Source organism: Streptomyces sp. NPDC015032, assembly GCF_043080425.1.
GTDB lineage: Bacteria > Actinomycetota > Actinomycetes > Streptomycetales > Streptomycetaceae > Streptomyces.
The window spans coordinates 73886-131556 of record NZ_JBIBVN010000018.1; the positions used below are offsets into that span (position 1 = coordinate 73886).

At 70.6% G+C, this 57671-nt stretch carries 50 protein-coding genes (1 of these 50 cut by a window edge); 29 read left to right on the plus strand and 21 right to left on the minus strand.

Features of this window, described 5'->3' with window-relative positions:
- Nucleotides 1–434, minus strand: a 434-nt coding sequence (locus ACF08M_RS24155) for a chaplin (RefSeq protein ID WP_392187350.1), incomplete at its 3' end; no start/stop codon positions are given.
- Between the two features lie 529 nt (nucleotides 435–963).
- Here ACF08M_RS24155 and ACF08M_RS24160 point away from each other — a divergent pair.
- The 6 genes from ACF08M_RS24160 to ACF08M_RS24185 all read left to right on the plus strand — a co-directional run bounded on the left by ACF08M_RS24160 (nucleotide 964) and on the right by ACF08M_RS24185 (nucleotide 4017).
- Nucleotides 964–1365, plus strand: a complete 402-nt coding sequence (locus ACF08M_RS24160) for a rodlin (protein WP_392187351.1) — start codon at nucleotides 964–966, stop codon at nucleotides 1363–1365.
- Nucleotides 1366–1658: 293 nt separating this feature from the next.
- The gene (locus tag ACF08M_RS24165; protein ID WP_392187352.1) at nucleotides 1659–1892 is read left to right on the plus strand and encodes a chaplin; all 234 of its coding nucleotides are present in this window, start codon (nucleotides 1659–1661) and stop codon (nucleotides 1890–1892) included.
- Nucleotides 1893–2138: 246 nt separating this feature from the next.
- Nucleotides 2139–2429: a hypothetical protein gene (locus ACF08M_RS24170; RefSeq protein WP_392187353.1), complete on the plus strand. Its 291-nt coding sequence runs from the start codon at nucleotides 2139–2141 to the stop codon at nucleotides 2427–2429.
- A 185-nt stretch (nucleotides 2430–2614) separates the two neighbouring features.
- On the plus strand, nucleotides 2615–3025 hold the full coding sequence (locus tag ACF08M_RS24175) for a rodlin (protein WP_392187354.1): 411 nt from the start codon (nucleotides 2615–2617) through the stop codon (nucleotides 3023–3025).
- Nucleotides 3026–3286: 261 nt separating this feature from the next.
- The gene (locus tag ACF08M_RS24180) at nucleotides 3287–3487 is read left to right on the plus strand and encodes a hypothetical protein (protein ID WP_392187355.1); all 201 of its coding nucleotides are present in this window, start codon (nucleotides 3287–3289) and stop codon (nucleotides 3485–3487) included.
- Nucleotides 3488–3606: 119 nt separating this feature from the next.
- A complete protein-coding gene (locus ACF08M_RS24185; RefSeq protein WP_392187356.1) occupies nucleotides 3607–4017 on the plus strand; it encodes a rodlin in 411 nt (136 codons plus the stop codon).
- A gap of 143 nt (nucleotides 4018–4160) precedes the next feature.
- Here the strand turns inward: ACF08M_RS24185 and ACF08M_RS24190 are convergent, their stop codons facing one another.
- The gene (locus tag ACF08M_RS24190) at nucleotides 4161–4661 is read right to left on the minus strand and encodes a DUF5949 family protein (RefSeq protein WP_392187357.1); all 501 of its coding nucleotides are present in this window, start codon (nucleotides 4659–4661) and stop codon (nucleotides 4161–4163) included.
- A gap of 376 nt (nucleotides 4662–5037) precedes the next feature.
- Here ACF08M_RS24190 and rsgA point away from each other — a divergent pair, with 376 nt between their 5' ends.
- Together rsgA and ACF08M_RS24200 are read left to right on the plus strand one after the other, a co-directional pair.
- Nucleotides 5038–6213 (plus strand): ribosome small subunit-dependent GTPase A, encoded by a 1176-nt coding sequence (gene rsgA, locus ACF08M_RS24195; RefSeq protein WP_392187358.1) that lies wholly within the window; start codon nucleotides 5038–5040, stop codon nucleotides 6211–6213.
- Nucleotides 6214–6299: 86 nt separating this feature from the next.
- Entirely contained in the window at nucleotides 6300–7649 is a 1350-nt protein-coding gene (locus ACF08M_RS24200; protein ID WP_392187418.1) for a DNA-3-methyladenine glycosylase 2 family protein, read from the plus strand.
- 35 nt (nucleotides 7650–7684) lie between these two features.
- On the opposite strand, the gene ACF08M_RS24205 is transcribed toward ACF08M_RS24200, so the two are convergent.
- Nucleotides 7685–8167, minus strand: a complete 483-nt coding sequence (locus ACF08M_RS24205; protein ID WP_392187359.1) for a DUF456 domain-containing protein — start codon at nucleotides 8165–8167, stop codon at nucleotides 7685–7687.
- A 231-nt stretch (nucleotides 8168–8398) separates the two neighbouring features.
- On the minus strand, nucleotides 8399–9388 hold the full coding sequence (locus ACF08M_RS24210) for a helix-turn-helix domain-containing protein (protein WP_392187360.1): 990 nt from the start codon (nucleotides 9386–9388) through the stop codon (nucleotides 8399–8401).
- A gap of 210 nt (nucleotides 9389–9598) precedes the next feature.
- On the opposite strand from ACF08M_RS24210, the gene ACF08M_RS24215 reads away from it, so the two are divergent.
- The 3 genes from ACF08M_RS24215 (at nucleotide 9599) to ACF08M_RS24225 (ending at nucleotide 17000) form a co-directional block, all read left to right on the plus strand.
- Entirely contained in the window at nucleotides 9599–13369 is a 3771-nt protein-coding gene (locus tag ACF08M_RS24215) for a S8 family serine peptidase (protein ID WP_392187361.1), read from the plus strand.
- 143 nt (nucleotides 13370–13512) lie between these two features.
- A complete protein-coding gene (locus ACF08M_RS24220) occupies nucleotides 13513–15192 on the plus strand; it encodes a protein phosphatase 2C domain-containing protein (protein ID WP_392187362.1) in 1680 nt (559 codons plus the stop codon).
- Nucleotides 15193–15257: 65 nt separating this feature from the next.
- The gene (locus ACF08M_RS24225; RefSeq protein ID WP_392187363.1) at nucleotides 15258–17000 is read left to right on the plus strand and encodes a pyruvate dehydrogenase; all 1743 of its coding nucleotides are present in this window, start codon (nucleotides 15258–15260) and stop codon (nucleotides 16998–17000) included.
- Nucleotides 17001–17071: 71 nt separating this feature from the next.
- On the opposite strand, the gene ACF08M_RS24230 is transcribed toward ACF08M_RS24225, so the two are convergent.
- Nucleotides 17072–20281 carry an alpha-mannosidase gene (locus tag ACF08M_RS24230; RefSeq protein ID WP_392187364.1) on the minus strand — a complete coding sequence of 1070 codons (3210 nt, stop codon included), beginning with the start codon at nucleotides 20279–20281 and terminating at the stop codon, nucleotides 17072–17074.
- 157 nt (nucleotides 20282–20438) lie between these two features.
- Between ACF08M_RS24230 and ACF08M_RS24235 the strand changes: the two genes are divergently transcribed.
- From ACF08M_RS24235 to ACF08M_RS24265, 7 genes are all read left to right on the plus strand, one after another.
- On the plus strand, nucleotides 20439–21617 hold the full coding sequence (locus ACF08M_RS24235) for an NAD(P)/FAD-dependent oxidoreductase (protein ID WP_392187365.1): 1179 nt from the start codon (nucleotides 20439–20441) through the stop codon (nucleotides 21615–21617).
- Nucleotides 21614–21940, plus strand: a complete 327-nt coding sequence (locus ACF08M_RS24240) for a (2Fe-2S)-binding protein (protein ID WP_392187366.1) — start codon at nucleotides 21614–21616, stop codon at nucleotides 21938–21940. The genes ACF08M_RS24235 and ACF08M_RS24240 overlap by 4 nt, the downstream gene beginning before the upstream one ends.
- The gene (locus ACF08M_RS24245) at nucleotides 21921–23399 is read left to right on the plus strand and encodes an NAD(P)/FAD-dependent oxidoreductase (RefSeq protein ID WP_392187367.1); all 1479 of its coding nucleotides are present in this window, start codon (nucleotides 21921–21923) and stop codon (nucleotides 23397–23399) included. The genes ACF08M_RS24240 and ACF08M_RS24245 overlap by 20 nt, the downstream gene beginning before the upstream one ends.
- A 216-nt stretch (nucleotides 23400–23615) precedes the next feature.
- Nucleotides 23616–24524 (plus strand): dihydrodipicolinate synthase family protein, encoded by a 909-nt coding sequence (locus tag ACF08M_RS24250; RefSeq protein WP_392187368.1) that lies wholly within the window; start codon nucleotides 23616–23618, stop codon nucleotides 24522–24524.
- Nucleotides 24525–24615: 91 nt separating this feature from the next.
- Entirely contained in the window at nucleotides 24616–25617 is a 1002-nt protein-coding gene (locus ACF08M_RS24255; RefSeq protein ID WP_392187369.1) for a proline racemase family protein, read from the plus strand.
- Nucleotides 25614–26576 (plus strand): ornithine cyclodeaminase family protein, encoded by a 963-nt coding sequence (locus tag ACF08M_RS24260; protein ID WP_392187370.1) that lies wholly within the window; start codon nucleotides 25614–25616, stop codon nucleotides 26574–26576. Before ACF08M_RS24255 ends, ACF08M_RS24260 begins: the two co-directional genes overlap by 4 nt.
- Before the next feature lie 89 nt (nucleotides 26577–26665).
- Nucleotides 26666–27394 carry a GntR family transcriptional regulator gene (locus ACF08M_RS24265; protein WP_392187371.1) on the plus strand — a complete coding sequence of 243 codons (729 nt, stop codon included), beginning with the start codon at nucleotides 26666–26668 and terminating at the stop codon, nucleotides 27392–27394.
- A gap of 238 nt (nucleotides 27395–27632) precedes the next feature.
- Here the strand turns inward: ACF08M_RS24265 and ACF08M_RS24270 are convergent, their stop codons facing one another.
- Nucleotides 27633–29099: an aminopeptidase P family protein gene (locus tag ACF08M_RS24270; RefSeq protein ID WP_392187372.1), complete on the minus strand. Its 1467-nt coding sequence runs from the start codon at nucleotides 29097–29099 to the stop codon at nucleotides 27633–27635.
- Nucleotides 29100–29349: 250 nt separating this feature from the next.
- Here ACF08M_RS24270 and ACF08M_RS24275 point away from each other — a divergent pair, with 250 nt between their 5' ends.
- Nucleotides 29350–31737: a M9 family metallopeptidase gene (locus ACF08M_RS24275; protein WP_392187373.1), complete on the plus strand. Its 2388-nt coding sequence runs from the start codon at nucleotides 29350–29352 to the stop codon at nucleotides 31735–31737.
- 79 nt (nucleotides 31738–31816) lie between these two features.
- Here the strand turns inward: ACF08M_RS24275 and ACF08M_RS24280 are convergent, their stop codons facing one another.
- Nucleotides 31817–32206: a barstar family protein gene (locus tag ACF08M_RS24280; RefSeq protein ID WP_392187374.1), complete on the minus strand. Its 390-nt coding sequence runs from the start codon at nucleotides 32204–32206 to the stop codon at nucleotides 31817–31819.
- 91 nt (nucleotides 32207–32297) lie between these two features.
- Nucleotides 32298–32720 carry a ribonuclease domain-containing protein gene (locus tag ACF08M_RS24285; protein WP_392187375.1) on the minus strand — a complete coding sequence of 141 codons (423 nt, stop codon included), beginning with the start codon at nucleotides 32718–32720 and terminating at the stop codon, nucleotides 32298–32300.
- 354 nt (nucleotides 32721–33074) lie between these two features.
- Between ACF08M_RS24285 and ACF08M_RS24290 the strand changes: the two genes are divergently transcribed.
- Nucleotides 33075–33437: an ATP-binding protein gene (locus ACF08M_RS24290; RefSeq protein ID WP_392187419.1), complete on the plus strand. Its 363-nt coding sequence runs from the start codon at nucleotides 33075–33077 to the stop codon at nucleotides 33435–33437.
- A gap of 80 nt (nucleotides 33438–33517) precedes the next feature.
- Here ACF08M_RS24290 and ACF08M_RS24295 read toward each other — a convergent pair whose 3' ends face one another.
- The gene (locus ACF08M_RS24295; RefSeq protein ID WP_392187376.1) at nucleotides 33518–34594 is read right to left on the minus strand and encodes a DUF2637 domain-containing protein; all 1077 of its coding nucleotides are present in this window, start codon (nucleotides 34592–34594) and stop codon (nucleotides 33518–33520) included.
- A gap of 192 nt (nucleotides 34595–34786) precedes the next feature.
- Entirely contained in the window at nucleotides 34787–35635 is an 849-nt protein-coding gene (locus ACF08M_RS24300) for a (2Fe-2S)-binding protein (protein ID WP_392187377.1), read from the minus strand.
- Nucleotides 35636–35781: 146 nt separating this feature from the next.
- On the opposite strand from ACF08M_RS24300, the gene ACF08M_RS24305 reads away from it, so the two are divergent.
- Nucleotides 35782–36588 (plus strand): GntR family transcriptional regulator, encoded by an 807-nt coding sequence (locus ACF08M_RS24305; protein ID WP_392187378.1) that lies wholly within the window; start codon nucleotides 35782–35784, stop codon nucleotides 36586–36588.
- 302 nt (nucleotides 36589–36890) lie between these two features.
- On the opposite strand, the gene ACF08M_RS24310 is transcribed toward ACF08M_RS24305, so the two are convergent.
- Together ACF08M_RS24310 and ACF08M_RS24315 are read right to left on the minus strand one after the other, a co-directional pair.
- Nucleotides 36891–37676: a hypothetical protein gene (locus ACF08M_RS24310; protein ID WP_392187379.1), complete on the minus strand. Its 786-nt coding sequence runs from the start codon at nucleotides 37674–37676 to the stop codon at nucleotides 36891–36893.
- 163 nt (nucleotides 37677–37839) lie between these two features.
- Nucleotides 37840–39609 carry a PucR family transcriptional regulator gene (locus ACF08M_RS24315; RefSeq protein WP_392187380.1) on the minus strand — a complete coding sequence of 590 codons (1770 nt, stop codon included), beginning with the start codon at nucleotides 39607–39609 and terminating at the stop codon, nucleotides 37840–37842.
- Between the two features lie 259 nt (nucleotides 39610–39868).
- Between ACF08M_RS24315 and ACF08M_RS24320 the strand changes: the two genes are divergently transcribed.
- The 5 genes from ACF08M_RS24320 to ACF08M_RS24340 all read left to right on the plus strand — a co-directional run bounded on the left by ACF08M_RS24320 (nucleotide 39869) and on the right by ACF08M_RS24340 (nucleotide 45548).
- Nucleotides 39869–40759: an FAD binding domain-containing protein gene (locus tag ACF08M_RS24320; protein ID WP_392187381.1), complete on the plus strand. Its 891-nt coding sequence runs from the start codon at nucleotides 39869–39871 to the stop codon at nucleotides 40757–40759.
- Nucleotides 40760–40761: 2 nt separating this feature from the next.
- Nucleotides 40762–41355 carry a (2Fe-2S)-binding protein gene (locus ACF08M_RS24325; protein WP_392187382.1) on the plus strand — a complete coding sequence of 198 codons (594 nt, stop codon included), beginning with the start codon at nucleotides 40762–40764 and terminating at the stop codon, nucleotides 41353–41355.
- A 2-nt stretch (nucleotides 41356–41357) separates the two neighbouring features.
- Nucleotides 41358–43742, plus strand: a complete 2385-nt coding sequence (gene pucD / locus ACF08M_RS24330) for a xanthine dehydrogenase subunit D (protein WP_392187383.1) — start codon at nucleotides 41358–41360, stop codon at nucleotides 43740–43742.
- 223 nt (nucleotides 43743–43965) lie between these two features.
- Entirely contained in the window at nucleotides 43966–45117 is a 1152-nt protein-coding gene (locus ACF08M_RS24335; RefSeq protein ID WP_392187384.1) for an XdhC family protein, read from the plus strand.
- A gap of 293 nt (nucleotides 45118–45410) precedes the next feature.
- The gene (locus ACF08M_RS24340) at nucleotides 45411–45548 is read left to right on the plus strand and encodes a hypothetical protein (RefSeq protein WP_392187385.1); all 138 of its coding nucleotides are present in this window, start codon (nucleotides 45411–45413) and stop codon (nucleotides 45546–45548) included.
- Here the strand turns inward: ACF08M_RS24340 and ACF08M_RS24345 are convergent.
- A complete protein-coding gene (locus ACF08M_RS24345) occupies nucleotides 45535–46782 on the minus strand; it encodes an MFS transporter (protein ID WP_392187386.1) in 1248 nt (415 codons plus the stop codon). The genes ACF08M_RS24340 and ACF08M_RS24345 overlap by 14 nt on opposite strands.
- A 323-nt stretch (nucleotides 46783–47105) precedes the next feature.
- Nucleotides 47106–48143 carry a hypothetical protein gene (locus ACF08M_RS24350; RefSeq protein WP_392187387.1) on the minus strand — a complete coding sequence of 346 codons (1038 nt, stop codon included), beginning with the start codon at nucleotides 48141–48143 and terminating at the stop codon, nucleotides 47106–47108.
- Nucleotides 48144–48209: 66 nt separating this feature from the next.
- Here ACF08M_RS24350 and ACF08M_RS24355 point away from each other — a divergent pair, with 66 nt between their 5' ends.
- The 3 genes from ACF08M_RS24355 to ACF08M_RS24365 all read left to right on the plus strand — a co-directional run bounded on the left by ACF08M_RS24355 (nucleotide 48210) and on the right by ACF08M_RS24365 (nucleotide 49850).
- Complete coding sequence (locus ACF08M_RS24355) at nucleotides 48210–48878, plus strand: class I SAM-dependent methyltransferase (protein ID WP_392187388.1); 669 nt, start codon at nucleotides 48210–48212, stop codon at nucleotides 48876–48878.
- A 25-nt stretch (nucleotides 48879–48903) separates the two neighbouring features.
- On the plus strand, nucleotides 48904–49236 hold the full coding sequence (locus ACF08M_RS24360; protein WP_392187389.1) for a dihydrofolate reductase family protein: 333 nt from the start codon (nucleotides 48904–48906) through the stop codon (nucleotides 49234–49236).
- A 197-nt stretch (nucleotides 49237–49433) separates the two neighbouring features.
- The gene (locus ACF08M_RS24365; RefSeq protein WP_392187390.1) at nucleotides 49434–49850 is read left to right on the plus strand and encodes a nuclear transport factor 2 family protein; all 417 of its coding nucleotides are present in this window, start codon (nucleotides 49434–49436) and stop codon (nucleotides 49848–49850) included.
- Nucleotides 49851–49967: 117 nt separating this feature from the next.
- Here ACF08M_RS24365 and ACF08M_RS24370 read toward each other — a convergent pair whose 3' ends face one another.
- The 7 genes from ACF08M_RS24370 to ACF08M_RS24400 form a co-directional block, all read right to left on the minus strand.
- Complete coding sequence (locus ACF08M_RS24370) at nucleotides 49968–51107, minus strand: zinc-binding dehydrogenase (RefSeq protein ID WP_392187391.1); 1140 nt, start codon at nucleotides 51105–51107, stop codon at nucleotides 49968–49970.
- Nucleotides 51104–51406, minus strand: a complete 303-nt coding sequence (locus ACF08M_RS24375) for a putative quinol monooxygenase (protein WP_392187392.1) — start codon at nucleotides 51404–51406, stop codon at nucleotides 51104–51106. Before ACF08M_RS24375 ends, ACF08M_RS24370 begins: the two co-directional genes overlap by 4 nt.
- A 6-nt stretch (nucleotides 51407–51412) precedes the next feature.
- Nucleotides 51413–52072: a glycerol-3-phosphate responsive antiterminator gene (locus ACF08M_RS24380; protein WP_392187393.1), complete on the minus strand. Its 660-nt coding sequence runs from the start codon at nucleotides 52070–52072 to the stop codon at nucleotides 51413–51415.
- A gap of 51 nt (nucleotides 52073–52123) precedes the next feature.
- The gene (locus ACF08M_RS24385; RefSeq protein WP_392187394.1) at nucleotides 52124–53677 is read right to left on the minus strand and encodes an FAD-binding oxidoreductase; all 1554 of its coding nucleotides are present in this window, start codon (nucleotides 53675–53677) and stop codon (nucleotides 52124–52126) included.
- Complete coding sequence (locus tag ACF08M_RS24390; protein WP_392187395.1) at nucleotides 53674–55347, minus strand: FAD-dependent oxidoreductase; 1674 nt, start codon at nucleotides 55345–55347, stop codon at nucleotides 53674–53676. Before ACF08M_RS24390 ends, ACF08M_RS24385 begins: the two co-directional genes overlap by 4 nt.
- Before the next feature lie 72 nt (nucleotides 55348–55419).
- Nucleotides 55420–56991 (minus strand): FGGY family carbohydrate kinase, encoded by a 1572-nt coding sequence (locus ACF08M_RS24395; protein WP_392187396.1) that lies wholly within the window; start codon nucleotides 56989–56991, stop codon nucleotides 55420–55422.
- Nucleotides 56992–57091: 100 nt separating this feature from the next.
- A protein-coding gene (locus ACF08M_RS24400) for an MFS transporter (RefSeq protein ID WP_392187397.1) crosses the window boundary here: on the minus strand, nucleotides 57092–57671 show its final stretch. The gene runs 869 nt beyond the window's last position; the window shows 580 of its 1449 coding nt (coding positions 870–1449); its start codon lies off the right edge, out of view — the gene reads right to left on this strand; it ends in the stop codon at nucleotides 57092–57094.

A 57671-nucleotide genomic window follows, 5' to 3' on the forward strand; every position in this document is an offset into this window, starting at 1 on the left:
CCCTCGTTCCCGCACTCGTTGCCGACCGCGGGGTTCAGCAGGCCGGCGGCGTCGACGGTGTTGCCGCACACATTGACCGGAACATCCACGGGAACCTCGACGAGGTTTCCGGACAGGACACCGGGCGAATTGGTCGCGGCGCCCTCGGCGCCCGCCCCCTGGCTGCTGCTGCTGCCGCCGTTGCTGCCGCCGCCCTTGTTCCCGCACTTGTTGCCGGCCGCGGGGTTCAGCAGGCCGATCGCATTGACCGTGTTGCCGCACACGTTGACGGGAACGTGCACCGGCACCTGGACGGCATTGCCCGAGCCGACGCCCGGCGAACCGGCGGCGGTGCCCTCGGCGGAGGCGTCCGCGAACGCGTACCCGCCGGAGGCGGTCAGGATGCCTGACGCCGCCGCCATCACCAGCACGCTCTTACTCAAGGCTTTTCGCATTGATTGCTCTTTCCTAGGACACGTCGCGCGAGCGCGGGGCTCGCGGTTCATTCATCAGGCGGTGCGGCTCGGGCCGGGGACGAAGCCCTTGAAACCTTCACCCGTGATCCGGCATGTGGTGGTCGCGGCGGAGCCGAGGAACCGCTTCGGGGCGTTCTTCATATGGAGGGATACACCTTCTGCCGGGCACAAGTCCAAGCCACACGCTTGGTGATACTCATAACGAGGAGAATTTGTCGAGGAAACTCGTACTCGGTGGAAATTTCGTGACCACTCGAACGGATTACATGTACGGGTCTGATTAGCCGTCATCCGGCGGCCTCGGAAGGTCAACCGGACGAGGGAGAAAGGTGATTGCCACCTCAACGGACAGTCGGGGTGGGTAAACGCTTCTGCAGCACCTCTGACGCCCTTTCGTACTGTTGTCCGTGAACTCTCGGCGTTCGGGTGAATGGAAGGAACCAAATGCCTGGTCACGAGTTGTGCAGGAGGCTCCGGTACGGGGCATCCGGTACGAGAAGGGTTAATCGTGATCAAGAAGGTTCTGGCTACGGGCGTCGTAGCCGCCTCCATCCTCGGTCTGGGCGCGACGCAGGCCATGGCGATCGGCGACGACGGCGGCACGACCTCGGTCAACGGCAACGGAGCCTCGCAGTCCTTCGGTAACTCCGAGACCCGTGGTGACGACAGCCCGCAGTTCGGCCTTGTTCGGGGCAGCCTGAACAAGCCCTGCATCGGCCTGCCGGCCAAGGCCAACGCCGGCTCGATCCTCGGCGCCGTTCCGGTCTCGGTGCAGGACGTCAACGTGCTGTCCTCGCCGCAGGACCAGCAGTGCGCCGAGAACTCCACCCAGGCCAAGGGTGACGAGCCGCTGTCGCACATCCTGAGCGGCATCCCGGTGCTCTCCGGCAACGGTGCCGGCAACAGCTGATCCAGCCGCAGTGACAGGCCCGGGCCGTCGGCGTTCCTCCTCCGTGCGGTCCGGGCCGGGCCTTGGCCCTCCGGGAAACGGCACATCGGATGCTCCGATGAACCCGCACAAGACGGCGGGCGCTCAAAATTGCGTCATTCGGGCGATTTTTCGAGAAGTTTCCGCCTGAAGGGTTTCGCCTGCGGTCTTAAATCGTTACGAATTACACCGTCGGAGTTACGAGTGATCAGGACCGCGCTCGTGCGGCACGAAAGACGTGGCCGCTCCGGACTCCGTCAATGAAAGGGAAGAACGTGAAGTACACCAAGGTTGCCGCCATCGCCGCCGGAACCCTTATGGCGATGGGTGCCGCCGCGCCCGCCTTCGCCGACTCCGGCGCCGAGGGCTTCGCTGCCGGCTCCCCGGGAATCGGGTCCGGCAACTTCATCCAGGCCCCGATCCACATGCCGGTCGCCGCCTGTGGCAACACCGTCAGCGCGATCGGCGCGATCAACCCGACCTTCGGCAACACCTGCTTCAACGTCTGAGCTCTGGTCGGCCCGGCCGAACACTCATGACGGGATGGCCCCGGAACGCATTTGATGCGATCCGGGGCCATCCCCTCTTCTCCGGTATTCGGTCGAGTGGCGCCGAGAAAATGCGGCCCCGTCCAGTTGCCCGGGTGCAACCGGGTCGTTACCCAGGATGAAAGCGGCAGAGGTCACAGCTAAAGAAGGCTGGTGCGGCGCGGGTACGCGGCCGAAACGGATGCCGCTGCAGAAGGGAACCCGAAAGTGAAGTACGCGAAGACCGCTGCGTTCGTTGCCGGTTCCGTGGCTGCTCTGGGAACGGCTGCTCCTGCCTTCGCCGTTACCACCGCCACGGCCCCCAACTTCAGTCTCAACGGCGGCGTCAACCAGGTGGTGGAGAGCGCACCGCAGGCTGTCGACCCGATCGTCGGCACGGCCGACGGAGCCGCCGATTCGGTGCAGAAGAACGGCACCGTCACCAAGCTGGCCGACCAGGCCATGGGTGCGGCCACGGGCGCGGCCCCGCTGATGGGCGGCCTGCCGCTCGGCGGCTGATCCTCACCTCACGGCGATTCCTCGTTCATTGGTTTTGCCGCGCCTCGTTCCGGTGTTCTGCATACGTCGAACAAATGGACCGCAGAAAAATCGTTCGAGTGACTCGGCACAACCATCGCTGTCGCCGTGAGTTGATCAGTGCGCTCCGGACAGGCGAGCAACAGAATCCTCAGAAGGGCTATTCAATGATCAAGAAGATTATGGCCTCGGCAGCAGTCGCTGCCTCGATCGTCGGTGTCTCCGCCGCGATCGCCCCCCAGGCCATGGCCATCGGCAACGACGGTGGCACGACGTCGGTCAACGGCAACGACGCCGTCCAGTCGTACGGCAACTCGGCCACCCACGGCGACTGGAGCCCGCAGTTCGCGCTCATCCAGGGCTCGCTCAACAAGCCCTGCATCGCTCTGCCTGCCAAGGCCAACGTCGGTTCGGTCCTCGGCGTCGTTCCGGTCTCGGTGCAGGACGTCAACGTGCTGTCCTCGCCGCAGAACCAGCAGTGCACGGAGAACTCCACTCAGGCAAAGGGTGATGAGGCTCTGTCGCACATCTTGAGCGGCATCCCGATCCTGTCCGGCAACGGCGCCGGAAACAACTAGGACTGCAAGGCTCCGGTCGCGCGTAGTTGAGCCTTCGGCCTCGTCGAGGGCATCCCGTGCGGCTTCGAGCACGCCTGCCCGCAGTATGTGAAACACCGTGGGGCCGACGCATCCACGTGGCAGCCGTTTCTCGGCGGCCCGGATGCGCCGGCCCCACGTCGTGTGCCCGGAGCTCCGTCGACCGCTCGAACGGGCGGGCGGACTGGGCCGGTTGCCGTAGTGGCAGCGAGCGTCACCCGCCGCACCGGGTAGGGGCCAATCATGGACCAGTACGACAGCCAACACCCCTGCGGTCGGCAGCGCCACGCACAGGACGTCACACCCATCTACGACCGGCTGCTCGCCGAATGGCGGGCGGCCCGCGGCGGACCGGAGCCGGTACCGCCCGCGCAGACCGACAGGCCCTGTGCGGGAAGTCGTGTTCCCGCCGCCCGTACGTCCGACGAAGCCTTCGACGGGTGACAGGAGAGCGTCGAACTTACGCCAAATCGAACTCATTTGAGTGGCAGTGCAGAACCGACGCTTCCGTAGCGGGTTGATCAGTACGTTCCACAACGGGACGCTCCGAAAGGTGAAGCGTGATGAAGAAGATGATGGCCGGCGCAGCGGTGGCCGTGTCCCTGGTCGGCCTGTCCGCCGCCATGGCCCCCTCGGCCATGGCGATCGGCAACGACGAGGGCACCACGTCGGTCAACGGCAACGGCACCGTGGACTCGTTCGGCAACAGTGTGACCCGGGGCGACGACAGCCCGCAGGTCGAACTCGTCCAGGGCACGCTGAACAGGGCGTGCGTCGGTCTGCCGCTCGAGGCCAACGCAGGTTCGCTCGCCGGCCTGCTCGTTCCGGTCCCGGTCCAGGACATCAATGTCCTGCACTCGCCGCAGAACCAGCAGTGCGCCGACAACTCCACCCAGGCCAAGGGCGACGAGGCGCTGTCGCACCTCGTGAACGACATCCCGGTGCTCTCGGGCAACGGAGTCGGCAACAACTGACGCCCATTCGAATGCGGGCGATCGCGGGGCGGAACCCCCGTGATCGCCCGCATTCCGGTGCGCTGTCGGCGCCCAGGGCGCCACACATGGTGATGCCCACCGTTCCACGGGGGGACGGTGGGCATCCGGCGTACCGGGGCGGCTCAGCCCAGGCTGCGTACCGGAAGGACGCAGTGCGCGGAGGACATGATGACCTCCGGGTCGGCGGCGAACGACCGCAGCAGCTCCTCGCTGACCGGCCGGCCCGGCGTGCCCTCGGGCCAGGGACGGGTGGCGAGCATCGTGTGCACCTCGCCGCGCTGCTCGGCAGCGGCCAGCCACTCGCGGGGCGCGGGGTACTGCGCTGTGAAATGAGGCAGCGTCAGTACGGCCTGACCGGCCTGGACGAGCAACTTCACCGGGAGGCCCGGGTTCTCGGCGGCGTACACGGGACCGCTGCCGGCCGACAGCCCGCTGCGGTCCAGAGCCGCACGCATCGCGGCCTCACCGGCGGCCGGGCCGTCCGTCCCGTCACCGAGCGAGTAGACGAGGAGGAAGGCGACATCGGGGCCGCCGTCGGGATGTTCGCCGCTCCAACCGATCACTGTGATCGTGCCCAACTGGGCCCGTGTGAACGTGCTGGTGGCGGTCCGGGGTGAGGTCATGCTCGGCACCATAACGGCCTGGAACCGGACGTTGTGCATGAGTATCACCTGATCGAGGGAGATTTGCGGAGATCTCCGATGAATGCGGTCGAGGTGCTCGCCCGAAACCGGGGCAGCCGGACACGTGGAATAAATAAGTTGACGCCACCTGGCAGCCGCGGGCTATCGTGTGCAGCGTTCCGGACGGCGAAGAAGAACCGCCGGTGTCGGCCCCGTGCTTGAACCAGGAGGTGAGGACATTGATGACTGTCGCTGCGGTGGGCGTTGCCCACAACCAGAAGAGCATCGTCCCCACCCCCGTGGTCGCCGGCTGACCTCTCCTCAACTCTCCGCGCTGCTAAGCGCGTTGCCGGGGCCACCCTTTGAAGGGTTTCCCTTGTCTTTCTCGTCCTCTCCGTCTTTCTCCTCTTCTCTTCAGGGCTCCACCGCGTCGCACCCGCTGTCCCCGTACGGCTGGGACGACGACTGGGCCGCCGAGTTCTCACCGTACGCCGAGCAGGGTCTGCTGCCCGGACGCGTGGTGCGGGTGGACCGCGGCCAGTGCGATGTCGTCACCCCGTGCGGCACGCTCAGGGCCGACACCGCCTTCGTCGTCCCGCGCGATCCGATGCGGATCGTCTGCACGGGCGACTGGGTCGCCGTCGACCCCGACGGGGATCCGCAGTTCGTACGGACGCTGCTGCCGCGGCGCACGGCCTTTGTCCGCTCGACGTCGTCGCAGCGCTCCGAAGGGCAGGTGCTCGCGACCAACATCGACCACATCGCCATCTGTGTCTCGCTCGCCGTGGAGCTCGACCTGGGGCGGGTGGAGCGTTTCCTCGCGCTCGCCATGTCCAGCTCCAGCGGCGACGCGCTGCTGCGCGACGGGGCAGCCGCCGCCGATGGTGCCGCCCAGCCGATCGTGGTGCTGACCAAGGCCGATCTGGTGCCGGACACCGCCACTCTGTCCTACCTCGCCCAGGACATCGAGGCCATCGCGCCGGGTGTGCAGGTACTGCCCGTCAGCTCCGCCACGGGGGAGGGCCTCGATGTGTTCGCCGCCATCGTCTCGGGCGGTACGAGTGTGCTGCTCGGGGCGTCCGGCGCGGGCAAGTCGACCCTTGCCAACACCCTGCTCGGCCGCGACGTGATGGAGGTGCAGGCCGCTCGTGACGTCGACGGCAAGGGCCGGCACACCACTACGACCCGCAATCTCCTGGTGCTGCCCTCCGGGGGCGTACTGATCGACACCCCCGGACTGCGAGGGGTCGGCCTCTGGGACGCGGAGGCCGGCGTCGGCCAGGTCTTCTCCGAGATCGAGGAACTGGCCGAGCGGTGCCGGTTCCATGACTGCGCCCACCGGTCCGAGCCGGGCTGTGCGGTCCTCGCCGCGGTCGAGGACGGTTCGCTGCCCGAGCGGCGTCTCGACAGCTTCCGCAAGCTGCTCCGCGAGAACCAGCGCATCGTCGCCAAGACCGATGCCCGGGTGCGGTCCGAAATGCTGCGCGAATGGAAGCGCAAGGGGGCCGAGGGCCGGGCGGCCATGGACGCGAAGCGGGGCCGGGTGCGGTAGCCGCAGCCGCTGGTAGCCGGTCGACCGGTTTGACGTCCGAAAACCGCGAGTGCGGTACCGGGAGGTGCCGCACACTGGACGGTGTGATGGACGAACAGACCAGGTACGAGGCGGTGAGCAGTCGCGACGCCCGGTTCGACGGGGAGTTCTTCTTCGCCGTCGAAACGACCGGCATCTACTGTCGGCCGAGCTGCCCCGCCGTCACCCCCAAGCGGAAGAACGTGCGCTTCTTCCCGACCGCGGCGGCAGCCCAGGGCAACGGCTTCCGGGCATGTCGGCGCTGCCGCCCGGACGCTGTGCCCGGCTCGGCCGACTGGAACGTACGGGCCGACGTCGTCGGCCGTGCCATGCGGATGATCGGTGACGGCGTGGTCGACCGGGAGGGCGTGCCCGGCCTCGCCGGCCGGCTGGGCTACAGCTCACGCCAGGTCCAGCGGCAGCTCAACGCGGAGCTGGGCGCCGGGCCCGTCGCGCTCGCCCGCGCCCGGCGGGCCCATACCGCGCGCGTGCTGCTCCAGACGACCGCGCTCCCGGTGACCGAGATCGCCTTCGCGTCCGGCTTCGCCAGTGTGCGCCAGTTCAACGACACGATCCGGCAGATCTACGCCCGTACGCCCAGCGCTCTGCGGGCCGAGGCCGGGACGGGGCTGGGGGCGGCGGTAGGGGAGGCGCGCACCTCCGGGGTCCCGCTGCGGCTCGCCCACCGCGGGCCGTACGCGGCCAGGGAGACCTTCGATCTCCTGGCCGGCGAGGCGGTCGCCCGGATCGAGGAGGTCGTCGGCGAGCCCGGTGGCCGCACGTACCGGCGCACCCTGCGGCTGCCGTACGGCACGGGCATCGTGGCCGTCGACGAGCGGTCCGCCGGGTCCTGGCTGGACGCCCGGATCCACCTCACCGATCTGCGGGATCTGACGACGGCTGTGCAGCGGCTGCGGCGTCTGTTCGACCTGGACGCCGATCCGTACGCCGTCGACGAGCGGCTCGGCGCCGATCCGCGCCTGGCGCCGGGCGTAGCCGCCCGCCCCGGGCTGCGTTCGCCGGGTGCCGCGGACCCGGAGGAGTTCGCCGTACGGACGCTGGTGGGCAGGGCCGGGGCCGAGCGGCTCGTCGAGACGTACGGGAAGGTTCTCGACGTGCCCTGCGGCGGGCTCACGCACGTGTTCCCCGAGCCGGGGGTGCTGGTTGGTGCGGTGGACGACCCGGCGCTGCGGGCGCTGGCGGCCGCCCTCGCCGACGGGAACGTACGGCTCGACGCCGGGGCCGACCGCGATGAGGCCGAGCACGGACTGCTGCGGCTGCCGGGGATCGGCCCGGCAGCGGCGGCGCTCATCCGGATGCGGGCGCTCGGCGACCCCGATGTGGATCCGGAGGGGCGGCCCGGGGCGGACCGGTGGCGGCCCTGGCGTTCGTACGCCGTACGCCACCTGAACCTCTAGGACGGCGGCCATCCTGCTGATCAGGAGATGCGTGGTCAGCCCCAGATCGCCGCGCCCAGCCAGGCCCCCGTCACCAGCAGACATGCGAAGAGCTCGACGAGTACCGAGTAGCCGGTCGCCCGCATCACCGAGCGGACCGATGCCCAGCCCGCCCCGCGGCTGCCGAGGCGCAGCCGCTCCGCCCCGTAGATCGCACCCACGTATCCGGCGATCCCGCCCACCACCGGCACGACGAAGAAGCCCACGATCCCGCCGACCCCGCCGAGCACCAGCGTCTTGCGCGGGGCCCCCGATTCCTGGGGGCGGCGCCGCGGCAGCAGCGGTTTCAGCGCCTGGTTCAGCAGCAGAAGCGCGGTGGCCCCGATGAGTACGCCCCAGGCAGCCGGAGTCACGTCGGTCAGCGCCCACCACAGCACGGCGGCCCAGACGATCGCCTGCCCCGGAACGCCCGGCACCAGCACGCCGACCAGGCCGAGGAGCATGACCAGACCGACGGCGACGAGTTGCCACACACCCATCTGACCAGCCTGCCGGAGTCCGGCCGGTCCCGCCCGCCAGCGCGGCGCCGGGCAGCGGGCGCCGACGCAGCTCGGCGCCGTGATCGCACGGCCGGAACACCGTGCCGGGGTACCCGACGGACCTCGCACGGCTCGGCATGGTCCGGGACGACCGGTCCCGTTGAGGTCCGTGCCGAGCTCGGGGCGTCCGGGCCCGCTCAGCTCGGTGCCGTCTGGGACACCCAGCCCCGCTCAGCTCGGTGCCGTCCGGGACACCCAGCCCCGCTCGTACGCGTGCCAGCCCAGTTGCAGCCGGGTCGACACCCCGGTCAGTTCCATCAGGCCCTTCACCCGTCGCTGCACGGTCCGCAGCCCCAGCTCCAGTTGCTTCGCCACACTCGCATCCGTCAGCCCGGCCAGCAGCAGGGACAGGATCTCCAAGTCCGTCGGATCGGGCCCGGTGGGCTCCTCCTCCAGCCGGCCGCTCTCGCCGAGCCTGAGCGGCATCGCGTCGCGCCACACCGCCTCGAAGAGGCCCATCAGCGACTCCAGCAGCCCTGAGGCGTGAACCACCAGGGCTGCGGGCTCGGCACCTCGTCCGGTCAGCGGCACCATGGCCAGGGCGCCGTCGGCGACGACCAGCTTCGTGGGCACCCGGTCGACGACCCGGCACTGCTCGTCGCGGCTCAGCGCGGCCGACAGCTCAAGAATTCCGGACGGCAGCGAGAGCACCTCGCGCTCGACCACCACCCGGAACGACACCCCGCGCGTGGCGGCCTGCTCCTCGGACTCGTTCTCCATTCCGCTCACCGCGATCGGATTCCCGGTGACCAGGGCGCACACCTCGCTCGCCGCCCCCAACTGCAACTGATGGAAGCGGTGCGCCACCGCACTCGCGCCCGTCACCACCTCGACCAGATCGTGCACGGCCGGCTCGGCGGCCTCCGCCCGGTACTCCTCGGCGAGCAACGCCGCCGCCAGCTCCGCTTGTTCCAGCTCATGGCGCTGCTGGGTCAGCAGCGCACCCAGTGCCACCCCGGGCGGCGCCGCGACCCAACGGTCCGTGCGGGACGACGACTGTGCGGCCAGTCCGTGCTGTTCCAGCCGGCGCAACGCGCGCTCCGTGTCGGACTCGGGAAGTGCCAGCCGGTGCGCGAGATCGGAGACCTCCGCGGCTCCCACCGCCACGAGCGCGCGGTAGGCCGACTCCTGCATCTCATCGAGACCTATGGCTCCCAACATCCCCGGACCCCTCCCGGATGCACTGATTCCGAATGATGCCGCTGTCTTCGGGCGCCCGGTCGTGGCGGAAAGCGGCCACGGCGCAAACCCGCCGTGTACATCATCCCTTTATTGCCCGTCGCTCTGCCAATGTGGCGCCACCGCAGTACCGACAACCTCCGGAATGCAGCGGTTTATTAAAATATGTTCCGGTTTTACTTGGGGAGAGTGATGCGTCCGATATCGCGTACGGCGCTGGGAGCGGCCACCGCCGCTGTTCTGGCCGTCACCGCGATCGCACCGTCCGCGGCAGCGCCGCAGGACGACACGACCGCGAAGAGACCACTCACCGGAAGCGCGACCGCCGGCGCCAAGGCAGGCAAGACGGTCACCGTCACCCTGGTCACCGGCGACAAGGTACGGGTGAGCACGGACAGTTCGGGGGCCGCGTCGGTCACCGCACTGCCGCGCGAGGACGGAACCGTGCCGCTCGTGCAGACCAGGCAGTCCGGCAAGGACCTCTACGTCTACCCCGACACCGACACCGCCACCGACGCGCTGGCCGCCGGCACGGTCGACGAGGAACTCTTCAATGTCACCGGACTCGTCCGCCAGGGCTACGACGACGCGAGCACCAAGTCGCTGCCGCTGATCGCCGTCTACGGCAAGGACGTGGCCCGCTCAGCGCCCGCCACCCCGCGCGGCGCCGAGCGCGGACTCGTACTCGACACCATCGACGGCGTCGCGCTCAAGGCGGACAAGGGGAAGGCCGCCGACTTCTGGTCGGACGTCACCAACACCCGTTCCCGCTCGGCCTCCGGACTGAAGAAGCTCTGGCTCGACCGCAAGGTCCAGGCCACCCTCGACCGGTCCACCGAGCAGATCGGCGCCGACCTCGCCTGGGCCGCCGGATACGACGGCAAGGGCACCAAGGTCGCCGTTCTCGACACCGGTGTCGACGCCGAACACCCCGACCTCAAGGGCCGGATAGCCGCCTCGGAGAACTTCACCGACTCCGACACCACCGACGACCGGCAGGGCCACGGCACCCACACCATCTCCACCGTGGGCGGCTCCGGCGCGGCCGGCGACGGCAAGAAGAAGGGCGTCGCGCCCGGCGCCGACCTGCTGGCGGGGAAGGTCCTCAACGACAGCGGCTTCGGTGCCGAGTCCTGGATCATCGCCGGTATGCAGTGGGCCGTCGACCAGAAGGCCGATGTCGTCTCGATGAGCCTCGGCAGCCCCACGCCGACCGACTGCACCGACCCGATGAGCGTCGCCGCCGAGGAACTCGCCCAGAACAAGAACACGTTGTTCGTGATCGCGGCCGGAAACTCGGGCCCGGCCCTGAACACCGTCTCCTCGCCGGGCTGCGCGCCCGGCGTGCTGACCGTCGGAGCCGTCGACCGCGACGACACCACGGCCTCCTTCTCCAGCCGCGGACCCGCGATCGTCTCGCACACCCTGAAGCCCGAGATCTCCGCCCCGGGCGTCAACATCTCGGCCGCCGCGGCCGGTGGCCGCGGTGCGTACGCGTACCGGACGATGTCCGGCACGTCGATGGCCACCCCGCATGTCGCGGGCGCCGCAGCCGTCGTGAAACAGCGTCACCCGGACTGGACCGCCCAGCAGGTCAAGGCGGTCCTCGTGTCGTCCGCGAAGAGCGACATCCCCGGTGACGTACGCGAAACCGGCGGCGGCCGCCTCGATGTGAAGGCCGCCATCGACACCACCGTCGTCGGCGCCCCCGCCGTCCAGGCAGGCACCTTCAACTGGCCGCAGGACAAGGCCGACCGCACCACGGTGGACGTCCCGTACACCAACTCCGGTTCCAAGCCGGTGAAGCTGTCCCTGAAGGTCCAGGGCGTCACCGGCAACGACGGTTCGGACGTCCGCTCCGCGGTCGCGAAGCTCGACGCGAGCACCGTCACCGTTCCTGCCGGAGCCACCGTCACGGTCCCGTTGAGGATCGACCCGACCGCGAACCTGAAGGCCGCCCAGTACGGCGACGTCACCGGACGCGTACTGGCCGGCGGACCCGGCGGCGTGAAGGTCTCCACGCCGTTCTCGATGTACGTCGGGCCGGAGACCGTCACCCTGCGCGTCAAGCTCGTCGACCGCGCCGGCAGGCCCGCCGCGGGCTCCTCCTCGCTGGACGTCATCGGCACCGACACCGCGAGCGGTGAGCGGCGCTTCAACGAGGGCGCCACCGACCAGGTGTACCAGGTGCGCCCCGGTGCGTACTTCGTCTCCAGCTTCATCACCTCGCCGGACCCGAAGGACGCCACCGGCAGGAAGGTCGACTCCGTCGGCTACCTCGCCAGGCCGCAGCTGAACGTCACCAACGACACCACCCTGGTACTGGATGCCCGCAAGGCCCACCGGGTGCAGGTGAAGACGGAGGACCGGGCGTCCGAGAACCGCTCCACGACATTGTCCTTCGGGCGCAGCTGGGACAGCGTCTGGCTGCATTCGGGCTCCATCACCGGCACCGGTGCCGTCAAGAACTACCTGGCCGACGTGGAGGGCACGGCGCGTGACGGCGCCTTCGAGTTCGCCAGCTTCTGGCGCGCGTACGCCCCGCAGATCGAGAAGCTCTCGGTCGTCGGCGGCGCCGACCTGCACCCCAGAGTGGCCGGCACCGGATCCGTCAACCTCGACGGCACGGGCACGGCCGCGCTCGTGGACGCCGGCTCCGGCACTCCGGACGAGCTGAAGGCCGCCGGTGTCCAGGGCAAGATCGCCCTGGTCGCGGTGGACGACGGCGGTTCCCTGACGGCCCAGGCACGCAACGCCAAGGCCGCGGGCGCGAAGGCGGTCATCGGCCATCGTCCGTCCGCCGGCCCGTGGCAGCCGTCCGTCGGCTACGGCTCGGTGCCGTTGCCCGTGCTCGGCATCGAGTCGGACGAGGCCGACGCTCTGAAGGCCGCCCTGGCCGACGGCCCGGTGCAGCTGCGCTGGAAGGCCACCGCCGCCAGCCCGTTCGTCTACAACCTCGCCTTCCCCGAGACCGGCCCGGTCACCTCGGACCGCACCTACAAGGTCCGCGACGCCAAGCTCGGCAAGGTCACCGCCAACTACGAGGCGATGGGCGTCGCGGCCGACTACGTCGACTCGATGATCACCAACCGTCCGTACGGCGGGGTCTTCTCCGGCTCCTTCGACACCGTCGCCGTCCCCGGCAAGCGCACCGAGTACTACTCGGCGGGCGACACCGGCTGGGAGCGCTACCTCTCCTCCAGCTTGCCCTGGGGCGAGTACATGGTCGACCAGCCCCGTACGTACGAGGCGGGCTCGAAGCGCACGGAGAACTGGTACCGGGGCATCCTGGGCCCGGCCGCCCCGCGTGACGCCGCGGGCAAGGTCCTGCTCGCCGGTGAGCGGCAGGACAACCTGATCGGCGTCGCCCCCGGCTTCTGGAGCGACACCGAGCACACCGGTCTCCAGGGCTCCTTCGGAGACGTGGGCAACATGCGGCTGACCAGCGGCGGCCAGGTGCTGGGGGAGACCGGCTGGCCGTCCGGGGTGTTCACCGTCCCGGCCGAGGACGCCGCGTACGAACTCACCATGACCACTGCCAAGTTCGGCCAGCCCGCCGCGGTATGGAAGCGGTCCACCCAGACCGAGACCACCTGGAAGTTCCGCTCCGAGCGGGACGAGAACGTGTACTCCCAGGGGATCCCGCTGCTCTTCCCCGGCTACGACCTGGAGACCGACGGGCTCAAGACCCTTCCGGCGAAGGACGGTCAGACGATCGGCCTGAGCGTCTCCGGTCACGCCGGCTACACGCCGGGCAAGCTGACCGCCGCGAAGGTCTCGTACTCGTACGACGGCGGTGAGACCTGGACCCGGGCCACCATCGCACAGCAGGGCGGCCACTGGACCGAGACCGTGAACCACGCGGGCGCGGCCGGCAAGCCGGTCACCCTGAAGACCGAACTGACGGACGCCAACGGCAACTCCGTCGTCCAGACCGTGAACGACGCGTACGCCGTGCGCTGATCACGTCCTGACCGGTCCGCCGGGCGTCCTTCCCGTGGGGGGGTGGGGACGCCCGGCGGATCCTTTTCGCGGTAGCGGTATCCGGATGACCCGTTTTCCGGATGACCCGTTTTCGTACGGCCCGAGCGGTCGACAATAAGGGCATGAGTCAGCAGGGGGAGAGGGCCGCCGCCCACGAGGACGACTGGTGGCGCAGGCTGTACGACGAGACCGCCAGGGACACCGGGGCGACCAACGCGGCCGACAGCCTCGACGACCGCTTCGACTCGGCGTCGGACGCGGTGAGTCCGGGCGGGCGCGGGGGGAGCGGCCGGGCGGGGGAGGGGGCTGGGGAAGGGGAGGGGGCTGGGGAATCGGCCGCGGTTCCGTCTCCGGGTTCATGCCCGGTTCCGTCTCCGGTTCTGCCTCCGGAATCATGCCCGGTTCCGTCTCCGGTTCTGCCTCCGGAACCATCCCCGGTTCCGTCTCCGGTTCCGCCTCCGGTCGCATCTCCGGATTCGTCTCCGCCCGCGGTGCCTCAGCCGCTGCGGGAGCGTGCCCCGTGGGAGCCGCCCGCTGCGGGCGCACATGCCCCGGGGGCGGCCCCGGCCGGACCGCCGCAGCCGCGCTCCTTCGCCGCACCGCCGATACCGGCCGACCCCCCGGCCGCCCCTGACCTGCCGTCGGCACCGGATCAGCCGTCCCTGCCGCCGCAGCCGCCCGTCGCCTTCGGAGTGTCCGGGCCGGTGCCGTCCCTGCCCCGGCGGCCAGTGACCGGGACTACCGGCGCCCCGCAAGCGCCCGTCGCCGAGGATGCCGCAGCAGCACCCGGGCCGGAGCCCGCATCCGTCCCTGCCCGGCGCCCCGCGATCGGCCACGTGGGTGACCGGCCACCCACCTACGACGCGGAGCCCACCGAACTGCCCGCCACCGTCCCCCAGGAGATCGACGGTCTCGTCGCCGACACCGTGCTCGACGGCGCCCGGTACGGCACGTACACCCTGCGCGCCGTCTCCGTGCGCGGGGACTCCGCGCGGTTCCGGGGCGAGCCCCGCCGAGATGCGCTGCTCACCGTACGGTTCGGCACCGACAGGAGCGCGCTCGTCCTGGTCGCCGTCGCCACCGGGGCCCGCGCCACGGAGCGGGCGCATCTGGCGGCGGCCGACGCCTGCCGCTGGATCGGCGCTGCCGTGGGCCGCAGCCATGTCAGGCTCTCCGAGGACATAAGGGCCGGCCGTCGCGGCGACCTCAAGTCCGGCCTGCACCGCCTCACCGGCCGCGGCTACGGCAAGCTGCGTGCCCGCGCCGCCGAGCTGGGTCTCGAACCTGAGCAGTACACGGCGGGACTGCGCTGCCTCCTGCTGCCCGCGGATCCCGACTGCCGTACCAGGATCTTCTTCGGCGTCGGTGCCGGAGGACTCTTCCGGCTGCGCGACGGCGCCTGGCAGGACCTCGACCCAGGGGTTCCGGAAGCCGGTGACGTCCATGCCGACGGGGCAGCCGTGGTCGGATTCGGGGCGCAGTCGCAGTCGCCGTCCCCGTCTCCGTCCCTGTCGCCGCCTCCGTCCTCGTCGTCGTCCGGCGCGGGTCCGTCGGGCCCGCCCGCCCCGCCGGCTCAGTCGTTCCGGTTCCGGGCCTCGGTGGCCCGACCGGGGGACACGCTACTGCTGTGCAGTACCGGGCTCGCCGACCCGCTGCGCGGCGAGCCCGCCCTGGCCCGGGAGCTCGCCGAACGCTGGACACCCGACCGGCCGCCCGGACTCGCGGCCTTCCTCGCGGACTCCCAGCTCAGGGTGAAGGGGTACTCCGACGACCGTACGAGTGCCGCTGTCTGGGAGGCGTAACCGCGCGCGGCATGGGTTGATGGATGCGGAGTCCGGAGGCCGAAGCGCGGAAAGGGTACGCATCCATGGCGAAGCAGAACGTGTCGGAGCAGTTTGTCGACATCCTCGTCCGGGCGGGGGTCAAGCGTATGTACGGGGTCGTCGGCGACAGCCTCAACCCCGTCGTCGACGCCATCCGCCGAAATTCGGGCATCGACTGGATCCAGGTCAGGCATGAGGAGACCGCCGCGTTCGCCGCCGGAGCCGAGGCCCAGATCAGCGGGTCCCTTGCGGCCTGCGCCGGATCCTGCGGGCCCGGCAATCTGCACCTCATCAACGGTCTCTACGACGCCCATCGCTCCATGGCACCCGTTCTCGCCCTCGCTTCGCACATCCCGTCGAGCGAGATCGGCCTCGGTTACTTCCAGGAGACCCACCCGGAGCTGCTCTTCCAGGAGTGCAGCCACTACAACGAGATGATCTCCAACCCGCAGCAGATGCCGCGGCTGCTCCAGACGGCCATTCAGCACGCGATCGGCCGAGGCGGGGTCAGCGTCGTCTCGATGCCGGGTGACATCGCCTCGCAGCCCGCTCCGGAGAGGTCGATCGAGCACGCCCTGGTCACCTCGCGGCCGACGGTACGGCCCGGTGACGAGGAGATCGAGAAGCTCTGCCGGATGGTCGACGAGGCGAAACGTGTGACATTGTTCTGCGGCAGCGGCACGGCCGGTGCCCACGCCGAGGTGATGGAGTTCGCCGAGCGGGTGAAGTCCCCGGTCGGGCACGCGCTGCGCGGCAAGGAGTGGATCCAGTACGACAACCCGTACGACGTCGGCATGAGCGGACTGCTCGGCTACGGCGCCGCCTACGAGGCGACCAATGAGTGCGATCTCCTCATCCTGCTCGGCACCGACTTCCCGTACAACGCCTTCCTCCCCGACGACGTCAAGATCGTCCAGGTCGATGTGCGGCCCGAGCACCTCGGTCGCCGCTCCAAGCTGGATCTCGCAATCTGGGGCGACGTCCGCGAGACGCTGCGCTGTCTGACGCCGCGGGTGAAGCCCAAGGACGACCGCAAGTTCCTCGACCGGATGCTGAAGAAGCACGCCGACGCGCTGGAGGGCGTGGTCAAGGCGTACACCCGCAAGGTCGAGAAGCACATCCCGATCCATCCCGAGTACGTCGCCTCGGTGCTGGACGAACTCGCCGACGACGACGCCGTGTTCACCGTCGACACCGGCATGTGCAATGTCTGGGCGGCCCGCTACCTCTCACCCAACGGAAAGCGCCGCGTCATCGGTTCGTTCAGCCACGGCTCGATGGCGAACGCATTGCCACAGGCCATCGGCGCCCAGTTCATCGACCGGAACCGGCAGGTGGTGTCGATGTCCGGCGACGGCGGATTCACCATGCTGATGGGCGACTTCCTCACGCTGGTGCAGTACGAACTGCCGGTGAAGGTCGTGGTGTTCAACAACTCCTCGCTCAGCATGGTGGAGTTGGAGATGCTGGTGGCCGGCCTGCCGTCGTTCGGTACGACCAACAAGAACCCGGACTTCGCGGCGATCGCCCGGGCCGCCGGCGCGTACGGCGTCCGGGTCGAGAAGCCCAAGCAGCTCGAAGGCGCCCTCAAGGACGCCTTCAAGCACAAGGGCCCGGCGCTCGTCGATGTCGTCACCGACCCCAACGCGCTCTCCATCCCGCCGAAGATCAGCGCGGAGATGGTGACCGGCTTCGCCCTCTCCGCCAGCAAGATCGTGCTGGACGGGGGAGTCGGCCGGATGGTCCAGATGGCCCGCTCCAACCTGCGGAACGTGCCCCGCCCCTGAACGGAACGCGATGCTGTTGGTCAATTGGCAACAGCATCGAGCAGAACCCGGGGGCGGGGCCGGGCCGGGCCTCATGCCGGGGTCAGCCGCACCGTCATGATCTGGAAGGGCCGCAGCGACAGTACAAGACCGTGCTCATCGGCGTCCGCCTCATGCAACGGCCGTTCCAGGAGGTCGGTGATCCGGGCCCGTACGACGGGGAATCCGACACGCAGCGTCGTGTCGGCCCGCCCGCCCGCGGACTCGTACAGCCGCACGATCACATCACCGCCGCGGTCCTCGGCGAGCTTCACCGACTCCACCGTGACCGCCGGATGCCCGGTGCTGACCAGTGACGGCAGGGCCGGGGCCACGGCCGCCCGCAGCGGCAGATTGAGCGCCAGTCCTTCCCGTACCGCGTCCGTGATCTCGCCGCCCGGCGCCAGCGCGTACGTGAACCGGTGCGTACCGAGGTCGGTCTCCGGGTCCGGACTGTGCGGGGCGCGCAGCAGAGTCAGCCGTACGGTCGTGCCGAGGCCGGCATCGTGCGGGGTACGGGTCACCTCGTGCCCGTACGTCGAGTCGTTGAGCAGGGCGACGCCGTACCCCGGTTCGGCGACCCGCAGCCAGCGGTGGGCGCAGATCTCGAAACGGGCTGCGTCCCAGCCGGTGTTTTCGTGCGTGGGGCGATGGATGTGCCCGAACTGGATCTCGGATGTGGACCGTTCGGCGTGCACATCGAGCGGGAACGACGCCTTGAGGACCTTCTCCGACTCCTGCCAGTCCACCTCCGTCTCGATGTCGATCCGTCGGCTGTCCGCGGCCAGCCGGATCTCCTGCACGGCGCGCGACGCCCCGAACGACCGCGTGACACGGACGGCGGCCCGCAACGGCCCCTCCTCGACCAGTTCGACGGATTCGGCGTCGGTGAGATCGGTGCGGGTGCGGCGGTAGTGCCGGTCGATGTCCCAGGCGTCCCAGCGATTGGGGTGATCCGGGTGCAGCTGGAGGAGGTTGGCCCGGTGACCGGGGGCGAGGACGTCCCGCCCGGCGTCGAGATCACGGACCGCGGTGATCAGTCCGTCGCTGTCGATGACGACCCGCAGCAGCCCGTTGTCGAGCACGAAGCCTTCGCGCGCCGAGCCGGCGGCCGGACCGCCCGCCGGTTCCCCCGACGATTCACCCGAAGACGCACTCGTCGCTGCACTCGCGGACCCAACCGGCGGCTCACCCGAGTACCCGGACGCCGTGACCGTGTGCCCCGGAACCGCCGAGCCGTCCAGCCGGCCCGCACCCAGCCCGGGCGCCTCGGCCAGCACCGCCGTACGACCGCCGCCCAGCGACTGCACCCGGGCGCCGGACGGCAGGACCGTACTCGCCTCCGCGTCCAGCTCGATGACCTGACTGCGTGGGTAGGGGGAGGAGTTGAGTGCCACGAGACCCTCCTGGCGGCCCAGTGCGGACACCGAGTCCGCGACCACGTCGGCCAGCTCCTCCCGTACCCGGTCGTAGGTCTCGCGCGCCTCCCGGTGCACCCAGGCGATCGACGAGCCCGGCAGGATGTCATGGAACTGATGCAGCAGCACCGTCTTCCACAGCCGCTCCAGCCGCTCGTACGGGTAGCGGTGACCGGAGCTTCGCAGCGTCGCAGCGGTCGCCCACAACTCTGCCTCGCGGAGCAGGTGTTCGCTGCGCCGGTTCCCCTGCTTGGTCTTGGCCTGGGTGGTGTACGTGGCCCGGTGCAGCTCCAGGTAGAGCTCGCCGGACCAGACCGGCGCCGACGCACCGTACTCCTCCTCGGCCGCCGCGAAGAAGGCCGACGGGCTCTCGATCCCGACGCGTGGTGACCCCTCCAGATCCCGGAGCCTGCGCGCCTTCTCCATCATCTCGCGGGTCGGGCCACCCCCGCCGTCACCCCAGCCGAACGGGACGAGGGAGCGCGTCGCCACCCCCTTCTCGGCGAAATTCCTCTCCGCGTGGGCGAGTTCGAGGCCGTGGAACTGGGCGTTGTAGGTGTCCACGGGCGGGAAGTGGGTGAAGACCCTGGTCCCGTCGATGCCCTCCCACCAGAAGGTGTGATGTGGCATTTTATTGCTCTGGTTCCAGGACAGCTTCTGGGTCAGGAACCACTTCACCCCCGCCAGCCGCGCCAGCTGAGGGAAGGCGGCGGTGTAGCCGAAGGAGTCGGGCAGCCAGATCTCCTCGGTCTCCACCCCCAGCTCCCGCTCGAAGAACCGCTTGCCGTGCACGAGCTGCCGGGCCAGCGCCTCGCCGCCCGGCATGTTGGCATCGGACTCCACCCACATCGACCCCACGGGCACCCACTGCCCGTCCGCCACGGCCTGCTTGATCCGCTCCCAGACGTGCGGCTGATGCTCCTGCACCCAGGCGTACTGCTGCGCCTGCGACGCGGCGAACACCAGTTCTGGATAGTCCCGGGCCAGCGCGGTGACATTGGCGAAGGTGCGTGACGCCTTGCGGACCGCCTCGCGCAGCGGCCACAGCCAGGCCGAGTCGATGTGCGCGTGGCCGGTGGCCGAGATCCGGTGCGCGCTCGCCGAGGCCGGACGGGACAGCGTCTCGGCCAGCTCGTCCCGGCCGGCCCGGGCCGTACCCGCCACATCGTGCAGGTCCAGCGCGTCGAGCATGCGCTCGAGCGCCCGCAGGATCTCGTGCCGCCGCGAACGGTCGACCGGCAGCTCCCGCATCAGTTCGCTGAGCACCTCGATGTCCAGGACGAGGTGCCAGACCTCCTCGTCCAGCACAGCGAGGTCGGCGGAGGCGAACCGGTAGAGGGGGCGGTCGCCGGCCGTCAGTACGTCCCCGAGCGGTGTCGGCGCGAAGCCGTGCTCCAGCACCGCCGGATTGGCCGCCGCCTCCAGCAGCAGCGAGACCGGTTCGCCGCCCGTCGCCGGGGACGCGACCGTCAGATGCCGATTACGCGGATGGATGCCCTTCAGCGGGACGCCCGCCGCGTCGTACAGCATGCCCTCGGCCTGGAAACCGGGCCCCTGACCGGAGAATCCGAGGTCGACGACCACCTCGACCCGTCGCCCCGCCCATTCCTCCGGCACGGTCCCCTTCAGCCGGAACCAGCTGGTGGACCACGGCCTTCCCCACTCCGTACCCGCGCTGAACGGTTCGTACGTTCCCTCCAGTGCCCGATCCACCGGCACGGGTTCGCCGGGGAGGTGCCGGACCGAGAGAGCGAGCGGGGACCGGGCCGGGTACTGGGCCGGGCGGATGAACTGGTGAAGAGCCCGTTCGAGGCGGTCCTCCACCAGGGTGCGGTCGTCGTGCATCACGGCTCCTCGGAGTCGGCGCCTGGGCGGTGTCCATGGCTCCACTTCCCCCGCGGCGCCACCCGCACCCCTGCGAGCGGTGCGGCGGGGTGACGGCTGATCAACTGATCCTGCACGCACCCTTGGCGCCTCGTAAGCAATGTGACATATTACTGACGTGTTCACGAGACAGCCCCTGGATGTCGTCATCGTCGGGGCCGGAGTGGTCGGTGCCGCCTGCGCCTACTACGCCTCCCGGTCCGGACTGTCCGTAGCCGTCGTCGACCGCGGGCCGGTCGCCGGAGGCACCACCGGAGCCGGGGAGGGCAACCTCCTGGTCTCCGACAAACTGCCGGGACCGGAACTGGAACTGGCCCTGCACTCCGCCGACTTGTGGCGCCGACTGTCGGAAGAACTGCCCGCTGACATCGAGTACGAGCTCAAGGGCGGCCTGGTCGTGGCGGCGTCCGAGGAGTCCTTGGCCGCTCTGTCCGCGACGGCCGCCGGCCAGCGGGAAGCCGGAGTCGAGGCGTACCACGTCACATCCGACCGGCTCCGCGACGTCGAGCCCCACGTGGCGCCGCACCTGGCCGGAGGCTGTCACTACCCGCAGGATGCCCAGGTCCAACCGGCCCTGGCCGCAGCCGGGTTGTTGCAGGCGGCCGGGTACGCGGGAGCGGTCCTGTACTCCGGCGAGGAGGTCGTCGCGATACTCAGGGATCCGAAGGGTGCGGTACGCGGGGTGCGCACCGCACGGGGCGAACTGCGCGCCCCTGTGGTCGTCAACGCGGCCGGCACCTGGGGCGGCGAGGTGGCCGCGCTGGCCGGGGTGGACCTGCCGGTCCTGCCGCGCAGGGGCTTCGTACTGGTCACCGAGCCGTTGCCGCGCCTGATCCGGCACAAGGTCTATGCGGCGGAGTATGTGGCCGATGTGTCCAGCGGATCCGCGGCGTTGCAGACCTCGCCCGTGGTGGAGGGAACCCCCGCGGGGCCGGTGCTGATCGGGGCCAGCCGCGAACGGGTCGGTTACGACCGGACGTTGTCCGTACCGGTGATCGCCCGGCTGGCCGCCCGGGCCGCCGCACTGTTCCCCGTACTGGCGGATGTGCGGGTGCTGCGCGCCTACCACGGGTTCCGCCCCTATCTGCCCGATCATCTGCCTGCGATCGGCCCGGACCCCCGGGTACCGGGCCTCTTCCATGCCTGCGGCCATGAAGGAGCCGGGGTCGGGCTTGCCCCCGCGACCGGTCGGTTGATCGCCGACGCGATCAGCGGCCGGCAGCCGGTACTCGATCTCGGCCCCTTCGCACCCGACCGGTTCGACGCGGCCCCCGTGCCCCAGGAGAGGAACCTGTGAGACGCACCCGTGCACGTACCCCTGCCGAACTCGTCGGGGCCCGGCCCGAACCGGAATTCCGGCTCACCTTCGACGGGCGCCCGATCCGCGGACTGCCGGGCCAGACCATCGCCGCCGCACTCTGGTCGGCGGGCATACTGACCTGGCGCACCACGCGGGTCCACGGCCGGCCCCGGGGAGCTTTTTGCGGCATCGGCGCGTGCTACGACTGCCTGGCCACCGTCAACGGACGCCCCAACCAGCGCGCCTGCCTGCTCCCCGCGCGTCCCGGCGACGCCATCACCACGCAGGAGGGCGACGGGCATGCCCCACTCGACGGCTGAACGCCGGACACCGGACCCGGACCGCGCTGAACTCGCCGTGGTGGGCGCCGGCCCCGCCGGTCTGGCCGCGGCCGTGACAGCGGCCGACCACGGGCTCGATGTGGTCCTGCTGGACGCGGCCGTCGCTCCCGGCGGTCAGTACTACCGCAGCCCGGCCGACGGGCTCGGAGCCACCCGGCCCGCCGCGCTCCACCACCGCTGGCCCGCCTTCGCCGAACTCTCCTCCCGGCTGGCGGCGCACCGTGGTTCCGGTGCGATCCGTCATCTCCCCGGCCACGACGTGTGGACGGTCGAACGAACCGTCGGCGGCGACTGGACCCTGCACGCCGTAACCGGAGCCGAAGGGGAACGCCGCTCCGCTGTCCGGGCAAGCCGACTGCTGCTGGCGGCAGGTGCTCACGAACGCCAACTGCCCTTCCCCGGATGGACACTTCCGGGTGTGGTGAGCGCCGCCGGAGCCCAGGCGATGCTCAAGTCCGGCCTGGTGCTGCCCGGCCGCCGGATCGTGGTGGCGGGGAGCGGTCCGCTCCTGCAGGCCGTCGCACTGTCGCTGACGCGCGCCGGTGCGAGCGTTCCGGCACTGATCGAAGCGTCCGGATACGAGGGCTACGCACGCGCCCCCCGGGTGCTGGCCACCAACCCCGGCAAGGTGGCGGAAGGGCTCCGGTACGCGGCGGCGCTGACCCGCTCCGGAATCCGCGTGCTGACTCACCGGGCGGTCACCGACGTGCACGGCGACAACCGGGTGGAAGGAGTGACCGTCAGCCGGCTGGACCGCCGGTGGCGTCCCGTGCCGGGCTCCGACCGCGAGATCGCCTGCGACGCGCTCGCCGTGGGGCACGGGCTCGTTCCGCAGCTGGAACTCGCCGTGGCCGCGGGCTGCGGTACGCGCGTGTCCGCCGATGGTACGCACGCGGTTGTCCTGGACGAGCAGCTGAGGACCACCACGCGGGGTGTCTGGGCGGCGGGCGAGACCGGGGGCGTCGGAGGCGTTGAACTCGCCCTCTGCGAGGGCGAGCTGGCCGCGCTGTCGGTCATTCGGGAACTGCGGGGCGGGATGCGGAGGGGAGAGGCGCGCCGAGCGGTCGCCCTGCTTCGGTCCCGGCGACGCATGCGGGCCTTCGCCGCGTTGATGGCTGCCGTGCACCGGCCGGGGGAGGGGTGGAACGCCTGGCTGACCGGTGACACGGAGGTCTGCCGTTGCGAAGAGGTCACTGCGGGCCGGATCCGCACCGCGTGCGAGGAGTTCGGTGCTGCCGACACCAGATCCGTCAAACTTCTCACCCGGGCCGGAATGGGGTGGTGCCAGGGCCGGACGTGCGGATTCGCCGTCCGTGAACTGGCCGGCGCGCACAGCACCGGACACGGCACCGGTGACACGCCGGACGGCCCCGACCGGCGCCCACTGGCCTGCCCCGTGAAGTTGTCCACCCTCGCCGACCTGTCCGACCCCGGGTAGACCATCCGGACAGAATCACCCGGATCGAACCAGCCGGACACCATCGGCCGGGTAGAACCATCCGGACCGAACCGGCCGGACACAACCGCCTGGGCAGAACCTGGCGGCGCACCAGAACAGCCACGTACCGACGCGTGTCGGTACCGGCGCCGCCCACCGCCGTCCATGCTTCCCTGTCACCACTCTGTGACATGTCACACCTCTCAAGGAGCTACGATGCAGACGAACACCCACCCCCGCACCCGCCCCTGGCACGGTGTCATGGTCGCCACGCCGATCACCCTGCGCGACGACTGCACGATCGACTACGACGCCTATGGCGCGCACGTGCAAGACCTCATCGCGGCCGGTTGCGACGGGGTGGTGCCCAACGGATCGCTGGGGGAGTACCAGACCCTGACCGACAGCGAACGCGAGCAGGTGATCCGGGTCGCCGTCGACGCGGCGGGCGACGGCAGCCGCGTCATGCCCGGTGTCTCCGCCTACGGCAGCGCGGAGTCACGGCGCTGGGCGGAACAGGCCGCGGAGGCGGGTGCCGGCTCCGTACTGCTCCTGCCGCCCAACGGATACCGGTGCGAGGACGAGGCGGTCCGCGCCCACTACGCCGATGTGGCCCGAGTCGGGGTTCCAGTGGTCGCGTACAACAACCCGTACGACACCAAGGTGGACCTGGCACCGAGCCTGCTCGCCGCACTCCACCAGGAGGGCAGCATCGTGGCGGTCAAGGAGTTCAGCGGTGATGTCCGAAGGGCCTACGAGATCGCCGAACAGGCACCCGGCCTCGACGTGCTCGTGGGCGCCGACGACGTACTGCTGGAACTGGCACTGGCCGGGGCCGTCGGCTGGATCGCCGGCTGCCCGAACATGCTGCCCTCCTGCTGCGTCGAGCTCTACCGGGCGGCTGTGACGGGTGACATGGCAACAGCGCTGCCGCTGTACCGGGAGCTGCACCCCCTGCTGCGGTGGGACTCGAAGCCGGAGTTCGTCCAGGCCATCAAGGCTTCCATGGACGTTGCCGGACGCCACGGCGGCCGTACCCGCCCGCCGCGCCTGCCCCTGCCCGAAGACGACGCGGCCGCCGTACGTGCCGCGACGGAGAAGGCGCTGGCCGGGGGCCTCGTCTGAACTCCGTTCCGACGCCGTACGCCCCGCCGATGTCCGACCCGGCCCATGCCTTGCGCTCTTCGTCTTCTTCTTGGCGAACCCTGGGGGAGCCTTGCAGACACGTCACATATTCCATGCAGTCGACTCACACACCGAGGGCATGCCCACCCGCGTCATCACCGGTGGCATCGGGACCATCCCCGGTGCCACGATGGCCGAACGGCGCAGCTACTTCCAGAAGCACCGGGACGCCGTGCGTACGCTCCTCATGTACGAACCACGCGGCCATGCCGCGATGAGCGGCGCGATCCTTCAGCCGCCCACCCGGCCCGACGCGGACTTCGGCGTCCTCTACATAGAGGTGTCCGGGTTCCTGCCGATGTGTGGGCACGGCACCATCGGCGTCGCGACCGTTCTGGTGGAGACCGGCATGGTCGAGGTCACCGAACCCGTCACCACCGTGCGGCTGGACACCCCGGCCGGACTCGTCAGCGTCGACGTACAGGTGCGTGACGGCGCGGCCACCGCCGTCACGCTGACCAACGTTCCCGCGTTCAGCGTCGCGCTCGACCGGACGGTGGACCTCCCCGGCCACGGACCGGTCCGCTACGACCTCGCCTACGGCGGCAACTTCTACGCGATGGTGGACCTGTCCGACCTCGGGCTGCCCTTCGACCGGGACCGCAAGGACGACATCCTGGCGGCGGGACTGGGGCTGATGGACGCGGTCAACGCGGCCGACCGGCCCGTTCATCCGGAGGACCCGGACATTCACGGCGTCAAACACGTGCAGTTCATCGCACCCGGTTCCGACGCCCGCCACTCCCGGCACGCGATGGCGATCCACCCCGGCTGGTTCGACCGGTCGCCCTGCGGAACCGGCACCTCGGCGCGGATGGCCCAACTGCACGCACGCGGCGAACTGCCCCTGGACACCGATTTCGTGAACGAGTCCTTCCTCGGAACCTCGTTCACCGGGCGCCTCACCGGGAAGACCACGGTGGGTGGGCTGCCCGCCGTCGTCCCGAAGGTCACGGGCCGCGCCTGGATCACCGGTACCGCACAATTCTTTCTGAACCCGTCCGACCCCTTCCCCGAAGGATTCCTGCTGTGAACCTGCCCCTGCTCGGCGCCGACGACATCGAGGCCCTGGGACCGACCGGAGCCGTGGACGCCCTGGAGGCGGCGCTGAGCGGGGGACTCGATCCGGAGGCGTCTCCCGCCCGGCACCATGTCACCGTGCCGGGCGGGGAGCTGCTGATCATGCCCGCCACCACCCGGCGGGTGACCGGGGTGAAGATCGCCGGAGTCGCCCCCGGCAATCCGGCACACGGCCTGCCCCGGATCACCGGAAGCTACCTGTTGCTCGACGGCCCCACCCTGCTGCCGCTCGCCCTGCTCGACGGAGCCGCGCTCACCACGCTGCGCACACCGGCCGTGTCCGCGCTCGCGATCCGCCACCTCACCGGGCCCGTACTGCGTCACATGGTGCTCTTCGGGACGGGCCCGCAGGCGTACGGGCACCTCGCCGCGGTGCTCGCGGAACGGCACGTCGAACAGGTCACCGTGATCGGCCGGACCCCGCGCCGGGTCGACGCACTCGTGGAGCACGCCCGCGGGCTCGGCGTGGACGCCCGTGCGGCCGAGGGGTACGGGGCGGAGGAGGTCGCCACGGCCGATCTGGTGCTCTGCTGCACCACGTCCGCGGCTCCGCTGTTCGACGGCACCCTCGTGCCGGACGGGGCGACGGTCGTCGCGGTCGGCTCGCACACCCCGGATGCCCGGGAGGTCGACACCGCTCTGGTGTCGCGCTCCGCCGTGTTCGTCGAATCGAGGGCGGCAGCCCTGTCGGAAGCGGGAGACCTGCTGATCCCGATGGCAGAGGGGGCCTTCGGCGCAAGGGACATCACCGGCACCCTCGCGGATCTGGTGGCCGGTCGGCTTCCCGGCGAGAAGCCGGTTGCCGACGGGCAGCCGGTCGCCGACGCGCGTCCCAAGTTCTTCAAGAGCGTCGGGATGGGCTGGGAAGACCTCGCGGTCGCCGCTGCGGTGCACCGGAATTCAGCCCCCTGAGCGAGTTGTCCACAGGCAGGGAGCGACGGGCCCGAGTGGGAAACGTGACATTGTATTCTGAGGGCCCGTACGGCGCTGGAGGAACACATATGGCCCGCCTGACGACGCTCAACGCCATCTCGGCGCAAGAGCACTTGCGCGACCGGGTGGCGAACGCCCTCAGGGCGGCCCTGATCGCCGGGGACCTCCGTCCGGGCATGATCTACTCCGCCCCCACGCTGGCCGCCGAGTTCGGGGTGTCCGCCACCCCGGTCCGCGAGGCCATGCTCGACCTCGCCCGCGAGGGCCTGGTCGAAGCGGTTCGCAACAAGGGGTTCCGGGTCACGGAGCTGACCGAACAGGATCTCGACGACTTCACCGAACTCCGCGCCATGATCGAGGTGCCCACGGTCGGCCGCATCGCCCGGATGGGCAAGACCCGGGAGCTGAAGGCGCTACGGCCGCTCGCCCTGGCGATCGTTGCCGCCGCCGCCGAGCACGACATCATCGGCTACCTGGAGGCGGACCGTCGCTTCCATCTGGAACTGCTCGGCCTGGCCGGCAATCGCAGACTGGTCGAGGAGGTCGGCGACCTGCGCAAGCGTTCACGGCTCTTCGGACTCAACCGGCTCGACTCGACGGGTCAGTTGACGACATCGGCCGAGGAACATGTGCAGCTGCTCGACCTCATGATCGCCGGTGACGCGCAGCGCGCCGAGCGGTGCATGCTGGCTCATATGTCACATGTCAGGTCGCTCTGGGCAGAGGAGGAAGCCGACGACACGGGTTCGGGAGGCGCCAGGATCAGAAGGGTGACGCTGCCGGTCGGGGACGCCTGAGAGCCTGTCGAGTGGCCTCTGATCGGGCGGCCACGCCCGATCAGAGGTCACCCGACAGGCTCTGAGCCACCGGTCGCGCCGCGGGGCCCGAGAGATGTTCCCCGGTGCGCCCGGGGCGCTTCGTGTTTAGTCCCCTTCGCCGGCCGCCCCGGCGGGCCCGTGGGGCACCATCCTTCGCCGGCCGCCCCGGCGGGGCCGGGGAGGCCGTTGGAACGGGCCGTTCGGACCGAATCCCTGCTCAATGGTCCAGCAGGGCGGCCATCCACTCCTCGATCCCGTCGGCGGTGCGCGGCAGCGCGGACGACATGAGGCGAGCGCCGTCGGCCGTGATCACGAGGTCGTCCTCGATCCGCACCCCGATACCGCGCAACGACGGGGGCAGTGTCTCGTCGTCGGGCTGGAGATAGAGCCCCGGCTCCACCGTCAGCACCTGGCCGGTCTCCAAGCGCCCGTCCAGGTAGGCGTCGGCGCGTGCCTGGGCGCAGTCGTGGACGTCCATGCCGAGCATGTGGCCGCTGCTGCAGAGCGTGTACCGGCGGTAGAAGCCGTTGTCGGCGTCGAGCGCCTCATCGGCGGACATCGGCAACACGCCCCATTCGTGCAGCCCTTCGGCGATGACCCGCATGGCCGCCAGATGGAAGTCACGGAACCGCGCACCGGGGCGCAGGGCGGCGATGCCCGCCTCCTGCGCGGCCAGTACCAGCTCGTATACGCTGCGCTGAACGGGCGAGAAGCGGCCGGACAGTGGCAGGGTGCGGGTGATGTCGGCCGTGTAGAGCGAGTCGGTCTCCACCCCGGCGTCCAGGAGCAGCAACCGGTCGCGCTCCAGTGCTCCGTCGTTGCGGATCCAGTGCAGGACACAGGCGTGCGCCCCGGCTGCGGCGATCGTGGAGTAGCCCGGACCGTTGCCCTCCAGCCGGGCCCGCAGATCGAAGACGCCCTCGATCCAGCGCTCGCCGCGTCGGTGCCGCAGCGCCTGCGGGAGGCTTCGCACCACGTCCTCGAACCCTGCCACCGTCGCATCCACGGCGTGCTGCAACTGATCCGTCTCCCACGGGTCCTTGACGAGGCGGAGTTCGCTGAGCACCGCCGCCAGTCCGGCCGGAGCCGACCGTCCGGGTATGGACGGACCTCGGCTGCGCAGCAGTTCGTCGACGGTCGGGTCCACGCCGCCCAGTACCCGTACGGGGGGTTGCGGTCCGGTCAGCAGCTTCTCCCAGGCGTCCAGGTGCGCGCAGCGGATGCCGGTCATCCGGGTGGCCTCCGCCAGGTCGGGCCGCCGCCCGACCCAGAACTCCCCGTATCGGCGGTCGCGGTAGAACTCGTGACCGGTGCGCGGTGACCGGGGCCGCAGGTACAGCACCGCCTCGTGCCGCTCGTCGCCGTCGGGTTCCAGGACGAGGACATGGCCGGCCTGGTCCTCGCCGGTGAGCCCGGTGAGCCAGGCGTATCCGGTGTGCGGACGGAACCGGTGGTCGGTGTCGTTGGACCGGACCGAGAGCGCGCCCGCCGGGATGATCAGGCGTTCGCCGGGGAAGCGGGCGGCGAGCCGGGCACGGCGGGCGGGTGTGACGTCGTACGGGGGAACGCGGATGTCCGCCGGTAGCGGGGTGTCCGCCCACGCCGTGCTCATGAAGGCGTCCAACGCAGGGGAAACCGGCAGGTCATGACTGCTGGTGCGGGGTGCGGAGAGGGAACGGGGCACGGGCATGGCTCCTCTGTGCTCTGTCGTGGCGCTCATGAAATCCGTTGATGCGGCGATGAGTTGGCGCGGAGATGAATGTGCGCCAGAGGGCTTCCAAAGAACATGTGACATGTGCCATTGTACAGCGCGCAGCCCGGATGAGGTCGTGTCCATGCCATAGCACGCAGATGGGCCCGGTCCGGCCTCACCCCGCGCGATCCCCCACAGCCGCGCACTGTCGCGCGGTCACCACTCCGCTGGGAGGCGGCACGTGAAGAACCGAACGGTTCGACAGAGAATTACTGGATTGTCCACTGCGGTCCTGGCAGCATGCCTGGGCGTGGGCCTGCTCTCCGCACCGGGCCAGGCCGTCGAGCGACCCCCCATCGCATCGACAGCGACCGGCCACGACCGGACCGGCGACGCCGGTCAGGTCCGTACGGGCAGCGGGCCTGCCGCAGAGCCCGGCGGCCCCACCGCCGAGTCGCTGACGGCGCGCGCCGACGATGCCGCTCACGTCCAGCGCAAGTCGCTCAAGGCCGCCGACCTGCCGCCGGTGTCCGCGTCCAAGGACGCGCTCAAGCGGGATTACGACGACCCGAATGCCGCGCTTCCGAGCCACCAGGCGCCTTCCATGAAGGCCGAGAAGCGCCGCGCCAAGAAGCTCGGCACGGCCGCTGCCGAGTGCAACGTCACCGACTTCACCAACAACACCGGAAGCGCCCTGGTCGAGAAGGTCAAGGCGGCCACCACCGACTGCGTCAACACGCTGTTCCGCATCCAGGGCCAGGACGGCTACAACGCCTTCCGCGAGGACCAAATGGTCACCATCGCCGACGCGATGCGCGACGCGTCGGCCTCCTACCCGGGTGACGCCAGCACCGGCATGCCGCAGCTGATCCTCTTCCTCCGGGCCGGCTACTACGTGCAGTTCTACGACCCCGACACCGTCGGGGAGTACGGGCCGCGACTGGTCACGGCCATCCAGGGCGCGCTCGACGGCTTCTTCGGCTCCTCGCACGCCTTCGACGTCACCGACGCCAACGGCGAGAGCCTGTCCGAGGCGATCATCCTGGTCGACAGCGCCGAGCAGAACGCCCGCTACCTGAACATCGTCAAGAAGATGCTGGCGGACTACGACGAGTCGTACAACGACTTGTGGCACATGCGGAACGCCGTGAACAGCGTGTACACGGTGATGTTCCGCGGTCACCAGGTGCCGGAGTTCGTCACCGCCATCGAGGCCGACCCGAGCGTCCTGACCTCGCTGCGCGACTTCGCCGCGAACCACATCGACCTGCTGGGCACCGAGAACTCGTTCCTGGCCGCCAACGCGGGACTCGAGCTCGGCCGCTTCCTCGAGGAGGACTCGCTGCGCGACAAGGCGAGCCCGCTCGCGGTCGACCTGATGAGCAAGAGCTCCATCGACGGCCCCACCGCTCCGCTCTGGGTCAACCTGGCGAAGATGGTCGACGCCTACGACAAGGACAACTGCGCGAAGTACGACGCCTGCAACCTCGCGGAGCGTCTCGAGAAGGCTGTCCTGCCGGTGAAGCACACCTGTAGCGACAGCATCACCATCCGGGCGCAGGACATGGCCGCGGAGGAGCTGGAAGCCAGCTGCACCAGCCTGCGCAACCAGGACGCCTACTTCCACGAGGTGGCCCGGGACAACGGTGCGGTCGCCGACGACAACAACAAGACCATCGAGGTCGTGGCCTTCGACTCCAGTGCCGACTACCAGACCTACGCCGGTGTGATCTTCGGTATCGACACCAACAACGGTGGCATGTACCTGGAGGGCGACCCCAAGGCCGAGGGCAACCAGCCCCGCTTCATCGCCTACGAGGCCGAGTGGGCCCGTCCCGACTTCCAGATCTGGAACCTCAACCACGAGTACACGCACTACCTCGACGGCCGCTACAACATGTACGGCGACTTCGAGGCCGGACTGACCACGCCGACCGTCTGGTGGGTCGAGGGCTTTGCGGAGTACATCAACTACTCGTACCGCAAGGTCAACTACGATGACGCCGCCACCCAGGCCGCGAACCACACCTACCCCCTGCGGACCCTGTTCGACACCACCTACGAGAACACCGACCAGACCCGAACCTACAACTGGGGTTATCTGGCCGTCCGTTACATGATGGAGTCCCACCGCGCGGACATCGACACGCTCCTCGGCTTCTACCGCAAGGGTGACTGGGACGGTGCCCGCACCCTGCTCACATCGACCATCGGCGACCGTTACGAAGCCGACTGGAACACCTGGCTGGACGCCTGCGCGGCCGGCGCCTGCGGCGGCGGCACGCCCACCGAGCCCGGGGGCGAGTGCCCCGGGAAGGACACCAGGGAGCTGGGCAAGGACTGCAAGCGCAGCGGGCTGAAGGCGGTCAAGGACGACTACGCCTACCTGTACGTACGCATTCCGGCGAACACCGCTCAGCTGCAGATCACCGTGACGGGCGGTACGGGCGATGCCGACCTCTACTACAACGCGGACAAGTGGGCGACCACCGACGCCTTCACCAGCAAGGCGGTCGGCGCCGGGAACGAGCACACGCTGACCATCGACAACCCGGAAGCCGGAGACCGCTTCATCAGCCTGCACGCCGTTGAGGGATTCGACGGTGTGACCGTCTCCACCAAGTACTGAGCACCTTCGGACACACGACAACGGCCGGCCTGCGGAGGGGAGTTCCCTCTGCAGGCCGGCTCTGCCGGGCCGCCCCGGTTCACAGCAGCCGCAGCCCGTCGGGCGCCGTTCCGTTCGTCAGGGTCTCCACGAGCAGGTCGAACAGGGTCGGCCCCCGCCCCGCCAGGGCATCGTCCAGGCGCCGCTGTACGGCAGGTCTGTTGGTGACGTGCACCCGGTCCAGGCTCTGCCGCAGATGACGCGCCGTCTCCGCATGGCCCAGGGCCCGCGCGGAGAGCGTGTGGTCCCGCCACTCGAAGACGAAGTCGTCGTCGTCCGGCGTGCCCATCCCGCCGCTGAGACAGTCCGCGAGGGCGTCGAGGTTGCGACCGAAGTATCCGCCGGGGCCGTTCACCGCCTCGCCGATCACGTTCCAGAACTGCTCCAGGCCGGTGACCCGGGAGCCGTCGATCACATAGGTCACGGTCATGGGTGGAGGGTACAAGTCCGGTTGCTTCCACCGGCCCGTGATCCGCGCCGCAGGTGGGGGGCTACGGCGCGGACCGGCTCGGGGCCGGGCTTCAGCAGCCGCGGTCGATCAGGTTGAAGGAGGCGTAGTGGTCGCTGGTGTAGTAGTCCTCCCGCGCCTCTTCACCCGTGACGACGCGTCGCGCGCCGCGGGTCGGGGAGCCGGGGGTGATGACCGTGTACTCGTGGTAGTAGCCGGTGCTCCGGCTGGGCAGGACGCCTTCACGGTTCTGGAAGACGGCGCCGTCCTGCTTGTACGGGAACGGGCCGCCCGCCTCGATCAGGCCGAGGGTGTCGTGGGCCTGGGCGGGCAGCGCCGAATAGCAGATGCTGCCGACCGACGTGATGCCGGCACCGGTGGTGGCGACCGGGTCGGCCGCGGCGGTGGCAGTCGTGGTGACCGGGCCGCCGACGAGGAGAACGGACAGGAGGGCGGCAGCGCCACCGAGTGTGGTGATCCGTGGGGGGATTCGCATAACCATCATGATGACGCGCGTAGACACGGTGCCGTCAACGTCAACCGATGTGAATTTTTTGGAAGTTAACCGGAGGGACGGAATTGTGACGCCGTTGTGTCCGAGGGTTCGCGGGCCGCTCCGGCCCGCCTGTTCACTTGTTGATGTGTCGACAAGCGTGACGGCCGGTCTGTGGGGCATGCATCCCCGTGGAGATGTTCCGGGAACACGTTCGACGAGATGGCGAGCAGGGGGCGATTCACTGTGCGGGCGGGGGAAATGATGAAACGTCGGGGAGATGCCGATTCCATGGCGGACGGGGCGGCTTGCGGGCCGGGGGCACAGGGGCAGCAGCCGGTCCGGCTGCATCGCAGACTGGCCCGTACCGATCTGGCAGCCGTGAGCGAAGTGCGGTGCGCGTTACGTGAGTTACTGCGCTATCGGTGGCCGACCGAACCGGCCGAGGTGGCAGAGCTCCTGCTCAGCGAGCTGGTGACCAACGCGTTGATCCACACGAGGCACGGCGCGGTCGTCACGGCGAGCGTGGCGCCCGCCGGATTACGGGTGGAGGTACGGGACTTCGTCGCCGGGATGCCTCCGTCGTACGTACCGGACGCCGACGACGGTACGCACGGACGGGGGCTTTTCCTGGTGCGGAGTCTCGCGGACGCCTGGGGGATGGGCGCACACCCGCTGGGCAAGGTCGTCTGGTTCGAGCTGGACGGCGAAAGGCCCTGAGAACCCGTCAGTGGACCGGGCTGTCAGGGCCTTCTGCGGCAGATCGGCGGGCCGTGCGCGGATCTGCGTGAATCGGTGGATCAGCCGAACTGCTGCTCCAGATCCTTCAGTTTCCGCTCCAGCGAATCGAGCCGGGGCAGTGCCTGGGTGTCGTCCTCGGCGGTGAGGTCGACGGTGACCGGATCATTCGCGTTCCGCTCCGGGGCGCCGGAGTTCGGTCCCGTCACGGCTTGCAGGGACGGCCGGTGACGCAAGGGCAGTTGCCCCGGCTCGGATATGGCGGGCTCCACGGCGGACTGCGCGGACGCCGTCGTCGGGGCGATCGCCGGGATGTCCACCTGGGTGCCGCCCCGGCCGACCCGGCGCCAGGCCCGGTTCTGCCGGTTCAGCGCCTTGATGTGGGCCCGGTCCAGCTTCTCCTGGTCCTTCCTGCGGAGCCGGTTCTGCTCCTTCTCCCGCCGGTCCTCGCGTACTTCCTCGACGGCTTCGTCCAGGCTGCGCACACCCTCCAGCAGCATCAGCGACCAGGCGCCGAAGGTCTCCCGGGGGGCGCGCAGCCACCGCACGATCCGGATCTGCGGCAGCGGACGGGGCACCAGGCCCTGCTCGCGCAGGGCGGCCCGGCGGGTCTGCTTCAGTGCCCGGTCGAAGAGCACGGCCGCCGAGAGCGACATGCCCGCGAAGAACTGCGGGGCGCCCGCGTGGTCCACTCCGCGCGGCGCGTGCACCCAGTTGAACCAGGCCGCGGCGCCGGCGAACGTCCATACGAGCAGCCGGGAGCCCAGCGCCGCGTCACCGTGGCTGGCCTCGCGCACCGCGAGTACGGAACAGAACATCGCGGCCCCGTCGAGGCCGAACGGAACGAGGTATTCCCAGCCTCCGGAGAGGCCGAGGTTCTGCTCGCCGAAGCCGACGAGCCCATGGAAGGAGAGTGCGGCGGCGACCGCCGCACAGCAGAACAGCAGGATGTACGAGGCGGTGGCGTACAGCGCCTCCTTGCGTCTGCGACGCTCCTCGCTGCGTTCCCAGCTGTCATCGGCAGCGGAATCGTCGGCGGCGCGCTTGCCGCGTGCGACCACCGCCACCGCCGCCAGGACTCCCACGAGCAGCACGGCGCCCGGAAGCAGCCAATTCAGCGATATGTCGGTCAGTCTCATGCGCGGTCCCTTGCGTCGCGTAGGGCATTTCGGGCGCCATGATTGCCGAAACCCCCTCATGCACAGGGGGTTTCGGGGCAAGAGAACGCCATTGGGTTGGCGGGGCATACGGATAGTCGAGATCTGATCGAGTATTCGTACGCGGCCAGTGATCTGCGTTCGAATAATACTACCCGTGAGGGTGGTGTGGATTCAGTGAGCGAGCGTCAGTTTCCGTACGCGGTCCGCGTCGCAGGTGCGGGGGCACGTGACGCAGGTGTCGTCGGGGCGGATTGTGTAGAAGAGGCAGCAGCTCGCCCGGTCGCGGGTGGGCAGCGGCTCGCCGCCCGGCCCGGCCAGTTCACGGAAGCCGGCCGAGCCGACGTACGGCTTCGTGGTGCCGGGCAGGAGCGCCTCCAGCTCGGTCATCGCCCGCCGCTCCTCGCCCAGCAGATGGGCGATGTACCAGAGGCCCTCGACGATCTCGTCCGTCGCCATGCCCCACAGCGCCCGCCTGCCGCGCCGCATCCGCGGTCCGAAGCCGTCCAGCACCGGGCCGATGTGGTCGGCGACCGCGGAGAGCACCTCGGCCCGCAGCGCCGCCTCGTCGGGGACCACCCGGGCGCCCGGCAGCCCGGCCGCCGGATCGTCCGGGAGGCAGGCGAACTCCCGTACGCGGACGGTCAGGTGGCCCAGCGCCCGCTGGAACGCCACATCCCCGACGGGGATCCGGGGTACCCGCCGGTGCAGGAACCACGGCACCGTCACCAGCAGGCAGGCGGGCCAGGCGTATCGGTGCAGGCCGAAGCTGGCGACCACATCGGGCCTGGGCTGCTGCCCGTAGTCCCGCAGCACCTGCGCGTGGTCCCGGGCGAGGAAAGTGTCGAGAGCGGCGCCGCCGGCCGCGAGTTCGTCCGCGCCCACCCAGCCGGCACCGCGCGGAGCGGCGTCGTCGCCCGTCAGCACCTCGACGCGCAGCCCGGGGAAGACCTCGGCCAGGCGCGCGTACGCGCCCGTCAGGGCGGACGCGGAGGTGTCGGGAAACAGGGCGGGAAGGGTCATGCAGGACCACCACATCGCGATCGTTTGCAGGTAAGCCTTACCTTACCCGAACGAATCGATGTTTGAACTGGGGCCTGCTCCGCCTATCGTGCAGAGGGGGGCATGGCGCACGCGAGCCGCGCCCACGGCAGGCCGAGGAGGTCCGAGTGGAGCAGGGCAGAGCGCCGGGGCAGGCGGCGCCGTCGTGTGCGCCCGCAGCGTCCGCGACCATTTCGACGTCCGTACGGGTGCCCGAACAGGTGCGTGGCGAGCAGTCGCGCGGCGAAGAGGTGCGCAGGGAACAGGCGCGTGGCGAGCACACCCATGGCGAGCAGCCCTCCTCGCGCGCGGGGGTGCAGCGGCACTCCGTACGCGGCCAGATCCTCGACGCCCTGCGCGCCGCCCTGGTCGACGGTCAGCTGGTTCCCGGTCAGGTCTACTCCGCCCCGGCCCTCGGCGCACGCTTCGGGGTCTCCGCGACCCCGGTGCGCGAGGCGATGCAGCAACTGGCCGTCGAGGGCGCCGTCGAAGTCGTACCGAACCGTGGATTCCGGGTGTCCCAACGGGGCCCGCGCGAGCTGGCCGAGCTGGCCGAGGTGCGGGCCCTGATCGAGGTCCCCGTCATGCTGCGGCTGGCCCGCACCGTCCCGCCGGCCCGCTGGTGCGCCCTGCGTCCACTGGCCGACGCCACGGTGGCGGCCGCCGCGGTGGGCGACCGGGCGAGCTACGCCGAGTCCGACCGGGCCTTCCACGGCGCGGTCCTCGCGCTCTGCGGCAACGAGCAGTTGGTGATGGTCGCCGACGACCTGCACCGCCGCTCCCAGTGGCCCCTGGGCAACAACCCCGCCACCCGCCGCGCCGATCTGCTCGCCGACGCCGCCGAACACACCGTCCTCCTCGACGCGCTCATCGCCCAGGACCTGGCCGTCGTGCAGTCACTCGTACGGAAACATTTCACCGGCGCCGAGAGCTGAACCGGGACGGCCCGTGGGTTCCGCATCCGGAGCCGGTGAGGCCACGCCGCTGATCCCTTGATCGTTCTTGGGGCGGGTAGGGCGGGTAGGGCGGGCGGCGCGGCCGGTGGTCCGGTCGAGGACCGCGCCCGACGCCCACCGGTCCGGCCGCGGACGGCGTTCCGGATGCCCGGGCCCGGTCGAGGGCCGGGTCCGGCGTTCACCGGTCGGCCCTGCGACCACCGCCTGCCGCCTGCCGCCTGCCGCCTGCCGTCTGGTGCCTGCCGCCTGCCGCCTGCCGCCGCTTCGGCCGGTGCCGGGGCTCAGTTCACCTCGGCCGTCTCCGGGGGCGGCGGGTCCAGATGAGGTGCCAGCCAGGTCGGGACGCCCCCGAGCAGCCGGAAGAGCCGGCCCGCCTCGGCGCGCAGCCGGGTCGCCGCCTCGGGCTCCGGCTCGGAGTCCGCGAGGGCGATGAGGGCCGGAGCCGTACCGATCAGATAGCCCAGCTCCTCCCTTATCCGCAGGGACTCGGCGAAGCCGTGCCGGGCCTCCGCGAGTTCGCCCTCGCGCAGGGCGAGCAGGGCGAGATGGCGCCAGGTCGAGGAGAGCAGCAGGGCGTCGCCCTGGGCGGTCGCGCCGGCGTGGGCCCTGCGGTACGCGGCGCGCGCGGCCTGCGGCGAGTCGGCGATGTTCTGCGCGATCAGGCCCCGGCGGAAGTCCAGCAGCGGTCGGCCCGGAGCGGACGGGGCGAGCAGTGCGGCGGCCCGGCTCAGGGCGACACTGGCCTCGTCGGCCCGGTCCCGTACCCCCAGAAGTGTCGAGGCGTACGCCAGATGACCGCGCTCGCAGGCAGCCGCGCCGCGTTCGGCAGCGTCGTGGGCCAGTGCCTCGGCGGTGCGCAGGGCGTCCTCGGCGTCGGTCCAGCCCTGTCCGGTGTACAGGCACCGCTCGGTCAGCAGGGCCGTCCGCTGGAGGGCCGCCGCCGGATCGGTGGCGGCGTCGTGTTCGAGCAGCGCGGCGGCGTCCGTCCAGCAGGCGCGTGACCGCAGCCGCCATACCGCTGTCTGGAGCGGCGGATCGTCATCTGCTGTCGTTCCGGAACCAGACATGGCGGTATGCGCCACATTGCCCTCCCCGAGCGCGCCATTGAGCTGTTGAGTCTGGCGGCATCTCAGCATGGAATGGCACGCCGGGCCAAGGGGTCGGTTCAATGTCAGGTGAAAGATTTCACAAACGACCGGACCCGCTCGGAACCGGGGCCAGGCCCGGAAGTCAGCTCATACGCAGGGCGAGGAAGAAATCGAGCTTGTCCTCCAGGCGCGAGAGGTCACGCCCCGTCAACTGCTCGATTCGCCCGACCCGGTAGCGCAGTGTGTTGACGTGCAGATGGAGCCGGGACGCGCAGCGGGTCCAGGAGCCGTCACAGTCCAGGAACGCCTCCAGCGTCGGGATCAGCTCCGCGCGGTGGCGCCGGTCGTAGTCGCGCAGCGGGTCGAGCAGCCGTGCGGTGAACGCGCGGCGCACGTCGTCCGGGACGAACGGCAGCAGCAGGACGTGCGAGGCCAGCTCGTGATGGCCGGCCGCGCAGACCCGCCCGGGGCGGGCCGCCGCCACCCGGCGGGCGTGCCGGGCCTCCTCCAGGGCGCCGCGGAGCCCCTCGGGCGAATGCACGGCCGCACTCACACCCAGGGTCAGCCGGCCGTCGTCGGCGAGGCCCGCGGAGAGCGGCTCGCGGACGGCGGCGAGCAGCACATCGGCGTGCAGCGTGGTCTCCGCCCCGGCGGGGCTCGCGTCGGTGGAGTCAGGGGCCGCCGTGGACGCGGCGGGGGCGGGCAGCGGTACGAGGGCCACGGCCTCCGCACCCGTGTGGGCGACCGCGATCCGGTCGGCGGAGCCGGGACCGGTGACCGCGGGGTCGACGAGGATCTCCTCCAGCAGCGCCTGGGCCATCGCGCCGCCGGCGACGGCGGGCCCGGAGCCGCCGGCCGGGGCACCCGCGACGGAGTCATCCGGCCCGCCCGTGGTGGCGGAACCCTCCGCGCCGCCCCACTCGACCCGGGCCACCACGACCTGCCAGTGCGGTGCGGTGCCGAGACCGGGCAGCAGCACCGGGGCGGCGACCCGCAGGCGGGCCGCGATCTCGGCGGGCGGGGAACCCGTCTGGACCAGCTCCAGGACTTCCTGGGCGAGTCTGCGGCGTACCGTACGGGCTGCGTCGCGCCGGTCCCGCTCGACCGCGATCAGCTGGGTGACGCCCTGGAGCAGGTCCAGCCGGGCGGGCGGCCAGTCGCTCGCGTCCGCCTCGACCGCGAGCAGCCAGTCGGAGAGCACCGACTCGCGCACATCCCGGGAGGCCGGGAGCGCACCCCGCCCGGTGTTCCGGATCGGGAAGAGCGAATACGTGGTGCCCGCCACTGTGGCCCGGTGCGGGGCCCGGTGACCGGTGCGGGTGGCGGCCAGGTGGTGGCCGGCGAGCGCGGCGCCGACCGCTCCGGCCAGCGGCGCGTCCCCGGCGCCCGCGATCTGCCGCCCGGTGGGGGAGAGCACCCAGGCACGCAGGTCGAGGTCGGAACCGAGCAGATCGAGCACCACCTCGGGGCCACCGCCCGCCGGACCCGAGGTCATGAGTCTGCGGTGCCGGTCCACGACCGCGGCCAGATCGCCCGCCCGCTGGCCGGACACCTGGCGCACCACATGCTCGGTGATCGTTGCGAACGCGACGGTCTCGTGGACGGCGAAGAGCGGCAGCCGGTGCCGCGCACATGCCTCCACCAGATCACCGGGAATGTCGCCGAGCTCCGCCTCGCCCGCCGCCAGACCGGCGACCCCGGCACCCACCAGGATCCGTACGAACGGCTCCGATTCCGTCGCGTCCCGGCGCCAGGCCAGGCCCGTCAGGACCAGCTCGCCGCCCGACAGATAGCGGCTGGGATCCCGCAGGTCGGTGGTCATCACGCCGCGGACGGACCTGTCCAGCTCGTCCTCGCCGCCGAGCAGCCGCAGGCCCAGCGCGTCGGTCTCCAGCAGTGCGCGCAGCCGCATCTCGTCGCCGCCGATCTCTTTCGTTGGTGCGGGTGAAAACTGGATATTGCGGTGAGGCCACCGACCCCCACCATTCGTTCGAATCTACAAGACGAGGAGATCGGCCAGCCAACTCCTTCATGGTTTCGGTGACTGCACCGGGTGGAGCACGGCTTGTGTACTTGGCCCCACGCCGCGTTAACAACACATGAACGACCAGTCGAGGGCCGGCCGTCCCCAGCCCCGGCGAACGGCCCGATTGAGAAGAAGAGAGCCACTCATGGACTTCCTTCGCCCCGCCAGCTGGGAGGAGGCGCTCGCCGCCAAGGCCGAGCACCCGACGGCTGTGCCCATCGCGGGTGGCACCGATGTGATGGTCGAGATCAACTTCGACCACCGGCGGCCCGAGTACCTGCTGGACCTGAACCGCATCGGAGAGCTGTCCGAGTGGGAGGTGGGTCAGGAGAATGTACGGCTCGGCGCATCCGTACCGTACAGCCACATCATGGAGCACCTGCGGGCCGAGCTGCCCGGACTGGCGCTCGCCTCGCACACCGTCGCCTCGCCGCAGATCCGCAACCGCGGCGGCGTCGGCGGCAACCTGGGGACTGCGTCGCCCGCCGGTGACGCCCATCCGGCGCTGCTCGCCGCGGGCGCCGAGGTCGAGGCCGCATCCGTCCGCGGGACCAGGATGATCCCGATCGACGCCTTCTACACCGGGGTCAAGCGCAACGCCCTCGCCCCGGACGAGCTGATCCGGGCCGTGCACATCAAGAAGGCCGACGGGCCGCAGCAGTTCTCCAAGGTCGGCACCCGCAACGCGATGGTCATCGCCGTCTGCGCCTTCGGCCTGGCGCTGCACCCCGGGACCCGCACGGTCCGCACCGGCATCGGCTCGGCCGCGCCCACGCCCGTACGGGCGAAGGAGGCCGAGGAATTCCTGGACGCCGCGCTCGAAGAGGGCGGTTTCTGGGACAGCCGCGCGATCATCACCCCGTCCATCGCCTCGCAGTTCGCCACGCTCGCCGCCGGTGCCTGCAACCCGATCGACGATGTGCGCGGCACCGCGAGCTATCGCAGGCATGCGGTAGGGATCATGGCCCGCCGCACCCTCGGCTGGACCTGGGAGTCGTACCGCGGCAACGGCCGCAGCACCGAAGGAGCTGCCTGATCATGCGCGTCAATTTCACGGTCAACGGCCGCAGGCACGAGGCGGACGACGTCTGGGAGGGCGAGTCCCTCCTCTACGTGCTGCGTGAGCGGATGGGCCTGCCCGGCTCGAAGAACGCCTGCGAGCAGGGCGAGTGCGGATCGTGCACGGTCCGTCTGGACGGTGTCCCGGTCTGCGCCTGCCTGGTCGCCGCGGGCCAGGTGGAGGGCCGCGAGGTCGTCACCGTGGAGGGCCTCGCGGACCTCGCCGCCCACCGCTCCCGGGCACACACCGGCAGCGGCTGCGCCGCCGGTGCCGGTGGCACCGCACTGGACAAGGCCCGGCAGTGGGAGGCCGAGCCGGCCGGTGAAGAACCCCGGGAGGGCGGTGAACTCTCCCCGATCCAGCAGGCGTTCATCGACGCCGGCGCCGTGCAGTGCGGCTTCTGCACCCCCGGCCTGCTGGTCGCCGCCGACGAACTGCTCGAACGCAACCCGGAACCGTCCGACGCGGACATCCGCGAGGCGCTCTCCGGCAACCTCTGCCGTTGCACCGGCTACGAGAAGATCCTCGACGCGGTCCGCCTGGCGGCCGCCCGCGCGGAAGAAACGGTCTGACGATGGGTGTTACCGGCAACCCCACCAGCATCAACCAGGGCACCCGCACCAGGGGCGGCATCGGCGAGTCCACGCTGCGCCCCGACGGCATCCTGAAGGTCACCGGAGAGTTCGCGTACTCCTCGGACATGTGGCACGAGGACATGCTCTGGGGCCACACACTGCGTTCCACGGTCGCGCACGCCGAGATCGTCTCCATCGACACCTCGGAAGCGCTCGCCACCCCCGGCGTCCACGCCGTGCTCACCTACGACGACCTGCCGACCTCGGTGAAGAAGTACGGGCTGGAGATCCAGGACACCCCGGTCCTCGCCCACGGCAAGGTCCGCCACCACGGCGAACCGGTGGCGCTCGTCGCCGCCGACCACCCGGAGACGGCCCGACGCGCCGCGGCGAAGATCAGGATCGACTACCGCGAGCTGCCCCTCGTCACCGACGAGGCCTCCGCCACCGCCCCCGGCGCGCCCCTCGTCCACGAGGACCGTGACGACCACCATGCGGGGCACGTACCGCACCCCAACATCGTCCACCGCCAGCCCGTGGTCCGCGGCGACGCGGACGCGGCGGCGGCCCGCGCCGATGTCGTGGTCCGCGGCGAGTACGTCTTCGGCATGCAGGACCAGGCGTTCCTCGGCCCCGAGTCCGGACTCGCCGTGCCCGCCGAGGACGGCGGTGTCGACCTGTACGTCGCCACCCAGTGGCTCCACTCCGACCTGCGTCAGATCGCCCCCGTCCTCGGCCTGCCCGAGGACAAGGTCCGCATGACGCTCTCCGGGGTCGGCGGCGCCTTCGGCGGGCGCGAGGACCTGTCGATGCAGATCCACGCCTGCCTGCTGGCCCTGCGCACCGGCAAGCCGGTCAAGATCGTCTACAACCGGTTCGAGTCCTTCTTCGGACATGTGCACCGTCATCCCGCCAAGCTCTGGTACGAGCACGGCGCCACCCGCGACGGCAAGCTGACCCATATGAAATGTCGCATCGTACTGGACGGCGGAGCCTACGCCTCCGCTTCTCCGGCCGTCGTCGGCAACGCCTCCTCGCTCAGCGTCGGCCCGTACGTCGTCGACGACGTCGACATCGAGGCCATCGCGCTCTACACGAACAACCCGCCGTGCGGTGCCATGCGCGGCTTCGGCGCGGTCCAGGCGTGCTTCGCCTACGAGGCACAGATGGACCGGCTCGCCGCCGAACTCGGCATGGACCCGGTCGAGTTCAGGCAGCTCAACGCCATGGAACAGGGCACCGTCCTGCCGACCGGACAGGTCGTCGACTCGCCCGCCCCGGTCGCCGAGCTGCTACGACGGGTGAAGGCCAGGCCGCTGCCGCCCGAGCGCCAGTGGGAGGTGGCCGGCGAGCAGGCCGACGTACGGGCCCTGCCCGGCGGACTCTCCAACACCACGCATGGCGAAGGCGTCGTGCGCGGCGTCGGCTACGCGGTCGGTCTCAAGAACGTGGGCTTCTCCGAGGGCTTCGACGACTACTCCACCGCCCGGGTACGCATGGAGGTCATCGCAGGCGCACCCGTCGTGACCGTGCACACCGCCATGGCCGAGGTCGGGCAGGGCGGTGTCACCGTCCACGCCCAGATCGCCCGTACCGAACTCGGCGTCACCCAGGTCACCATCCGCCCGGCCGACACCCGGGTGGGCTCCGCCGGCTCCACTTCCGCCTCCCGGCAGACCTATGTCACCGGTGGCGCCGTGAAGCACTCCTGCGAGGCCGTACGCGAGAAGGTCCTGGAGATGGGCCGGCGCAAGTTCGGCACGTACCACCCCGCCTGGGCCACCGCCGAACTGCTCCTGGAGGGCGGCAAGGTCGTCACCGACGCCGGTGAAGTGCTGGCCGATCTGGTCGACGTGCTGGGGGACGAGGCGGTCGACATCGAGCTGGAGTGGCGCCACCGCCCCACCGAGGCGTTCGACCTCCGTACCGGGCAGGGCAACGGCCACGTCCAGTACTCCTTCGCCGCGCACCGCGCGGTCGTCGAGGTCGACACCGAACTCGGCCTCGTCAAGGTCATCGAACTGGCCTGCGCCCAGGACGTCGGCAAGGCGCTCAACCCGCTCTCCGTCGAAGGGCAGATTCAGGGCGGCACCACCCAGGGCCTGGGCGTCGCCGTCATGGAGGAGATCCTCGTCGACCCGAAGACCGCGAAGGTGCGCAACCCGTCCTTCACGGACTACCTGATCCCCACCATCCTCGACACCCCGACCATCCCCGTCGATGTGCTCGAACTCGCCGACGACCATGCCCCGTACGGGCTCCGCGGCATCGGCGAGGCCCCCACCCTGTCGTCGACCCCGGCCGTCCTCGCGGCGATCCGTGACGCGACGGGTCTGGAGCTCAACAGAACACCGGTACGCCCCGAGCACCTCACGGGCACCTGAGAGGAGCTCCCGGCTCCTCCTCAACTCCCCGGGCGGCGCGTCTCCCAGGAACGCCGCACTTCCGCCGCCCGCACCGCACGGAGCATCCAAGTGCCGTACCGTTCACGGACCTTGGCGCACTCAGCAGTGCTGCGGTACCTGCACATTCCGTTCTGCATGAACCGTTCGTCCCGGGCCGTCCCCCGGGTCGTGCCGCCAGCACACTTGTAGAAGGAGAAACGCCATGCTGGACATCGCCGAGCAGCTCAACCGGTGGGTCGAGCAGGGGCGCGACTTCGCCGTGGCCACGGTCGTGACGGTCGGCGGGAGCGCGCCCCGGCAGCCGGGAGCCGCCCTCGCCGTCGACCGTGCGGGCACGGCGATCGGCTCGGTCTCCGGCGGGTGTGTGGAGGGCGCGGTGTACGAGATGTGCGGGCAGGCCCTCGACGACGGCAGAACCGTACGGGAGCGGTTCGGCTACAGCGACGAGGATGCCTTCGCGGTCGGACTGACCTGCGGCGGCGTCATCGACATCCTGGTGACACCGGTCCGTGCGGACGACCCGGCGCGGGCCGTGTTCGCCGCCGCGCTCGCCGCCGCCGCACGGGGGGAGGCGGCGGCGGTCGCCAGGATCACCGACGGGCCCGCGGAACTCCTCGGACGCCCACTGCTCGTCCATCCCGACGGCTCGTACGAGGGCGGGCTCGGCGGACATCCGCAACTGGACCGCACGGCCGCGGCCGATGCCCGCGCGATGCTGGACGCGGGCCGTACCGGCTCCGTCACCGTCGGAGCCGAGGGCTCACGCTGCGGGCAACCACTGACCCTGCTCGTCGAGTCGAGCGTCCCACCGCCCCGGATGATCGTCTTCGGCGCCATCGACTTCGCGTCGGCGCTGGTCCGGGCAGGAAAGTTCCTCGGGTACCACGTCACCTTGTGCGACGCCCGCCCCGTCTTCGCGACGAAGGCGCGCTTCCCGGAGGCCGATGAACTGGTCGTCGACTGGCCGCACCGCTATCTCGCGACGACCGGCGTCGACGCGCGCACCGTCCTGTGCGTCCTCACCCACGACGCCAAGTTCGATGTCCCGCTGCTGGAACTGGCGTTGAGGCTGCCGGTGGCGTACGTCGGAGCGATGGGCTCGCGCCGTACCCACCTGGAGCGCAACGACCGGCTGCGCGGGGTCGGCGTCACGGAGCTGGAACTGGCCAGGCTGCACTCGCCGATCGGCCTCGACCTCGGCGCCCGTACCCCCGAGGAGACCGCGCTGTCGATCGCCGCCGAAATCGTCGCCGACCGGCGCGGCGGCAGCGGCGTACCGCTCAAGGGGGCGCACACGCCGATCCATCACGAGGGCGGCGGGACGAGGACGGGAGTGATCACGTCGGTGGCCTGAAGCGGCCACCGCACCGTGATCGTTTCGGGGCGGGTTGCCGCCACGGCGGATGCACGCCAGGTGCGAACCTGACGATAGCCGTGCTTCCGGCTTTTCGATCTGCTCCATGACATTCACATCCTCCTCCGCTTCCGGCCGGTTGAGATCCACCCGCGCGGGTCGCGGGGCTCTGCCCATAGCGACATCGGTCGCCCTGGTGAGTGGCGCGCTGCTTCCCGCAGCGGGCTCCGCTTTGGCCCGTTCGCTGGACAACGGCATCGCCGAACTCTCCCCACGGGGCCATCGCCGTCACCATGCCGACGGGCCGGTACACGGTCACCGCCAGCACGCACCACGGTCACAAGAACATCGGCATCGCCAATGACCTGGCGGGCGAGCACGAGATCGATCTGGCCACGGACAACGGATCGATCACGGTCAGGAACGGCTGATCCGGGGGCGGCCGACCGCCCTGTGCGCCACCACGGCCGCACACAGCAGCGCGGGGGCCGCCGCCACCGCGAAACAGACGGCCGTCGGCAGGCGGTCCACCAGCAGACCCACCGCCGCGGTGCCCGCCGAGGACCCGGCGTTGACCGCCGTGTTGACCCACGCACCCGCCTGTGTGCGGCTGCCCGTGCCAACGGACTCGTCCGCGACGAGATACGCGGTCGTCAGGGCCGGGGCGACGAATGCCCCGGCGACCGCGATCATCACGACCAGCACGTACACATCGGGTGACAGCCCGGCCACCACCATCGCCACCGCCAGGCCGGCGGCCGGAACGGGCAGCCGCACCCGGTTCGAGGCGCGCCAGGAGACGGCACCGTAGGTGAGCCCGCCGACCGCGCTTCCCGCCGAGAGCGCGGCCAGTACCCAGGCCGCCGCCGTTCCCTGGTGGTGCTGCTCGGTGAGCGCCACCACCAGCAGATCCAGGGCCCCCAGACACAGCCCCACGGACGCTGCCACGAGCGCTGCGTGCCGCACCCCGGCCATGCCGAGCAGTCGCTGCTCGCGGGGTGCGTCCTGTGACGCGGCGGCCTTGTCCGCTGACGGTGTGGCGGCGATGTCACGCACCGCGGGCGAGGACACCAGCGCCAGGGTGCCCGCCAGCACGAGCGCGGCACTGATCGCGACTCCTGCCGCGGGGACGGTGAACCCGATCATCACGCCCACCAGCAACGGCCCGGTGACGAACAGCAGTTCCTCGGCGACGCCGTCCAGGCTGTACGCGCGCTGCAACAGCTCCCGTTCAGGAACGAGGCTGCTCCACAAAGTCCGCATCACCGGGCCCAACGGCGGTGTGCAGGCGCCCGCCGTCATGGCGAGTGCCCCCAACAGGAGCGAGGAGGCCCCCGGCCGCCAGGTGGCGTACGCCAGGGCGGCGAGCAGCGCGGAGTAGACACCGGCCATCGGTGGCAGGGCCCGGCGCGGCCCGTACCGGTCGATCAGCGAGGCACGGGCGGGGGAGAGGAAGACGCTGGTCGCCCCGAACAGGGCCATGACGGCGCCCGCGACCGAGTACGAGCCGGTGGTGTCCTTCACCGCCAGCATCAGGGAGAGGGAGACCAGCCCGTACGAGAGCCGACCCAGCAGTGCGGCACCGAAGGTACGGGGGGCGTGGCGGGTACGCAGGACCGTGGCGTACGACGGGGCGCGCGAAGGCGCGGGTGAGGGTGAAAGCACCGGGACATTCCTCGTGAGGGCAGCGCGGTACGGGGCGCTGCGGGCATGCGGGGACACCGAGGGGCCGCACCCGGTGGGACGGAGTGGGTGCGGTCAGCGCGGATCTCTACGCACGGGAGAGGAACATGCCCGCCAACGTAGCAGGGCCGGAGGCGTGTGGTGGAGGGTGTGCCAGGGGGAGACCGCCGGCCGGAAGACGCTCCGCCGCGTCGGCCGAGCCTGCCGCGTCGGTCGAGCCCGCCGCATCGGCTGAACCCGCCGTGTCGGTCGAGCCCGCCGCATCGGCTGAACCCGCCGTGTCGGCCGAACTCGTGCCATCCGCGTCAGTCGGTGATGCCGGTGTTGGCTGCCAGGATTTCCGCGGCGGTCTGCCGGAGTCGCGGGAGGTATCCGATGACTTCGTCGGTGCGGTGGAGGAGGTCCTCGGTGGATGTGACGCCGAGGTCGGCGACGGCCTCCCGGAAGGCCGGGAGGCGCGCGACGTGCAGGTCCGGGGCGTCCGCGGCCAGGACGGCGTGACAGCGGGCGAACGTCGCGGTGATCCAGAAGACGGCTTCGCGGTGGTCGCCCCGCTCGATGAGCTGCCGGCTTCCCCCGATGGCGATCGGCCGTGCCTCGGTGGTGATGTCGCTGCTGAAGAAGAACGGGGTGCGGGCGACCCGCGCGGCCGCGTCGAACGTACGGGTCAGCTGGTCCAGGTGATGCCCGGTCCTGCGGGCGGACAGCCGCGCGCACCCCAGGAGCTCCAGCAGCTCCGGATACCGGTCTGCGTGCCCGTAGTCGGTGAGAACCGCGCGCGCCGCCGGGTAGCGCAGCCGGACGGTGGGGTTGCGCAGCGCGGCGACGAGCAGGACGTGGGTGGTCACCCCGGTGGGGAACAGCCAGGCCGTCACCTGTTCGTGGAACGGTGCCGAGGTGTCGAACGCGGCGAGGCGGGTCTCGATCCGGCGCTCCGCGTCCAGGCACCTGCGGCGCACCCGGAATCGCTCGGCGAACCGTGGGAACACCTCCGACCGCAGGCCGCGCAGCCGGCCGGTCGGGTCGTCGATGACCGTGTCACGGCGGAAGCTCCCGGCCAGGTGGTACGAGGAGAGCACATCGTCCGCCGAGGAGAGGTCGTCCCATGACAGATGGCTGACCTCCAGCAGCGCACCGTGGAAGCGGAACTTTCCGGGCTTGGCCGGCGGGTCGTGCTCGGCGGTGACAACGACGATGTCGATATCGGAGAACGGGGACAGTTCGGCGCCGTCCGGCAGACCGACCGTCGAGCCGCTGAAGTAGGCGCCGCGGAAACCGGATTCGGCTCGTGCATGCTCTTCGCCCCAACGCGCCGCGGCCGCTCGGGCCGTACCGATTCTCATGCCCAGTCCTTATCACTGTTCTGCGGGAACCAGCCGCCCGGGATGCCGTTCTGGTGGAATCACGGCATGACAAAGCTGCTGCACCAAGTCCTCCAGGGGCTCGATCGCTTCCACGCCGCCCACCCGTGGGACCACAATGCCCACTACCACCGGTGGATTCTGCGTCAGCTCCCCCGTAGTTGCGACAGAGCCCTGGACGTCGGCTCCGGCGCCGGAGAACTGGCCCGGCTCCTGGCGACACGAGCGAAGGCGGTGCACGGAATCGACTCCGACCCGGACATCGTGGCCCGGGCCCGTGAACTGACCGCCCCGGACGCTCCGGTGACCTTCGCCGTCGCGGACGCGCCGGACGGGATACCGCCCGGCCCCTACGACGTCATCACCTGCGTCGCCACGGTTCACCATCTGCCGTTCACCGAAGCCCTCACCCGGTTCCGTGGGCATCTGGCACCCGGTGGAACCCTGCTGGTGGTGGGCGTCGCCCGGGAGGCGACCTGCGGGGACTACCTGCTGGGTCTCCTCTCCGTTCCGCTGAACATCGCCATGGCCCTGATCAAGAACAAGGGGCGCAGGGCATCCCGCCCCGACTCCATGACCGCCAGGACCCGGCCGGCCGAGATGACCTACGCCGAGATCGTTCATCAGGCGCGTCAGGTGCTGCCCGGCGTGAGAGTGCGTCGCAGGCTGTTGTGGCGCTACACCCTCGTATGGCGCGACGGCTCCGGCGAGGACTGACCATGTCGAAGGCGAAGGCCGGGACATGCCCGGGATCGTGTTCTCCCGGACGCTGGAGCAGGCCGAATGGAACACCGTCATCATGCGGGAGGTGGACGTCGACGAGATCACCGTTCTCAAGGCACGGCCCGGCGGAGATCTGGCGCCCGGTGGTGCCGATCTCGCCGCGTCCTTCATGCGGTACGACCTGATCGACGAGTACCGTGTCTACGCCCATCCGGCTCTCCTCGGACGGGGCAAGCCCCTCTTCCCGGCGTCGGATACCAGGACCGCCGTCCGTCCGAACGGGACCCGGACCTTCGGCAACGGGGTCGTACTCCTGTGCTACGAGCGGCCCACGGCTGCTCCACCGGAATGAACTCCACGCGCTGCGGCGGCGTCCCGGCTGCTCCACCGGGCCCAACGGGGAGCTCTGCCGTATAACTTCCGCACTGTTACGAGAACTCACGGAAAGTACTCACGGAAAGTACTCACGGAAAGTACTCGCGAGAAGAACTCACGAGAACTGACGAACCGTCGAAGCGGCGAACCGATGAACTGGCGAGAGGGCAGGCGATGACACTCGGCGTCGAGGACCGCATGGCGATCACGGAACTGATCGGCCTGCACGGGCACCTGGTCGATGACGGCGAACTCGACCGACTGGAGGAGTTGTTCACCGAGGACGTCGTCTACGACGCCTCGGCCCTGGGGCATGGATCGATGCATGGGCCCGGGGCCGTCCGGGACACGGTAACGGCGATGGGGGAGCACGGGCCTGTGGGCCACCACGTCACCAATATCGTCCTGACCGAGGTGAGCGACGATCAGGTGCGTGCGCGGTCCAAGGGGATCGGGATCAGGGCGGACGGCACGTGCGGAAGCGTGATGTACGAGGACCTGATCGTGCGCGGCGAGGAGGGGTGGCGCATCAGCCGCCGCACGATCACCGCACGACGTACTCCTTCCGGTGCGGACAAGCGACCCTCATGACATGTCACATGTGATCGTGCGCCACAGGCCGACGCCGACGGTGCCCGTCCCGCCAACGGAAGGGGCACCGTCGACCCGGCCGGGGCCGGGCGGCGCGTCAGGTCGCGTCAGATCGCGTCAGGCGTCCAGCATGCCCGACGTGTCGATGACCTGCCGGATCGCCCGGCCCGAAGCCAGCTCCTCCAACGCCGCGTTGATGTCGGCCAGCGGCAGTGTGCCGGTGTGCATCTGCTCCACCGGCATCAGGCCCGCCCGCCACAGATCCAGGAACCTGGGAATGTCGCGGCGCGGGACCGCGTCGCCCATGTACGAGCCGAGCAGGGACTTGCCCTCGCCCGCGAATGCCAGCGCCGGGACCTCCAGCACCCGGTCGGGGGCGGGGAGGCCCACCGAGACGACCTTGCCGCCCCGGGCCACGGCCGTCAGACACTCCGCCATGACCTTGGGACTGCCCACCGCCTCCACCGCCAACTCGGCTCCTCCAGAGGTGAGTTCACGAACGGCCCGGATCGCCTCGTCGGGGGCGTACGCATGCGTCGCACCGAGCCGGAGGGCCAGCTCGCGCTTCTCCTGGACCGGGTCGACCGCGATGATCGGATACGCCCCGGCCGCGCGGGCTCCCAGCACCGCGGACAGGCCCACGCCGCCCAGGCCGTAGACCACCGTCGACTGGCCGGGCCGCAGGGCCGCCGTGTTGATGACGGCTCCGGCGCCGGTCAGGACCGCGCAGCCGAACATCGAAGCCACCGTGAACGGGATGTCCTCGGGGATGGGCACCACCGACTCCTGGGCCAGCACCGCGTGTTCGGAGAACGCGGAGACGCCCAGCTGGTGGTGGACCGGTGCGCCGGAGGCGTCGGTCAGCAGCGACGGGCCGTGCAGCAGTGCGCCCGAGCCGTTCGCCGCCGCTGCCTGCGCGCACAGGGCGGGGCGGCCCGCCGCGCAGTCGCCGCAGAAGCCGCAGCTGGGTACGAAGACCAGGGCCACATGGTCGCCGGCGGAGACCCGGTGGACGCCCGGCCCGGTCTCCTGGACGACACCCACCGCCTCGTGGCCCAGTGCCATCGGCAGCGGGCGGACCCGGTCGCCGTTGACCACCGAGAGGTCCGAGTGGCAGAGCGAGGCGGCCGCGATACGGACCAGCACCTCGCCCTCGCGCGGGGCGCCCAGCTCCAGCTCCTCCACCTCCACCGGCCGGGTCCCGGAGTAGGGGCGGGCCGTCGATATCCCGCGCAGCACCACGGCACGGGTCTTCATGCCCGCACCTCCGGACGCGGGGCGCAGCGCAGCACGTCGCGGCTTTCCAGCAGCGGGACGATCTTGCCGAGCACGATCTCCTGGAAGTGCGGGGTGGCGCAGTGTGCGGTGAAGTCGGCCTCGGAGGCGTACTCCTCGTACAGCACGATCGCCCGGGGGTCCTCGGTGCCCTGGTGGACCCGGTAGGCGAGATTCCCCGGCTCCTCGCGGGAGGCGGCGGCCATCGTGTCGAGCAGCGGGAGGACGGTGTTCTCCTCGCCGGCCTCGGTGCGGTAGCGGGCGACGACTACGTATGTCATGGGGGCTTACTCCTGGGGTGCGGCGGGCCTCTTCAGGGCGGTGGGCGGGACCGTTGGCAGCTGGTCCCGGCGCAGGTGCCAGAGGCGGGGGTCGGACGTGGCGGCGGCGGCCGACCCGAGGGCCAGCGCGAGCGCCACGTCCGCGGCGGTCTCCACGAAGCCCGCGGCGACCGACGGGGACATGGCGCGCTGTGCCTGCGCGCTCATCCGGGCGATGATCGGGGCGGGCATGATCTCGACCAGGTCCGGCGCCCCGCGTGAGATCGCGTCCGTGGAACGGCGCAGGTTGGACCGGTCGGTGACGAACACCTTCATCATCGTCAGCAGGCCGAGCGGACGGCCCTTCTCTATGAGGGAGAGCCGGGTGCTGACCACGCCGTGCGCGCCCATGTTCTTGATGAACTCCAGCGCGCCCCGGTCCTGAGCCAGACCGGGGCTGCTGTCCACGTTCACGAACACGGTCTTCCCCGCCCGGCCCAGTGCCGGAACGACCTGGGGCAGCTGTCCCACCGCGAACGAGGCGAGGATGCACACCTTGGCCGGTGCGGTCAGGAACTGCCGCAGCGGCTGGGTGCCGACGACCGACGCGACGACCGGCACCTCGGCGAACGCCGCGGTGAGCCGGGGGTCGAGCGGGGCACCGGACCGGGAGGGGGAAGGGGTCATGGCAAGGGCCTGCCTGGGGAGGGAGAGGTTCGTGGCTGCTGAGGCCTGACGTCAGCTCAGCGGAGACGTACCGAATCGGCTGGGAAGGCCCAGTTTGCCAGGGTTGAGAATGCCGGCCGGGTCCAGGGCCTTCTTCACCGCGACGAAGGTCGCGAAGCCCGCCCCGAGGGATTCCTCCAGGTAGGGGCCGCGCAGCAGACCGCAGCCGTGGTGGTGGCTGAGCGCGGCGGCGTGCCTGATCAGTACGGCGTTGGCCGCGTCCCACACCGAGCGGTACCAGTCGCGGCGCGACTCGGGAGCCACGTCGCCGCGCAGCGAGAAGTAGACGCAGGCGCCGTCGGTGTACGCGTGGGACTGGTGGGCCGAGGCGGCCAGGGTGCCGGGCACCGACTGGATCGCGGCGACCACCTCGTCGTAGATCACCGGGAGGTCGGTCCAGGACGCGGCCATCTCCAGGGTGTCGGCGACGAAGCCCGGACCCGGCTTGAAGCCGTCGGCGGACTTGCCGACCAGCATCCGCTCGTCCAGCCAGCGCTCGAACACCGCCTTGCTGTCCAGCTCGGGGCCGTACGCCTCGCAGACCTCGGCCGCCACCTTGATCGAGGCGTCGACGATGGCCGGGTCGCCCTCGTCCGCGATCAGCAGGAGGTTGGTCTCCGGGTGGCCGAAGTGGGTGCCCGACTCCAGGGTGTCGTACAGACGCAGGACGGCCGGGGTCGCACCGCGCTGCATGATCTCGCGGCAGGCGTCGAGGCCCTCGGCGAAGGTCTTGAAGCCGAACGCCACGGCGTTGGCGTACTCCGGCAGCGGGTGGACCCGCAGACGCGCCGAGACGATGACGCCCAGGGTGCCCTCGGAGCCGATGAACAGCTGGCGCAGGTCCGGGCCGACCGCGGCGCGGGCGTAGTCGCCGTACGTGGCACGCGTACCGTCCGCGTGTACCACGTCGACGCCGATGACCATGTCCTCGATCTTGCCGTAACGGGTGGAGAGCTGACCGGCGCCGCGGCAGGCGATCCAGCCACCGACCGTGGAGACGGCGAAGGCGGACGGCCAGTGGCCGGTGGTGACGCCGTACTCCTCCTGGAGCTGCTTCTCGAAGAGGTCGCCGAACATGCCGGCCTGGACGTCCACGATGTTCGACTCGGCGTCGAAGCCGGTGATCTCGTTCAGCCCGCAGACGTCCAGGACGACACCGCCGAAGACGGGGAGCGCCGCCCCCGTGACGTTCGAGCGGCCGGCGGACGGGGTGACCGGAATGCCCGCCTCGTGGCAGATCCGCAGCACGGCGGCGACCTGGTCGGCGTCGGCCGCCTCGACGATCACGGCGTTCGGCGTCGCGGGACGGCCCTCGGTCTCGCCGATCATCGAACCGGCCCACCAGTCGCGGGTCCGGGTGACGACCTCGTCGCGGGAGGTGTGCACCGCGTGCGCGGCCCCGCGCAGCGCCTCGATCACGGTGTCGGGGACCTCGACCGGGTCCACCTGGAGGGCGGCCTCGCCGTCTCCGATCGGGGTGTTCTGCGCCCACTTGGCGAAGCTCGGGGCACCGATCGTGTAGTTGCCCCGGTTGAACGGGTGGGTGATGGTCTGACGGCTGATCATGCTGCTGCCCCTTCGAGGAGTACGGACTTTTCGTGACGGACGGCTGCGAGGTACTCGGAGACCGAACGCTCCACCTCGGCCTCCGAGAGGTTCAGTTCCTGGCCGAGGATCGCGCCGACGGCCTCGGCGGCGTCGACGGACGCGTCCCGGGCGAACAGCCGGGCGCGTATCCGGCGGGAGAGGACATCGTCGACCGAGCGGGCCAGCTCGGCGCGGGCCGCGTACACGACCTCCGCCCTGGTGTACGGGAGCCCCGCGACGATCGGCTCGGCCAGTGCGGGGTCGTCCTGGATCAGGTCGCCGACGAACCGGGCCTCGGTGCCGAAGCGTTCGCCGAGGTGCGCGGCGATGCCACCGGACGCCGCGACGGCCTCGGCGTCGTAACCGGCGCCGCCGAGCAGCGGAAGGTCGGTGGTACGGCTCTTCCCCTTGCGGCCGAGGACCGTCATCACCTTGTCGATGACGAGTTCGCCCATGTGCCGGCTGGTGGTGAGCTTGCCGCCGGTCACCGTCACCATGCCGGTGCGGCCGACGGTGATGTGGTGGTCGCGCCGCATATCGAGCGTCGCGCCCTCCTTGCCGCCGACCAGCGGACGCAGGCCGCCGATGGAACCGACCACGTCGTCCGGGGTGAGCTTCCCCTCGAAGGCGGTGTTGGCGCCCTCCAGCAGGAAGTTCATCTCCTCACGGGTGCAGTGCACATCGTCGGGGGAGCCCCGGTAGTCCTCGTCGGTGGTGCCGAGCACGACGCTGTTGCCCCAGCGGGTGCAGGTCGCGCGGCGGGCCCGGCCGGGGATCGGCACGGTGACCGTGCAGTTGATCCGGACCTTGTCCCACGGCACCACGATGTGGACGCCCTTGGCGGGCCTGACCTGGGGCTTGTGACCGTCGTCCGCCTTCGCGTCCAGCTCGTCGGTCCACACCCCGGTGGCGTTGACGACGGCTCGTGCGCGGATGTCGATGGTGTCGCCGTCCGCCGAGACCCGGGCGCCGGACACCTTCCCCATCTGCATCAGCAGACCCTCGGCCCTGGCACCGTTGAGGACCGTCGCACCGAGCGCCGCGGCGGTGCGGACGATGGTGAGGACGAGTCGGGCGTCATCGGTACGGGCGTCGAAGTACATCAGCCCGCCCTTGAGGTTCTCCGCGCGCAGCGTCGGCGCCTGCGCGAGGACCTCCGGAACGGTGAGCCGCTGGTGGAGCTTGCCGATCCGCCACCCGCCGACCAGGTCGTACGTCCACAGCAGACCCTCGAAGCCCTTGGCGAGGCGGGCGTCGAAGATGCCCTCCTTCTCCAGGATCGGGAAGAGGAACGGCAGCCGGTGCACCAGATGCGGGGCGTTCTTGCGGAAGCGGTGCCGTTCCAGGAGCGAGTGCCGGACCAGGTTGACGTTGCCCTGCTCGATGTAGCGCAGGCCGCCGTGCACCATCTTCGAGGACTTCGACGACGTGCCGGAGGCGAAGTCGTCCTTCTCGACCAGCGCCGCGCGCAGCCCGCGCGAGGCCGCGTCGAGCACGGCGTACGCCCCGGTGATGCCGCCGCCGATGACGAGTACGTCGTACGTGTCGTCGGCCAGCCGGCGCTTGAGGGCTGCCCGGTCGAGCAGCAGGGGCGTTCGGCGGGTCGCCGCGGCGCTGCGCCGCGGTTTCCGGGCTGGCATGGTGATCACAACATCAACTCCTGGTGTTTCGGTGCGGCGGCCGTGGTCGGGTGCGGGTCGCCGGTGCGACGGCGGGGGCCGTCAGTGGGGGGTTCGGGGTTCGGGGTTCTTCAGGGGGAGCAGTGCGGGATCGCCGAGATGGGCGATCAGCACATCGCGCCAGGCGGACCGCTGCTCGGTGCGCTCGGCCGCCGTGATCGACGGCTCGAAGATCCGGCCATGCGGCTGTGCCTCGACGACCTCTTCGAGCGAGGACCACAGGCCCTGGGCGACACCGGCCAGATAGGCGGTGCCGCGCAGACTGGCGGTCGCGGAGTCGGAGACCCGTTCCAGCGGCAGGCCGGTCAGGTCGGCCTGGATCCGCATGAGCGGGTCGCTGCCGGAGACCCCGCCGCCGACCCGGAGCCGGGTGAACGGTGTGCCCATGGTGTCGGCGACCCCGTCGATCAGGTCGCACACCGAGTGCGCGATCCCGTCGAGGACGGCGCGCGCGAGGTCGGCGCGGGTGGTGGCGAGGGTGAGCCCGGTGAGGGAAGCGGTGGCCTCGGGGTGCCAGACCGGCGTACGGACCCCGGCGAGTGCCGGGACGAATCGCGGGGTGCGGCCCGGCCGCGTGGGGACCCGGCCCGCCTCCTCACCGAGCTCCTTCGGCGATGCGAACAGCCCCAGGTCGTCACAGAGCCAGCGCAGCGCCGAACCCGCCGTGGAGGTGTACGCCTCCAGGCTGTAGTGGCTGATGTCGCCCTGCCGCCGGCCGGGCTGGGCGAGCACCCCGGAGATGTCCGGCCGGGGCAGGGCGGGCGTGGTGCCGGTCGCCGCGTCGACGAAGGCGCCGGTCCCGTACACGCACATGCCCTGCCCGGCGGCGAGGCCGCCCAGCGCGACGAGTGCGGCGTGCTGGTCGCCCATGGAGGCGGTCAGCGGGACGGCGATCCCGAGAGCGGCCGGGTCGGTCGTACCGAATCCGGCGTCGTCGGAGCGGAGTTCCGGAAGCAGATCGAGGGGGAAGCCGAGGTGGCTGATCCACTCCTCGTCCCAGGCGTGCCGCTCCAGCAGATAGCCACCGGTGGACGCGGCGTTGGTCGGGGTGGTGGCGTGCACGGCGCCGCCGGTGAGGCGCCAGATCAGCCAGGTGTCGACGGTACCGAAGAGCAGCCTGCCCTCGCGGTGCGCGGCGGCCACCTCCGGGTGCGCGGCGATCTGCCGGGCGGCCCAGAGGAACGGGGCGCGGGCGCCGACCGGCCGGCCCTGCCGGGCCAGCAGGGCGGCGTCCCACTCCGCCTCGTACGCGGTGAGCTCCTGTGCGTGACGCCGGTCCTGCCACACCACCGCGGGCAGCAGCGGCTGCCCGCTGACCCGGTCCCACAACATCGCGGTGGCCCGCTGGGTGGAGAGCGCGACCGCGGTGATGGCGATGCCGTCCTCACGGGCCCGGCCGACGGCCCGGCGCGCCACCTCGATGGTGGCGCTCCAGATCTCCATCGGGTCCTGCTCGACCGAGAGGTCGTCCGGGTGGCTGACCTTGATCGACCGGTAGAACACCTCGTGGGCGGCGCCCGAGTCGAGGACGACTCCGGCCCTGGTGCCCGTGGTGCCCTCGTCGATGGACAGCACACCGCGCCGTGGAGCGGCACCGGGGAACGTCTGCGTCATTGCAGCCCTTTCTTCGAGAACATCGCGAGCTGTGCGGAGAGGATGCGGAGGCGGTACGGGAGACGGGACCATCGTGTGATGCGGCAGGCCCGGCGGCGGGTCAGCGCGCGGTCACGGACTCCGCGGATTCCGTCGGACCGGCGCCGGTGGAGGCACGGTCCTGTCCGGCGACCTCGTCGGGCGACGCGGCCTTCGTCGGGTCCCACTTGATCGCCAGGCAGGTGATCAGGCCGAGCAGCGGTACGACGGAGAGCGCCAGGAAGGTGTCGGCGAGCCCCAGCGAGTCCTTGATCTGCGGGAAGACGTACAGACCGACGACACTGCCGAAGCTGCCCACCATTCCGGTGACACCGGTGCCGAGCGCGCGGACGTCACTGCTGTACGAGAGCGCCGCGATGGACTTCCCGTTGGCGCCGGGGCCCGCGGAGTGGCAGAGGATGAACAGCACCGGCAGCAGGAACGCCACGGCCGTGGGCACCTTCTCGAAGGTCAGTCCCATCGCGAGCAGTGCGACGAAGACCCCGGCGAAACCGGCGGCGGAGCTGAGCCGCAGTCCGAGGCGACGGCCGAAGTACGCGGACAGGAGCCCGCCCGCGATACCGAAGGCGTTGAAGACCATCGAGCCGATGGTGGCCTTCTCGAAGCTCTCGCCGAAGATCGTCAGGCTGATCAGCGGGAGG

Coding starts and splice junctions, on each gene's coding strand:
- ACF08M_RS24175 (WP_392187354.1), top strand. CDS start 2,615: ATGATCAAGAAGATTATGGCCTCGGCAGCAGTCGCTGCCTCGATCGTC.
- ACF08M_RS24180 (WP_392187355.1), top strand. CDS start 3,287: ATGGACCAGTACGACAGCCAACACCCCTGCGGTCGGCAGCGCCACGCA.
- ACF08M_RS24185 (WP_392187356.1), top strand. CDS start 3,607: ATGAAGAAGATGATGGCCGGCGCAGCGGTGGCCGTGTCCCTGGTCGGC.
- ACF08M_RS24190 (WP_392187357.1), bottom strand. CDS start 4,661: ATGACCTCACCCCGGACCGCCACCAGCACGTTCACACGGGCCCAGTTG.
- ACF08M_RS24200 (WP_392187418.1), top strand. CDS start 6,300: ATGGACGAACAGACCAGGTACGAGGCGGTGAGCAGTCGCGACGCCCGG.
- ACF08M_RS24205 (WP_392187359.1), bottom strand. CDS start 8,167: ATGGGTGTGTGGCAACTCGTCGCCGTCGGTCTGGTCATGCTCCTCGGC.
- ACF08M_RS24210 (WP_392187360.1), bottom strand. CDS start 9,388: ATGTTGGGAGCCATAGGTCTCGATGAGATGCAGGAGTCGGCCTACCGC.
- ACF08M_RS24215 (WP_392187361.1), top strand. CDS start 9,599: ATGCGTCCGATATCGCGTACGGCGCTGGGAGCGGCCACCGCCGCTGTT.
- ACF08M_RS24220 (WP_392187362.1), top strand. CDS start 13,513: ATGAGTCAGCAGGGGGAGAGGGCCGCCGCCCACGAGGACGACTGGTGG.
- ACF08M_RS24225 (WP_392187363.1), top strand. CDS start 15,258: ATGGCGAAGCAGAACGTGTCGGAGCAGTTTGTCGACATCCTCGTCCGG.
- ACF08M_RS24230 (WP_392187364.1), bottom strand. CDS start 20,281: ATGCACGACGACCGCACCCTGGTGGAGGACCGCCTCGAACGGGCTCTT.
- ACF08M_RS24245 (WP_392187367.1), top strand. CDS start 21,921: ATGCCCCACTCGACGGCTGAACGCCGGACACCGGACCCGGACCGCGCT.
- ACF08M_RS24250 (WP_392187368.1), top strand. CDS start 23,616: ATGCAGACGAACACCCACCCCCGCACCCGCCCCTGGCACGGTGTCATG.
- ACF08M_RS24265 (WP_392187371.1), top strand. CDS start 26,666: ATGGCCCGCCTGACGACGCTCAACGCCATCTCGGCGCAAGAGCACTTG.
- ACF08M_RS24280 (WP_392187374.1), bottom strand. CDS start 32,206: ATGACCGTGACCTATGTGATCGACGGCTCCCGGGTCACCGGCCTGGAG.
- ACF08M_RS24285 (WP_392187375.1), bottom strand. CDS start 32,720: ATGCGAATCCCCCCACGGATCACCACACTCGGTGGCGCTGCCGCCCTC.
- ACF08M_RS24295 (WP_392187376.1), bottom strand. CDS start 34,594: ATGAGACTGACCGACATATCGCTGAATTGGCTGCTTCCGGGCGCCGTG.
- ACF08M_RS24300 (WP_392187377.1), bottom strand. CDS start 35,635: ATGACCCTTCCCGCCCTGTTTCCCGACACCTCCGCGTCCGCCCTGACG.
- ACF08M_RS24310 (WP_392187379.1), bottom strand. CDS start 37,676: ATGTCTGGTTCCGGAACGACAGCAGATGACGATCCGCCGCTCCAGACA.
- ACF08M_RS24315 (WP_392187380.1), bottom strand. CDS start 39,609: ATGCGGCTGCGCGCACTGCTGGAGACCGACGCGCTGGGCCTGCGGCTG.
- ACF08M_RS24320 (WP_392187381.1), top strand. CDS start 39,869: ATGGACTTCCTTCGCCCCGCCAGCTGGGAGGAGGCGCTCGCCGCCAAG.
- ACF08M_RS24325 (WP_392187382.1), top strand. CDS start 40,762: ATGCGCGTCAATTTCACGGTCAACGGCCGCAGGCACGAGGCGGACGAC.
- pucD (WP_392187383.1), top strand. CDS start 41,358: ATGGGTGTTACCGGCAACCCCACCAGCATCAACCAGGGCACCCGCACC.
- ACF08M_RS24335 (WP_392187384.1), top strand. CDS start 43,966: ATGCTGGACATCGCCGAGCAGCTCAACCGGTGGGTCGAGCAGGGGCGC.
- ACF08M_RS24340 (WP_392187385.1), top strand. CDS start 45,411: ATGCCGACGGGCCGGTACACGGTCACCGCCAGCACGCACCACGGTCAC.
- ACF08M_RS24350 (WP_392187387.1), bottom strand. CDS start 48,143: ATGAGAATCGGTACGGCCCGAGCGGCCGCGGCGCGTTGGGGCGAAGAG.
- ACF08M_RS24355 (WP_392187388.1), top strand. CDS start 48,210: ATGACAAAGCTGCTGCACCAAGTCCTCCAGGGGCTCGATCGCTTCCAC.
- ACF08M_RS24360 (WP_392187389.1), top strand. CDS start 48,904: ATGCCCGGGATCGTGTTCTCCCGGACGCTGGAGCAGGCCGAATGGAAC.
- ACF08M_RS24365 (WP_392187390.1), top strand. CDS start 49,434: ATGACACTCGGCGTCGAGGACCGCATGGCGATCACGGAACTGATCGGC.
- ACF08M_RS24370 (WP_392187391.1), bottom strand. CDS start 51,107: ATGAAGACCCGTGCCGTGGTGCTGCGCGGGATATCGACGGCCCGCCCC.
- ACF08M_RS24375 (WP_392187392.1), bottom strand. CDS start 51,406: ATGACATACGTAGTCGTCGCCCGCTACCGCACCGAGGCCGGCGAGGAG.
- ACF08M_RS24380 (WP_392187393.1), bottom strand. CDS start 52,072: ATGACCCCTTCCCCCTCCCGGTCCGGTGCCCCGCTCGACCCCCGGCTC.
- ACF08M_RS24385 (WP_392187394.1), bottom strand. CDS start 53,677: ATGATCAGCCGTCAGACCATCACCCACCCGTTCAACCGGGGCAACTAC.
- ACF08M_RS24395 (WP_392187396.1), bottom strand. CDS start 56,991: ATGACGCAGACGTTCCCCGGTGCCGCTCCACGGCGCGGTGTGCTGTCC.